The following is a 56271-nucleotide window of genomic DNA, read 5'->3' as shown; positions in this document are numbered from 1 at the left end:
CTCTGGTCTGTGCCTTGCGCAATCCGGGGCGCTACCGGTCGGTTTCGGCGTTTTCGCCGATCAGCAATCCGATCGATTGCCCTTGGGGGCAGAAGGCCTTTTCCCACTATCTGGGAGAGGACCGTTCACGCTGGCGTGAGTGGGATGCCACGGTGCTGATTGCCGAGGCGACTGAAAAACTGCCGATCCTGGTGGATCAGGGCGACCGGGATGATTTCCTGGTCAATCAACTCAAGCCCGAAGCCCTGGTTCAGGCCGCCAGGACTGCGCAGCATCCGCTGACCTTGAGGATGCAGCCTGGCTATGATCACAGCTACTTTTTCATTGCCAGTTTCATTGAAGATCACTTGCGCCACCATGCAGCGGCCCTGAGCGAATGACTGTCCGCTTTTCGGACATTTCTGACAGGCCCTAACTTGCGCCAAAGCAGGTAGAATCACGCCCTGACTTTTTTCAGGGCGTTTTTCTATGCGTATTGGCCATGGCTATGATGTGCACCGTTTCGCTGAGGGCGATTTCATTACCTTGGGCGGCGTGCGGATTGCACACGGTTTCGGCCTCCTGGCTCACTCCGATGGCGACGTTCTGCTGCATGCGCTGAGCGACGCCTTGCTGGGAGCTGCTGCACTGGGCGATATCGGCAAGCACTTTCCAGACACTGATCCGCAATTCAAGGGTGCGGACAGCCGTGTACTGCTGCGCCATGTGCTCAAGCAGGTTCAAGGCAAAGGCTGGAAGGTCGGCAATGTCGACGCCACCATTGTGGCCCAGGCGCCCAAGATGGCTCCGCACATCGATGCCATGCGGGCTCTGATTGCCGCAGATCTTCAGGTTGAGCTGGATCAGGTGAACGTAAAAGCCACGACTACTGAAAAACTCGGCTTTGTCGGCCGTGAAGAAGGCATCGCGGTGCATGCCGTCGCGCTGTTGCTGCGCGCATGACTGAACTGGAGCTTCTGGGCCAGCGGGCCTATGGTGAGGCGCTGGGCAGCGCTGTTCTCAAGGCAACGGCTGAAGACTTCCAGGTCGATGAAGTGCTCGATATTCCGCTGTCCGGGGATGGCGAGCATCTGTGGCTGTGGGTCGAGAAACGCGGTCTCAACACCGAGGAAGCGGCCCGTCGTCTGGCTCGTGCCGCTGGCGTGCCGTTGCGCACCGTCAGCTATGCCGGCCTGAAGGATCGTCAGGCCCTCACGCGGCAGTGGTTCAGCCTGCAATTGCCGGGCAAGGCCGATCCCGATCTTTCGGCGGCGCAGGACGATACGCTGCAAATCCTCAAGAGCAGCCGCCACAAGCGCAAGTTGCAGCGCGGCGCCCATGCGGCCAATGGCTTCACCTTGCGTCTGACCCAATTGAATGCCGATCATGACGCGCTGAATCAGCGTCTGGAGTCCATCGCCCGCAAGGGAGTCCCCAATTATTTCGGTGCCCAGCGCTTTGGCTACCAAGGTGGCAATCTGGGTGAGGCTCGCGCTTACGCCGAGCGCAAGGCCTTGCCGGAGCAGCGCAATGTCCGTTCGCGGCTGTTATCGACGGCCCGCAGCTATCTGTTCAACCGCGTGCTGGCTGCACGTGTAGCCGATGGCAGTTGGGAGCGTGCTCAGCCAGGCGATCTGCTGGCCTTTACCGATAGCCGCAGTTTTTTCCCGGCCGGTGTTGCCGAATGCAGTGATCCCAGGCTCGATATTCTGGACCTGCATCCGACCGGTCCGCAGTGGGGTGAAGGGGCTTCTCCGGCGTCCGGCGCGACCGCTGAACTGGAAAACCGCATTGCCGCCGAGCAGTCGGTGCTGTGCGAATGGCTGATAAAGGCCGCAATGGAGCACGAACGTCGCATACTGCGGCTGCCCATTGGCCGTTTGACGTGGCATTATCCCGAGCCTGACATTTTGCAACTGGAATTCGTCCTTCCGCCCGGATGCTTTGCCACTGTATTGGTGCGCGAACTCGTTGATCTGGTGCCGGTTGGGCAGACGGACAGCCCATGCGTATTCTGATTTCAAACGATGATGGGGTAACTGCACCCGGTCTCGCGGCGCTGTATGCGGCGCTGGCGGATTATGCCGACTGTGCGGTTATCGCTCCCGATCAAGATAAAAGCGGCGCCAGCAGCTCGTTGACGCTCGACCGGCCGTTGCACCCGCATACGCTGCCCAATGGCTTCATCGGCCTCAATGGCACGCCGACCGACTGCGTGCATCTGGGGCTCAATGGCCTTCTGGAGTACGAGCCGGACATGGTGGTCTCGGGCATCAACCTGGGCGCCAATCTCGGGGACGATGTGCTGTATTCCGGCACGGTTGCTGCCGCGCTCGAAGGGCGGTTTCTACAGCGGCCTTCGTTTGCCTTTTCGTTTCTGTCGCGTCAGCCGGACAACCTCGCGACCGCGGCGCATTATGCGCGCCTGCTGGTTGAGGCCCACGAGCAACTGGACCTGCCGCCGCGCACAGTGCTGAACGTCAATATCCCGAATCTGCCGCTTGATCATATTCGCGGGATTCAACTGACCCGCCTGGGCCATCGCGCCCGCGCCGCTGCGCCGGTGAAAATCGTCGATCCCCGTGGTCGCGCCGGTTACTGGATCGCTGCTGCTGGCGATGCGGAGGACGGTGGTGCCGGTACGGATTTTCATGCGGTCATGCAGGGTTATGTATCGATTACCCCGTTGCAACTGGATCGAACTTATCAGGACGGTTTCAGTAGCCTGAACACCTGGCTGGAGGGGCTGATCTGATGTCACGCGAGCAAGATGATCTGTTACGTCGCGGCATCGGCATGACCTCGCAGCGTACTCGCGAGCGGCTGATACAGCGCCTGTACGAAGAAGGCCTGTCCAATACCCGTGTGCTGGACGTCATTCGCAAGACGCCCCGGCATCTGTTCGTCGATGAAGCCCTCGCGCACCGTGCCTACGAAGACACGGCTCTGCCGATCGGCCATAACCAGACCATTTCCCAGCCTTATATGGTCGCTCGCATGAGTGAACTGCTGCTGGCGGCTGGTCCGCTGGACAAGGTGCTGGAGATCGGCACCGGGTCGGGCTATCAGACGGCTGTGCTGGCCCAGCTTGTGGAGCGCGTATTCTCGGTAGAGCGCATCAAGGTGCTGCAGGACCGTGCCAAGGAGCGTCTGGTCGAGTTGAACCTGCGCAACGTGGTCTTTCGCTGGGGTGATGGCTGGGAAGGCTGGCCTGCGCTGGCGCCTTACAACGGGATCATCGTGACAGCCGTGGCCACTGATGTACCGCAAGCCTTGCTCGATCAACTGGCTCCGGGCGGAAGGCTGGTCATCCCGGTTGGTTCCGGAGAAGTACAGCAACTGATGTTGATCGTTCGTGAGGAAAATGGATTTTCCCGGCATGTGCTGGGTGCCGTGCGATTTGTGCCATTGCTCAACGGGCCTCTGGCCTGACATGTAAATGGAGCTTCAAGTGAATTCTGACCGCACTCATCGGTCTACTCACCCTGCTGATCAGGGCGATATGTGGCAGCATGGCATCATTTCGCATACATGATTCATGCATGATGAGGGCTTTGCACAGTTAATCACTGGCTGCCCGCCGTTCTTGCGGCACAATAGGCATCTTTCGAATTCAGTCACCAGTAAAGGGAGTGGCGGGTGAGTCACACAGTCATTCGGCAGCTAAAGTTTTCAGCAAGTTATCAGCGTCTGGTGATTGGCATTGCACTCAGTGTCCTCTTGGTCGGCTGCGCCAGTTCTCCTTCGGGCGGTGTTCGTGTCGTTGATCGCAACGGTAACGTAACGTCACAACGTCCTGCGGTCACGACCGGGCAATATGTCGTGCGACGTGGCGATACCCTGTTTTCCATTGCATTTCGTTACGGCTGGGACTGGAAAGCACTGGCTTCGCGCAACCAGATCCCAGAGCCCTACACGATTAAACCCGGTCAGACGATTCGCTTTGACGGGCGTTCAAATTCAACATCCGATAACGTGGCCTCCGCTCCAGTCGTAGTACAACCGGCCCCGGCTACCGCCACTACATCCACCCGTACAAGCGCCTCCGGCTCGGTCAAGACCACTGTCATTTCCAGGCCGGTCGCAGTTACACCTGTGGTAATACCTCCCGCTGGCGATACTTCTGCGGGCGCTGCCGGGAAGTCCCCTACAGGCTGGGCATGGCCTGCAAGTGGCACTTTGATAGGAAAATTTTCCTCAAACGGCAGTTTGAATAAAGGAATTGATATCGCAGGTGATTTGGGACAGCCTGTTTTGGCAGCGTCTGATGGATCAGTTGTATACGCCGGAAGTGGATTGCGGGGCTACGGCGAATTGATAATCATCAAACACAGCGATACCTACGTCAGCGCCTACGGTCACAACCGCAGGCTCTTGGTTCGGGAGGGGCAACAAGTCAAGGCGGGGCAGACAATTGCCGAGATGGGGTCAACAGGAACTGACAGGGTGAAGCTGCATTTTGAGATTCGCCGACAAGGAAAGCCTGTAGATCCGCTGCAGTTTTTGCCACGTCGCTGATAGTTGTCAGCCTGTTCCTGACGCAGAGGGAATGGGCTCAAACGTTGCCATGGATATAGGCGACGCTGAGCTTGAGGTCGAACTCACCAAAGGACTATAACAATGGCTCTTAGCAGCGAAGCGCCGGAGTTTGACATCGATGATGAAGTGCTCCTCATGGAAACCGGCATTGTCCTGGAGGACAACTCGAACGAGAGGCAGCCGTCTACTGCCGCCTCGGATCGAACCAAGGCCAAGCACAACTCATCGCTCAAACAACATAAATATATTGATTACACTCGGGCGCTCGATGCCACCCAGTTGTATCTCAATGAAATAGGGTTTTCTCCCCTGTTGTCCCCGGAAGAGGAGGTCCACTTTGCGAGATTGTCGCAACGTGGGGATCCGGCTGGACGCAAGCGCATGATTGAAAGCAATCTGCGGCTGGTGGTTAAAATCGCCAGGCGCTATGTCAATCGTGGGTTGTCATTGCTTGATTTGATCGAAGAAGGCAACCTGGGCTTGATCCGGGCTGTCGAAAAATTCGATCCGGAACGCGGTTTCCGTTTCTCGACCTACGCGACATGGTGGATTCGTCAGACCATCGAGCGTGCCATCATGAATCAGACCCGGACCATCCGGTTGCCGATTCATGTCGTCAAGGAGCTGAATGTCTATCTGCGTGCCGCTCGTGAGTTGACGCAGAAGCTCGATCACGAACCTTCTCCTGAAGAGATTGCAAATCTGCTGGAAAAACCCGTCTGCGAGGTCAAGCGCATGCTTGGGCTCAACGAGCGTGTTTCTTCGGTTGATGTCTCTCTGGGGCCTGATTCGGACAAGACGCTGCTCGATACCCTGACGGATGATCGTCCTACAGACCCTTGCGAGCTTCTGCAGGATGATGATCTTTCCCAGAGTATCGACCAATGGCTGTCCGAGCTGACCGACAAGCAGCGTGAAGTGGTGATACGCCGCTTCGGTTTACGCGGGCATGAAAGCAGTACGCTTGAGGACGTAGGGCTTGAAATTGGCCTTACCCGTGAGCGTGTTCGCCAGATTCAGGTCGAAGGTCTGAAACGTCTCCGTGAAATCCTCGAAAAGAATGGTCTTTCGAGCGAGTCCCTCTTCCAATAAGCATCCCCCCTGCGTGCGAAAGGCCGATGTAAACATCAAATGTTTACATCGGCCTTTTACATGATCACCATCTTATAAAGTCGGCTGCGCATGTCTGAAATTCCTGACAGACTTTTTTGGCGGTGATATGTGCGCGATACGTAAGCCTTTGCTTACCCGTTTCGTAAGCTATCAGGGGCTTATTGGGCGGGATAAAAGATTTTTCTGCACTGCAATTTTTTAACTGAATGAATTGAAAGGCATTTTATTTTTTAAACAGCAAGGTAAGAAATTTTCTGGCGTATTTTCAGGTGTTGCCCACGGCCTGAAAATCACTAATATCGGAACTGTGCCAACGGACAGGCACAGGCAGTCAAGGAGGACCGTCAAGGACATCGCAAGAAGCGATTCATCAGGATGATGAAAAGGATTACAGGGACTAGGGAAAAAATGTGGGCGGGTCATACCGCCCCTTTTTTTTGCCTGTAAAACCTGTTTTGCACTCACAAAAAAAGCCCCGAAGGGCCTTTCTGGCAATCCTGGAACTCAGCGTTCCAGATCTGCGATCTTGCCTGTCTTGCCGTCCCATTCTTCTGCGTCGGGCAGGGCATCTTTTCTTTCTGTGATGTTGGGCCACACTTCTGCGAGTTCGGCGTTGAGCTCGATGAAGTTTTCCATGCCAGCAGGAATCTCATCTTCGGAGAAGATGGCTTGCGCAGGGCATTCAGGCTCACAAAGCGCGCAATCGATGCACTCATCCGGGTGAATCACCAGGAAGTTCGGGCCTTCGTAAAAGCAGTCCACCGGACAGACTTCTACGCAGTCGGTGTACTTGCACTTGATGCAGTTGTCGGTGACGACGAAGGTCATTTCTAATTCTCTCCTCAGGCGGCTGCGGCATTGCCCTTCCAGATAGGGATTGCCAGGTTCGGGGCGTTTCCCGGCCTTATGAAAACACGTGCATGGAGTGAGCGGCCTTGAGGCAGATGGACTGCATTGCCTGCCGCTCGACCCTTGGTTCGCTGCGTTTTCACGCGGCTCGATAGCTGCCCAACCAGGCTAAAAGCTGGGAGCATCCCAAACCGCGCGGGATTCTAACAGCTTGTAACGCTTCGCGTCAGACCCGAGTTTGCAATGAATACAGCAACTCTAGTGCCTGACGAGGTGTAAGGTCGTCGACTTTTACCTTCGACAGCTCTTCCAGCACCGGATGGGGCAGGCTTGCAAACATGTCGCTTTGCATGGGCGCTGCCGGTTTTCCGGGTTTTGGTCGAGGTTGCTCATGGGGCAGGCTGGTGGTTTCCAGTCGCAGCAAATGTTCCTTGGCGCGCGTGATCACTTTGGCTGGAACCCCCGCCAGTTGTGCCACTGCCAGGCCATAGCTCTGGCTTGCCGGCCCGGGAAGAACCCGGTGCAGGAAGACAATCCGTTCGTTGTGCTCGGTCGCGTTCAGGTGCACGTTGCTCACCAGCGGCTCGCTCTCGGGCAGCACCGTCAGCTCGAAATAGTGAGTGGCGAACAAGGTGTAGGCGCGCAACTGGGCGAGACATTCTGCCGCAGCCCAGGCCAGCGAAAGACCGTCGAATGTGCTGGTGCCGCGTCCGACTTCGTCCATCAGCACCAGGCTGCGGTCGGTTGCGTTATGCAGGATATTGGCGGTTTCGCTCATTTCCACCATGAATGTCGAGCGTCCGCCCGCCAGATCATCGCTGGAGCCGATACGGGTGAAGATCCTGTCGACCAGAGACAGTTCGCAACTGGCGGCCGGAACAAAGCTGCCAATGTGAGCGAGCAATACGATCAATGCGGTCTGACGCATGTAGGTCGATTTACCGCCCATGTTCGGGCCGGTAATCACCAGCATGCGGGTGTTGTCATCCAGAGACAGGTCGTTGGCCACGAACGGTGTGGACAATACTTGTTCGACCACCGGATGACGGCCCTGATCGATGCGCATGCACGGTTCGCTTGAGAAGCGCGGGCAATTGAGATCCAGATTCAGTGCGCGTTCGGCCAGATTGCTCAAGACGTCCAGCTCGGCCAGAGCCGCAGCGGTGTCCTGCAGCGGTGCCAGATGACCGATCAGGTCTTCCAGCAAGGCCTCGTAGAGCATTTTTTCTCGTGCCAGGGCGCGGCTCTTGGCTGACAGCGCCTTGTCCTCGAACTCTTTCAGTTCGGGCGTAATGAAGCGCTCTGCGCCTTTGAGGGTCTGGCGACGGATATAGTCGGCTGGCGCCTGCTCGGCCTGCTTGCTGGGCAGCTCGATGAAGTAGCCGTGTACGCGGTTATAGCCGACTTTCAGGTTGGCAAGGCCGGTACGGGCCTTTTCCCGTGCCTCCAGGTCGATAAGGAACTGGCCGGCGTTCTCGCTCAGCGACTGCAACTCGTCCAGTTCGGCATCGTAGCCGGTCTTCAGCACGCCGCCGTCGCGAATCACGGCGGGCGGGTTATCGATGATCGCCCGTTGCAGCAGGTCTGCAAGTTCCGGGTAGGTGCTTGTGGTCCGGGCCAACTGTTGCAGATGCGGTGCTTCCAGGCTGGTCATCGCCTGTTGCAGCTCCGGCAGCGCGCCCAGAGCGTCACGCAGGCGTGCAAGGTCCCGTGGACGGGCGTTGCGCAGGCCGATACGCGCCAGGATGCGCTCGATGTCACCGATTTCCTTGAGCTGCGGTTGCAGGCTCTCGAAGCGGTAGCTTTCCAGGAAGCAGCCGATCGAAGTCTGTCGGGCCTGGAGAACTGTCAGGTCGCGCAGTGGGCGATTGAGCCAGCGGGTCAGCAAGCGCGTGCCCATGGCTGTCTGGCAGCGGTCCATGACCGATTGCAGCGTGTTGTCGCGTCCGCCAGCCAGGTTCGTGTCCAGCTCAAGGTTGCGGCGGCTGGCGGCATCCAGCACCACGGTGTCGTCCAGGCGCTCGTGGCGCAGGCTGCGCAAGTGCGGCAATGCGGTGCGCTGGGTTTCCTTGGCATAGCTCAGCAGACAGCCTGCGGCACCAATGGCCAGTGTCAGGTTTTCGCAGCCAAAGCCTTTGAGATCCTGAGTCGCGAATTGCTGGCACAGGCTTTTATGCGCTGAATCTCGCTCGAAATCCCAAGGCGCACGACGACGCGAGCCGCGGCGCTTTTCTGCCGGAAGGCCCTGAGGCCAGTCGTCGGGAATCAGCAGCTCGACAGGGTTGATACGTTCCAGCTCTGCCAGCAGGTTTTCCCAGCCCTTGATTTCAAGCACGCTGAAGTTGCCGCTGGTGATATCCAGGACCGCCAGACCAAACAGACGCTCGTCACCCAGGACCGCCGCGAGCAGGTTGTCCCGGCGCTCGTCAAGGAAGGCTTCGTCGCTGATGGTGCCCGGTGTGATGATACGCACGACCTGACGCTCTACCGGCCCTTTGCTGGTCGCCGGGTCGCCGATCTGTTCGCAGATCACCACTGATTCGCCCAGTTTTACCAGCTTGGCCAGATACCCTTCGGCTGCATGGTACGGAATGCCGCACATGGGGATGCTTTGACCGGCCGACTGGCCACGCGCAGTCAGGGTGATATCCAGCAGCCTGGCGGCTTTTTTGGCGTCTTCGTAGAAGATTTCATAGAAGTCGCCCATGCGGTAGAACATCAGCTGATCGGGATGCTGGTTCTTCAGCTTCCAGTACTGCTGCATCATGGGGGTGTGCGAAGAGAGATCGGAAATTGCTTTATTCATCAGTAGGTTAGGCAAGTTCGTTAGAAGGGTTGGGCAAATTTCAGGGTGTGACATGTAACCCCTCTCGTGCCGAGGGCTGTCTGCCGTGTTTTTGCGATGGGCGCAAGGTTACCACGCACACCCTCATAGCGCAGGCATGGCCGACACTTCCTGTTTCGTCACCGAAGGTTTCCAGACGACCCGTGATGTGGATCGGCTGTATAGACTTTCAGCGTTGTCGCCCAATGACGGGCGGCACCTTATAAAAAAGGATTTTTATATGGCGAACAAACGAGCACGGGATTCTGGTAGCGGGCGCTTCATTCCTGTCGAAGAGGCCAGGCGCCGCCCGAAAGAAACAACCGTTGAGACGATCCGCAAACCCTGTCCGAAGAAAAAAGAGTCATAGTTGCCCCATGAGCGAGCGGCTGCTCAGGTGGCCGCTTTGGCTCGCTCCGTTCGGTTGTTACAGGAAAAGATCGTGGATGAAATTACCCGGCTTGCCGAATCGCTCGGCAAGCATCTAAAAGCCATCAATGCTCAGGTCACTACCGCAGAGTCCTGTACGGGCGGCGGGATTGCCGAAGCCATTACCCGCATCGGTGGCAGCTCTGCCTGGTTTGAAGCAGGCTATGTGACCTATTCCAATACTCAGAAAACCCGGCAGCTCGATGTGCCTGCCGAGCTGTTTGTGACACACGGCGCAGTCAGCCAGCCCGTCGTGGAAGCCATGGTGCGTGGTGCGCAGGAGAAAAGTGGCGCTCGTTTCGCCGTTGCCGTCAGTGGCGTGGCAGGGCCTGGCGGTGGTTCGGTTGAAAAGCCGGTCGGCACCGTATGGCTGTGCTGGGGCATGGGAGAGACGCTTGTCGCTCAGCGTCGACAGTTCGACGGCGACCGCGATGAAGTGCGCCGACAAACGGTTAAGGCCGCGCTAGAGGGGCTGATACAGCTTGCTGTTGGAGAAATGCCAAAACAGGGGTAGGCGAGCGCTCATCGCTGTGGAATAATACTGTCTACTTATACAGGTGTTCTGATCGCTCAGGCCCTAAATTGAATTTGATTACGTGAGGACTTCAATGGACGACAACAAGAAGAAAGCCTTGGCTGCGGCCCTGGGTCAGATCGAGCGTCAATTCGGTAAAGGTGCCGTAATGCGCATGGGTGACCATGATCGTCAGGCTATTCCTTCTATTTCCACCGGTTCGCTGGGTCTGGATATCGCACTGGGTATCGGCGGCTTGCCTAAAGGCCGGATCGTTGAAATCTACGGTCCCGAGTCTTCGGGTAAAACCACGCTGACCCTTTCGGTCATCGCTCAAGCCCAGAAAGCAGGCGCAACCTGTGCGTTCGTCGATGCCGAGCACGCACTGGACCCTGAATACGCCGGCAAGCTGGGCGTCAATGTCGACGACCTGCTGGTTTCGCAGCCGGACACCGGTGAGCAGGCCCTGGAAATCACCGACATGCTGGTGCGCTCCAATGCCGTCGACGTCATCGTCGTCGACTCCGTTGCCGCATTGGTACCCAAGGCCGAAATCGAAGGCGAAATGGGTGACATGCACGTTGGTCTGCAAGCACGTCTGATGTCTCAGGCGCTGCGCAAGATCACCGGTAACATCAAGAACGCCAACTGTCTGGTCATCTTCATCAACCAGATCCGTATGAAAATCGGCGTGATGTTCGGCAGCCCTGAAACCACCACTGGTGGTAACGCTCTGAAGTTCTACGCCTCGGTACGTCTGGATATTCGCCGTACCGGCGCCGTGAAAGAAGGCGATGAAGTGGTGGGTAGCGAAACCCGCGTCAAGATCGTGAAGAACAAGGTGGCTCCGCCGTTCCGTCAGGCAGAGTTCCAGATTCTTTACGGCAAGGGCATCTACCTCAACGGTGAGATCATCGACCTGGCTGTGTTGCATGGCTTTGTCGAGAAGTCCGGCGCGTGGTACAGCTACCAAGGCAGCAAGATCGGTCAGGGTAAAGCCAACTCGGCGAAGTTCCTGGCGGATAACCCGGAAATCGGCGCTGCACTTGAGAAGCAGATCCGCGACAAACTTCTGACTCCAGGTGTCGACACCAAGGCTGTTGGCTCCCGTGAATCGGCCGATGCCGATGACATGGCTGAAATCGACGCAGATATCTGATCAAGCCTCATGCCTGTTGTGCTCGATACCACTGTCGCCGTACGACGAACCGCAATGGACCTGCTCGCGCGACGCGAGCATGGTCGAGTCGAGCTGACGCGCAAGCTGCGTCAGCGCGGCGCTTCTCCCGAGCATATCGAGTCCGCCCTTGACCGTCTGGTCGAGGAAGGGCTGCTCTCTGAATCCCGCTATCTTGAAAGCTTCGTTTCCTCCAGGGCACGTTCGGGCTATGGCCCTTTGCGTATTCGTGAAGAGCTGGGGCAGCGTGGCTTGCAGCGGGGCGATATTGAAGAAGCGCTCAGGGAGTGCGGTGTCGACTGGCAAGCCCGTCTGTACGAAACCTGGCAACGCAAATTTGCTGGCAGGTTGCCTGCCGATGCACGCGAGCGCGCCCAGCAAGGCCGTTTCCTGAGCTATCGCGGGTATCCGCTGGATATGATCGGCCGCTTGTTGAGCGGCCGTGGCGAGGATGATTAGCCAGGTATCCAGTGCGGATATCAGGCTTTCCTGACAAGGTTCTCTGGCAGGTTGATGTAGTCGATCAACTCGCGAAGCCGGCCTTGATTACGCCCTGTAAATGAAAATGTAAGGCGTGTCAGGTCACTGAATTGCGCTTCGTCGTGTTCTTCTCCCTGATAAGTGTGCTGATGGAAGTCTTCGCTGCTGCAGATATCGGCAAAGGCTTTCTGGATGTGCGCCAGTGCCTGCTCGTTGAGCGGGTGATGCATGCGAATCACGAACTTGTTCTTCAGCCAGCGGCTGGAGTGAAAGTTACTGTAGAACCTGTTGATTTCTTCGACAGCCTCGTCGGTGCTGTAAACCAGCCGCATCAGTTTCATATCGGCTGGCAGAATGTAGTGGTTGACCTCCAACTGGTTCTTGATGAAGTCCAGTGCGCTCTGCCAGAAGTTTCCGCCCGGCGTATCCAGCAGCACGATAGGCACCAGCGGGCTTTTGCCGGTCTGGATCAGTGTCAGTACTTCCAGGGCTTCGTCCAGTGTTCCGAAGCCTCCAGGGCATAGCACCAGAGCATTGGCCTCCTTGACGAAGAACAGCTTGCGGGTAAAGAAGAAGTGGAATGGCAGGAGGTTTTCAGTCCCTTCCACGGTCGCGTTGGCATGTTGCTCAAAGGGAAGGGTGATATTGAAGCCCAGGCTGTTGTTACGACCGGCCCCTTCGTGTGCAGCAGCCATGATGCCGCCACCTGCACCCGTGATGACCATCATGTCGGAGCGAGCCAGTTTTCCCCCAAGATCCCTGGCCTGCGCATAAAGAGGGTGTTCCACTGGCGTGCGGGCCGAGCCGAACACCGTCACTTTACGGCGTCCCTTGAAACGCTCCAGCACCCGGAATGCTCTGTCCAGCTCGCGCAGTGTTTGCAGCGTTATCTTGGCGTCCCAGCGGTTACGGCCATCTTCGGCCATGCGCAGGACGGTCAGGATCATGTCTCGGTACAAAGGCAGGTTGGGGCTGTCAGGAGCGACCTGATTGATGTGCTCCTCGATCTTGCTGGTGATATCCAGGCCATTGCTCTGAAAATGTTGCGATAGAACATCGTTAGGTACATACGGCATTCAAGATTTCTCCTCCTGCAGAATGGCTTGATCCGGGCGAGACTCCCGTCAGGATCACAAAACATCGTACTTTGCCGATGATAGAAGCTTTCTTCAGGTTATATGATGGCCCGAAAATGTCTCGCTTTCCTCTAAAAGGCTATCGATTATCTATCTGCTCAAGGGCTGGGAGGAGGGATACAAAGAGGAGCGCGCCGCCTGAGTGACGGCGCGTGGTGAAGCGAGGGATGCTGCTTATTTGCCAGATTTCTTTACTGCGCAGTCCGAGGCCTGGAAGGTCTGGCTGATGATTGGGCGGTTGGTCTTGTACTCGGTGAACTGGTATTTGAGTACGGCACCCTTGGTCATCAGTTGGCGGTAGCCATTGTTGTGGCAAACGCTGTTACCCAACTGGCTGCGTACGGCGTCCGGGTTGGCGCGCATTTGCCGGGCCTGACCTTCGCGCACGCTCAGGTGGTTGATCAGCTCCTTGCCGTTGACGGTGTAGCCCTGGTCCAGAATGTCTTCGTTGATTGCCCTTGGCGTTCCGATACTGCTTTCCTTGGCTACTTTTTCCAGCATGCTGCTGAGCTCGAATTCCTGCTTTGACGCTGCCTGCGCGCACAACGGGGCGACGAGTAAAAGCGTAAGGGTTGGGGCGATGAGGCGCAGCATCAAACTCTCCTGATTCAGTGGCTGGCCGGTTTGACCAGCAACTTCAACGTGTGTTCAGAATAACCCGCCCACGGCGCGTTTCCAGTGGCGCGCCAGTATAGGTCAGGACCAACTGGCTCGAAAGCAGGTTGAACCGGCAGGGCTCTGGTAAACTGCGCAGACTTTTTACCCCTGTCGAGTTTTTGCTGTGTCGATGCCTTTCTTCAGCGGGCGTGTCTTTCAATGAGCCATGCTGTTTCCCGCCTGCGCGATCAGCGCCTGGCCCGTAGCACCAAGCCTTTCATTGCCCGTGGTTCCCGAGCGCCGCGCTGTACGGATTGCCGGGTGATATCCAGCTATTGCCTGTGTGCCTGGCGGCCCAAGGTCGCTGCAACGTCTGGCATGTGCCTGTTGATGTATGACACCGAGCCGCTGAAGCCGACCAATACCGGCTGGCTGATCGCCGATGTCATTCAGGATACCCACGCCTTTGGCTGGTCGCGGATCGAAGTCGACGAGCAACTGCTGGCTTTGCTGGATGACCCGCAGTGGCAGCCTTATATTGTGTTTCCGGGTGAATTCGTCGCCAGGGAGCGGGTTGTAACCCGGGTTGCGCGTGAAGAAGGCAAGCGTCCGTTGTTCATTCTGCTGGATGCGACCTGGACGGAAGCGCGCAAAATGTTCCGCAAGAGCCCGTATCTTGAGCGGTTCCCGGTTTTGAGTCTGGAGCCGGAGCAGATCTCGCGTTATCGGCTGCGCCGTTCCCGGCGCGATGACCATTTCTGTACGGCCGAGGTTGCTGCGTTGTGCCTGGAACTGGCTGAAGATACCAGCGCCAGTAGTGTGCTGGATGCTTATCTGGATGTATTCAGCGCCCACTATCTCGGGGCCAAGTTCCAAAGGCCAATCGACCCGGATGATGCGGCCCACAGTTATCTGAAGGCTTTTCTTTGATGGCGCAGGAGTCTGCGCTCCAGATAGAGGCTGATTGCCAGTTCAGATTGGAATCAAGGCCGTATCAAGCTTGACCACTCCTGCCTGGCTGGGCATGCTTGGCGCCGCTTGAGCGCTGAACTTGTTGGCTTGGCGTGAATGTGCCCTGTCGGCTCGCACTATAAAAACAGGATCAAAAAATGACCTACGACATCCTGATCGCCGATGATCACCCGCTGTTTCGTAGCGCGTTGCATCAGGCGTTGAGCATTGGCCTTGGGCCTGATGCACGGCTGGTCGAGGCGGAGAGCATTGCCCAGATCGAATCTCATCTGGCGCAGAAGACCGACTGGGATCTTGTCCTTCTGGATCTGAACATGCCGGGGGCCTACGGTTTTTCCGGGCTGGTGTTGCTGCGGGGTCAGTATCCGCAAATCCCGGTGGTCATGATCTCCGCTCAGGAAGAAGCCTCAATCGTGGTGCGCTCCCGTGAGTTCGGCGCCAGTGGCTTCATTCCCAAGTCCAGTTCTCTGGAAATCATTCAGCAGGCAGTGCGTACTGTTCTTGATGGCGATGTCTGGTGGCCGCCGCAAGTCAACGAAGTGGTCAGTGTGTCGGATGAAGCCAAGGCGGCCAGTGCCGGCCTTGCCAGCCTGACGCCACAGCAGTTCCGTGTATTGACCATGGTCTGTGAAGGCTTGTTGAACAAGCAGATCGCCTATGAGCTCAGTGTCTCTGAAGCAACGATCAAGGCGCATGTCACGGCGATTTTCCGCAAGCTGGGGGTCCGCACACGAACCCAGGCTGCGTTGTTGCTGCAACAGCTGGAGTCTGTTTCAGCCAATTAATCGGGTTCACGCTTTTTTGACCTGTCTTGCCTTAGCTTTCCTCATCTTTTCGACACAGTAGTCTATCCATGCCTTCACCCTTCAAGGGCCAGACCGGCCTGAAACGTATCCTCAATGCTGCTGGTTATTCTCTTGACGGTCTGACGGCTGCTTTCAAGGGTGAAGCGGCTTTCCGTCAACTGGTGCTGCTCAATGTCGTGCTGATCCCGTTGTCTTTCGTGGTCAACGTCAGCAGGGCCGAGCAAGCCTTGTTGATTGCCGTATGTCTGCTGGCACTGATCGTCGAATTGCTCAACTCGGCGGTTGAAGCGGCCATTGACCGCATTTCTCTCGATCTGCACCCCCTGTCCAAGAATGCCAAGGACATGGGCAGCGCCGCGCAGCTTGTCGCGCTGGCCATCATCGCGGTGGTCTGGGGGCTGATCCTGTTGGGCTGAGCCCGCCGCAATATTCAATAAAGGCTCGGTATCACGATCTCGTCGCTGCGCTGGACCCCGGCGGTAAAAGCGCGGCACAGCTCAAGAAACTCACGCATGGCAGAGGTCTGGTACTTCTGCTTGTGCCAGATGAAGTAGAACTGCCGCGACAGATCCAGCTCCGGCGTATCCAGAGCCACAAGGCTGCCACGCCGAAACGCATCGCGCAGGGCCAGCCGGGAAATACAGCCGATGCCCAGCCCTGATTCCACCGCCCGCTTGATGGCTTCGGTGTGTTCCAGCTCAAGACGCACATTCAATCCGTTACGGTGATGACGCATGGCCTGATCGAAGGTCAGGCGTGTACCTGAGCCTTGCTCGCGCAGAATCCAGGCTTCATGAGTCAGTTCCTTCAGGCTGGCGTGACCCCGTTTGGCCAGGGGATGCTGAGGTGCGCAGAACACCACCAGCTCATCTTCGACCCACGACTGCACTTCGATATCGGGATGGCTGCAATCACCCTCGATCAGACCCAGATCAATTTCGTAATGCGCCACCTGCTGCACGATATGCGCTGTGTTCTGGACATGCAGCTTGACCTGGCTTTCCGGGTGACGCTGCATGAAACCACCGATCAGCAGGGTCGCCAGATAATTGCCGATGGTCAGCGTGGCGCCGACCGCCAGCGAGCCGAAGCCGGACTTGCCATTGAGCAGGTCTTCGATTTCCTTGGCCTGATCGAGCAGGGCAACGGCCTGAGGTAATAGCTGGCGTCCGGTCGCGTTGAGGCTCAATCGCTTGCCGGCACGATCGAACAACTGGCAACTGGATTGACGCTCCAGTTCGGTGATAGAGGTGCTGGCTGCCGATTGCGAGAGCGAAAGCATGACGGCCGCACGGGACACGCTTTCCTGCTGGGCAACGGCGACGAAGACTTGAAGCTGACGGAGAGTAAATCGCATATCTATATAACCGATAACCCATATCTTGATAATTAATTTAACAGATATTGTGTCTGCCACTAGAATGTCGCGCAATAGCGCTTATGCCCAGCGCAGACGAATTTTTCAGGAGTTCCTACGTACATGAGCAACATGAACCACGAGCGTGTCCTCAGCGTCCATCACTGGAACGACACTCTCTTCAGTTTCAAGTGCACCCGCGACCCGGGTCTGCGTTTCGAGAACGGTCAATTCGTGATGATCGGTCTGCAGCAGCCTAACGGTCGCCCGCTCATGCGTGCGTATTCGATTGCCAGCCCTAACTGGGAAGAGCATCTGGAATTCTTCAGCATCAAGGTGCCTGATGGCCCGCTGACCTCGCAGTTGCAGCACCTGAAGGAAGGCGACGAGATCATCATCAGCAAGAAGCCTACGGGTACTCTGGTGCTGGACGACCTCAAGCCTGGCAAGCATCTGTACCTGCTGAGCACCGGCACTGGCCTGGCGCCGTTCATGAGCGTCATTCAGGACCCTGAAACCTACGAGCGTTTCGAGAAGGTCATCCTGTGCCACGGCGTACGTTACGTGAACGAAGTCGCCTACCGCGAATTCATCACCGAGCACCTGCCGCAGAACGAGTTCTTCGGTGAAGCGCTGCGCGAAAAACTGATCTACTACCCAACCGTTACTCGTGAGCCTTTCGAGAACGAAGGCCGCCTGACCGACCTGATGCGCAGCGGCAAGCTGTTCAGCGACATCGGTCTGCCGCCGATCAATCCTCAGGACGACCGCGCCATGCTGTGCGGCAGCCCGAGCATGCTCGATGAAACCAGCGAAGTGCTCAACAGCTTCGGCCTGACGGTGTCTCCGCGTATGCGTGAGCCAGGCGATTACCTGATCGAGCGTGCATTCGTCGAGAAGTAAGCCGGTTTGATGAAAGCCGCCTCCCTCTTCATGAGCGAGGCGGTTTTTTATTGAGCGGGATTTGTTGCCGGAACAACCTCAAGCACCCGGATCAGCCCCGGCTGCGGATAGTGCCAGCGCACATCCATATCCCAGAACTGCGCGCCATAGCGACGTTCCGGCGCAGGCACCTGATAGGCCGGGCGCGGGTCCTGGGCCAGGCATTGTTCGATCAGTTCGACCAGAGGCTCGCCCAGACGCTGCCCGTGTTGGCGGGCTTGCGCCAATGCGCTGTCCTGCCAGTGGACGGGGATCAGTTCCGGTGCTGCGCTTGCGATGAGGTTGGTTGCATCCGCGAGGGCGTCGGCGTAAGGCACGTAGGGCTTGATATCCAGCACCGGCGTGCCGTCCAGCAGATCGATGCCGGAGATCCAGAGCTTGCCAGCCTCGACCTTGTCCAGCCTGACCACCGATTGCCCGATACCATTGGGGCGATGCGTCGCACGTGTGGCGAACACGCCCATGGATTGGTTGCCGCCCAGGCGTGGCGGACGCACCTTGAGCCGTGGCTTGTCTTCCAGTGCCTGATGGAACAGGAACAGCAACCAGACATGACTGACCTGTTCCAGCCCCTGTACCGCATCGCCCTGATCAAAAGGGGCAACCAGCTCCAGGCAGCCACGGGCGGCGGGTGCCAGTTGTGGCTGGCGCGGGATCGCGAATTTTTCCTTGAAGCAGGAACGCACGAACCCGACAGGGGAGACGTTGTAAGTCACGAATCAGCCGCGCACGCGCAAGGTCAGGCCCTTGAGGAAGTTACGCAGCAACTGGTCGCCGCATTCGCGGTAGTTGTTGTGGCCAACCTTGCGAAACAGGGCGCTGAGTTCCGGTTTGGATACCGGGAAGTTCACGGATTTGAGGATGGCGTGCATGTCGTCTTCCTTGAGTTCGAAGGCGACGCGCAGCTTCTTGAGGACGATGTTGTTGGTGATCGGTAATTCAATGGGTTGCGGTGGACGGCTGTCGTCCTTGCCGCGCTTGAAGATCACCAGGCCATCGAGGAAGTGCGCCATGATTTCATCGCTGCAATCGAGGTAGCCTTCTTCCTCTTCCTTTTTGGTAAAGGCGATCACATCGTTTTTAGTGATCTCGAAGCCGGTGAGCCGGGTGACTTCGACAATCTTGCTGTCACTGATATCCAGCATATAGCGCACGCTGCGCAGTACATCGTTGTTCATCATGAGGCGTGAGTCCTGGTAAGTCGTTGTAACGGCGCACGAGTCGTGTCGTGCGCTGCAAAAAGGAGGGTTAGAATTTTTCCTTGGCGGTCATGTAGCGCCACTGGCCTTCAGGCAACTTGCCCATGGAGACGCCACCGATGCGGATGCGCCGGATCGAAACGATCTTCAGGCCGACGGCTTCGCACAATTGGGCGATGATGCCGGGTTGCGGGTTTTTCATGGCAAAGCGCAGGCGGTTCTCATTCTGCCAGCTGGCTTTGACGGCGGGCAGTTCCTTGCCTTTGTAGGTCAGGCCGTGGTTCAGGCGATTCAGGCCATGGGCAACCATCTCGCCAGAGATTTCCACGATATATTCCTGCTCTATCTTGCTGCGGTCGTCGGTGAGCTTGCGCAGGATTTTCCAGTCCTGGCTGAACACCATCAGGCCGCTGGCATTGGCTTGCAAGGTCGAGATCGCTTCAAGTCGCAGGAAGTGGCCCTTGAGCGGGCGCTTGCCGAAGCTGTGTTCCTGGGAAAGGGTGCCGGGAGTAATCAGTTGCAGGGCGCTTTCGACACTGGCCGAGGCGGGCTTGTGCAGAATGATCGTGACTGCCTCAGGGGTTTCGGCCCTGGCGTCGGGGCTGAGTTCGACCTTCTGGTTCCCTACCTTGAATTGCGGCTCTTCGACCACCTCGCCATCCACGGTCACCCAGCCGCCCTCGATATACAGTTCAGCCTCCCGACGGGAGCAGCCGACCAGTTCGATAAGGCGTTTGGAAAGGCGAATGGGGTCTGTCATGAAAAGAAGCCGTTACTGATGGGAAAGGCGCCATTGTACCTGCGCACGCCTGATAATCGGTGCGAATAATTAACGGGTTCACACCATCGGGTGCAGGGGCAATGCCGATCAGTCAAGGTGAAGTCGCCAGCAAGCTGCCTCCCACAAAGTAATTCATGACCTTGACTGATCAGCATCAGGGCGCGAATTCATTCGCGAGATGGCAGTCGCATTCTCAGGATCGGATAAGGATGCCCCAGCCCGTCGAGTTCGCTGCGGTGGATGATCTCGAAACCATGCTTGAGATAAAACCCCAGGGCCTGCGGGTTTTGTTCGTTGACGTCCAGTTCGCTGATGTGGAAATGCGCGATGGCGTGTTCGAGTAGCTGCTTGCCCTGGCCCTGGCCACGCTGTTCGGGTGCGATGAACAGCATTTCCAGCTTGTATCGGCTGACGCCAGCGAAGCCGGTGATGTTCAGTTGCTCATCGCGGGTGCAGAACAGGGTGACCGAACCCAGATAATGCGTGAACAGCAGGTCCTTGAGCGTGGCGATGTAAGTATCCGGCAGGAAGTCGTGGGTCGCACGTACCGAGCGTTCCCAGAGATTGGCCAGTTCTTGAAAATCGTTTTGGTCTGGCGTGTACAGGTCCATTTCGATGGGCTCTTTTGCGTGATGTGCATGAGTAGACAACCCAGGCAGATAAAAAAGCCCCGCCGTTTTCAAGGGCGGGGCTGATCTGGCTTTAACTTCGACCTCAGTCGATGATTTCTGCCCACAGATCGTATTCGTCCGCATCGGTCACGCGGCACATGATCTTGTCGCCGGGTTTGACCGGGCTGTCGTCTTCGAGGCCGATATAGACGTTGCCGTCGATTTCCGGTGCGTCGAAGAAGCAACGACCCACGGCACCGCGTTCGTCGACTTCATCGATCAGAACTTCGATTTCCTTGCCGATCTTCATCTGCAGACGGGCGGCGCTGATGGCCTGTTGATGGGCCATGAAGCGATCCCAGCGATCCTGCTTGACGTCGTCCGGCACGATCTCGGCATCCAGCAGGTTGGCTGGCGCGCCTTCGACTGGCGAGTACTGGAAGCAGCCGACGCGGTCGAGCTGGGCTTCGGTCAGCCAGTCCAGCAGATACTGGAAGTCTTCTTCTGTTTCGCCCGGGAAGCCGACGATGAAGGTGGAGCGGATGATCAGGTCCGGGCACTGTTCGCGCCAGTTCTTGATACGCGCCAGAGTCTTGTCTTCAAAGGCCGGGCGCTTCATGTTCTTGAGCACCTTGGGGCTGGCGTGCTGGAACGGAATATCCAGGTACGGCAGGATTTTCCCTGCGGCCATCAGCGGGATCAGCTCATCGACGTGCGGGTACGGATAGACATAGTGCAGGCGAACCCAGACGCCCAGCGAACTGAGAGCCTGACACAGTTCGGTCATGCGGGTCTTGACCGGCTGACCGTTCCAGAAGCCGGTGCGGTACTTGATGTCGACACCGTAGGCGCTGGTGTCCTGGGAAATCACCAGCAGCTCTTTCACGCCGGATTTGACCAGACGCTGGGCTTCATCGAGCACATCGCCTACCGGACGGCTGACCAGCTTGCCGCGCATCGACGGGATGATGCAGAAGCTGCAACTGTGGTTGCAGCCTTCGGAAATCTTCAGATAGGCATAGTGACGTGGCGTCAGCTTGATGCCTTGTGGCGGTACCAGATCGATCAGCGGGTTGTGGTCCAGCTTCGGTGGCACGACTTCGTGTACCGCATTGACCACTTGCTCGTACTGCTGCGGCCCGGTGACCGACAGCACGCTCGGGTGTACGTTACGGATAACGTTTTCGTCAACGCCCATGCAGCCGGTCACGATCACCTTGCCGTTTTCGGCAATGGCTTCGCCAATCACTTCCAGCGATTCAGCCTTGGCGGTATCGATGAAACCGCAGGTGTTGACGACAACGACGTCCGCATCCTGATAGGTCGGAACGACTTCGTAACCTTCCATGCGCAGTTGGGTCAGGATGCGCTCGGAATCGACCAGGGCTTTCGGGCAACCCAGGGAAACGAAGCCTACCTTGGGGGCGGACGGCGTGGTGACGGTGGACATGGCAAACCTCGGCGTGAAGGGTGCCTGGCTCAATACGCGGGCACCGGTTGGGCGCTTGGTGCGCCTCTGATCAAAAAGTGCGCAATTCTAGCGATGAGTGAGTGCGATGACCAGTGTTAAACAGAGAATTACGACGAGTGCTGCGCGCCGTTGCACGCTGAAAATATCAGCTCAATGCGGCAAGCACGTGTTCAGGATCGTTGTGTATCGCACGCAGTAGCGCACGAGCCGGACCTTCAGGCTCACGGCGACCCTGTTCCCAGTTGCGTAGAGTTCCAACTGCAACATCAATGCGCTTGGCGAAGGAGGCCTGAGAGAGCCCCGTTGCCTGACGGATCTTTTTGACCTGAAGCGCATCAATGTGGAATTCACGCGATGGCTGACGCTCACCACGATCAATCTCATCCATTTGAGTCATGCTTTCCACAAGACGATTGAAGAGATCCTTTTCCATCATTTCCACCCTTTGTTGAGTGCTCGAAGCTGAGCCTTCTGTTTATCGGTCAAGGTATCCATGATCCCTTTCCGATAGATCAATATCAGTCGTATCTGGCTTGCGGAGATCAGGTGATAGTAGATCACTCGTACTCCACCGCTCTTACCTTTGCCATGCGCGCCCCAGCGGATTTTTCTCAAACCTCCAGTGTCCTCGATAAGGGCACCGGTATCCGGTTGCTGAGCTAGATGCTGCTGAAGTGCTCTGTATTCTTCATCGTTCAAATGCTCTTTCAGGTCCGAGGTAAATATCGGCGTTTCGATGAAGATCATGCAATCCCTTGGGTACGTCATTGGCGTAGCTGGATTCTAGGCCGTCGCTCAAATATGAGCAACCTGATCAGGGGCCTCAGGTGTTGTGGCGATAGGCAAAAGGTGCTGCTCAATAGGAGCAAGTGCCAGTTGGGCGCGTGCTGTGTGTCTGGTCAAAAAAGCGCAGCCCTGGCGGTGAGTGAGTGCGATGACCAGTGTTAAACAGAGAATTACGACGAGTGCTGCGCTATGCTTCGCGGCGTTGCGCCAACGCATGTCAATAATTGGTGCGATCTGAATTGTTACGTGGTGTGAAGTTCAAAGTGCTTTGAACCTCAAGTCTGGTTTCAGGAGTATTGGATGAGTCAAGCAAGCAGTCATGCTGAGACTGGAAGCACTGCAAAACCTCTGGGTTTGCTGATCGCGGCCGTGGGCGTGGTGTATGGGGATATCGGTACGAGCCCGCTGTATACGCTCAAGGAAGTGTTTCACGGAGGGTATGGGGTTGAAGTCACCCATGACGCGATACTTGGCATCCTGTCGCTGATTTTCTGGTCGCTGATCTGGGTGGTGTCGTTCAAGTACATGGCCTTTATCCTGCGCGCCGACAACCAGGGCGAGGGCGGGATCATGGCCCTGACGGCACTGGCCAGGCGTGCGACGACCAAATACCCCAGGTTGCAGATGCTGATGGTGGTTTTCGGGCTGTTTGGTGCCGCTCTGTTTTATGGCGACAGCATGATTACCCCCGCTGTTTCGGTGCTTTCAGCGATGGAAGGGCTGGAGCTTGCCTTTGACGGGCTTGAGCACTGGATCGTGCCGATGGCGCTGATTGTGCTGGTTGGCCTGTTCCTGATCCAGAAGCACGGTACGGCCCGTATCGGTGTGCTGTTCGGTCCGGTAATGGTCACCTGGTTCGTGGTGCTGGGCGCGCTGGGTGTCTATGGCATCATGCATTCGCCTGAGGTGCTGAATGCGGTGAACCCGATGTGGGCGATCCGTTTCTTCATCCTGCATCCCGGAATCGGTGTCGCGATTCTCGGTGCGGTCGTGCTGGCGCTGACCGGTGCCGAAGCGCTGTACGCCGACATGGGGCACTTCGGGCGCAAGCCTATCTCAAGGGCCTGGTTCATTCTGGTGTTGCCAGCGCTGCTCCTTAACTACTTCGGGCAGGGCGCATTGGTGCTGGAAAACCCCGAAGCAGTGCGTAACCCGTTCTACCTGCTGGCGCCGGGCTGGGCGCTGTTGCCGCTGATCGGCCTGTCGACACTGGCGACAGTCATTGCTTCCCAGGCGGTCATCTCCGGTGCGTTCTCCATGACCTTGCAGGCGATTCAACTGGGCTACATACCGCGCATGTATATCCAGCACACCTCCAGTGATGCGCAAGGCCAGATCTACATCGGTGCCGTGAACTGGGCGTTGATGGTGGGCGTTGTCATGCTGGTGATCGGCTTCGAGTCTTCCGGCGCGCTGGCTTCGGCTTATGGCGTTGCCGTGACTGGCACCATGCTCTGCACCACGATTCTGGTGTCGTCGGTAATGCTTCTGCTATGGAAGTGGCCGGCGGTGCTGGCGGTCCCCTTGCTGCTGGGGCTGCTGCTGGTGGATGGTCTGTTCTTTGCCGCCAACGTGCCGAAGGTCGTGCAGGGCGGTGCTTTCCCGGTGCTGGCGGGCGCGGCGCTGTTCATCCTGATGACGACCTGGAAGCGTGGCAAACAGTTGCTGGCCGACCGTATCGATGAAGGTGGCCTGCCATTGCCGATCTTCATTGGCAGCATTCGCGTGCAGCCGCCTCACCGGGTTCAGGGCACCGCCGTGTTCCTGACCGCACGCAGCGACGCTGTGCCTCATGCGCTGCTGCATAACATGTTGCACAACCAGGTGCTGCATGAGCAGGTGGTATTGCTGACAGTGGTTTATGAGGACCGGCCGCGTGTGCCATCCCATGAGCGTTTCGAGGTCGAGTGTTACGGAGAAGGTTTCTACAGGGTGATCCTGCACTTCGGTTTCATCGACGAGCCGGATGTCCCGGCTGCGCTGACGCTGTGTCATCTGGATGATCTGGATTTCAGCCCGATGCGCACCACTTACTTCCTCAGTCGTGAAACAGTCATTCCTTCCAAGATGGTGGGCATGGCGCGCTGGCGTGAAGCGCTGTTCGCTTTCATGCTCAAGAACGCCAACGGCAACCTGCGCTTCTTCAAGCTGCCCTATAACCGGGTGATCGAACTGGGAACCCAGGTCGAGATGTAGCGTTTCTCCTGGCGTACAAAAAATCCCGGTCACCTCGCGGTGCCGGGATTTTTCATTTCTACAGATCAGTGCTTATTGAGCGGCAGGCTTGCCCTGCCACTTGTTGATCGCATTGATCAGGCGCTTGGCCAGTGCCGGGTAGTTTTCATCGAAGTGATGGCCGCCCGGTAGTTCGATCACTTCACCGACCGCGGTGGTATCGGTACAGCCGCTGGTTTTCTTCTCTTCCAGGCCATAGACGCACAGCACTTTGGAAGCTGGCAGCTTGGCCATTTCCTGGCCTGTAGTCGCTTCCTTGCCTGCATTGCCGAGCCAGCCGTCTACGTGAATCTCGAAGCTGCCGGAGCGTGCGAAGGCCAGCAGAATGATCCCGTCGATGCGGTTCTGATCTTCCGGTGCCAAGCGGTTATAGACCGCAGGCATGACATCGGCTCCAAAGGAGTAACCGGCCAGAATGAAGCGCTTGGTACCCCATTTCTGACGGTAGTGATTCATCAGGTCGGTGAGGTCGATGGCGGTCTGTTCCGGGGTCTTGTGTTCCCAGTAGTAGCGCAGCACATCAATGCCGACCACCGGATAACCCATCTTCGCCATATCGCCCGCCACGACCTTGTCCAGATCGCGCCAGCCGCCGTCGCCGGACATGAACAGGGTCACGGTGTCGGCGCTCTGGTTGGCGGCCACAGGCACTTCAACCGTCGGGATGCCCAGGCCGCCTGCGTCGTTTTCACCGAGCAGCAGGTGGCGAAGCTCGGTGTTGAGCACTTGAGGCAGGGAGATGTCGTAATCGCTGATGCTGGTTTCGGCGTTCGTCTGATCGCGTACGAAAGCGGCGCTCGGATCGTCCGGGGCGTCGTTCCAGGCGGCCAGCCAGTGACCGTGTGGCGCCTTTTGCGGCAGTGGAACATCGCAGATCTGTGGCGGGGTTTCATCCTGCTCCACCACCGGAGGAGGGTTGGAAACATGCTCCAGGGCAAAACCGACCGAAATGGCCTGTGCCTTGTCATCCTTCTGTTCGGCCAGCCAGCGCCATGCCAGGGTGGCGCCCGGGCCAATGCCGCCTACGACCAGAGGCGCACCATCGAGTTTTTGCAGAGCGGCCTGAAAGGTCTTCTGTTGCAGAACGCAGTCATCCTTTGGCAGGACCACCTGGACGATACGCGCCGAGGCGTCCTTGCTGATAGCCAGAAGTTGTTTGTCGCTCAACAGCTCTTCGGCGGTAACGGCAAGGGCTATCCGGGTCTTGACCTTGGTCGCCGGTGTCACGCTGATCAGTGGCGTGCCATCGTCAAGGCTCAGGCGTTCAAGGCTGGCAGGTGGAGCGGGGCGATTCCATAACCAGAGTCCGAGTGCTACCAGAAGCACAACACCCAGGGCAGCGAGCAAATAGCGCGAAAAGCGTCGAATCATCAGCGTTTCACCAATCCAGTCAGGCCGCCCGCAATCAGGGCGGCGGTGTCAGCCAGTGCCACGAGCGGATCGAGTCCGGCAGGCACGGCCATATAGCGAGGTTCCCAGTCCGGTTGGAACTTGTCCTTGAAGCGGCGCAGGCCCTGGAAGTTGTAAAGCTGTTCGCCGCGGCGGAACACCATTGACCCCAGACGCTGTGTCAAAGGCGCACCGCGTCGTGGCTGCAGGCCTGACAACGGCACCATGCCCAGGCTGAAGCGTGCATAGCCTTGCTGTTTGTAATGCAGGATCAGGCCGACCATCATGAATTCCATGGTCAGCTTCGGTGCATCCGGGTGCGAGCGCATCAGGTCCAGGCTGGCGAGTTCGAGGCTGTTGGTTTCCAGCAGATTGGCAAAAGCCACCGGCTTACCCTCGAAGTGGATGATGGCAATGCGGAAATACTTCAGGTACTCAGGGCTGAAACGGCCAAGAGAGAAGCCTTTTTCGCGGACATTCTTGCCGGTCAGCCAGGCATCGGAAATGGCTTTGAGTTCAGCCAGCGGCGCCTGGCCTGCTTCGTGGATCTCCAGCGACAGGCCATCGCGACCACCCCGGTTCCAGGTGTAGCGCAGGTCCTTCATCTCCTTGCCCTTGGCGTCGATATCGAAACGCCGCAGGTCTACCCGAGCTTCCTCGCCCAGCTTGATCGCCGTCAGGCCGATGTCCATGTAGTACGGCAGGTTTTCTGCACGTACCTGATAGAACACTGGGCGGGCGTGGTGGACGTCGCACAGGTCACGGAATTGCCAGATCAGTTCGGCGCGTTGCTGGGTCGGACCGATCGGGTCATACAGCGCAACAAGGCTGCGTCCGCGATGGGAATACATCAGGAAGGCGTTGTCGTTCGGGTGGAACAGAATCGCCTTGTCGCCGGTCAGGACCAGCCCGCCGTCGGGCTGGCTGGAGGCCTTGAGGATTGCAGCGGCTTTGTCCAGCTCTGCGGCGTTCGGTAACTTGATGACCGGACGTGCCGTGCGCAGCAGCCAGGTCAGGGAGACCACAACCAGCAACACCGCGCTGCCCAGTGCGGAGCGCAGGCCCCGTGGCGCATCGGCGTCGAGGGTGAATTGCCACCAGAGCTGGTGACTATAAGGTACGTCTTGATAGGCAAACAGCAGCAACCAGATCGATGCCCCTACAACGCAGGCGCTGGCAATCAGGTAAAGCGGCGAGAAGGGCAGCTCAAGCAGACGGCTTGGGCGATAGAACGAACGGCGGAAGGTGGCCAGAAGGCCTGCCGTCAGCAGCAGCAGGCTTGCTTCCTCCCAGTCGAAGCCCTTGAGCATCGACAGGACTGCGCCCACAAGCAGCAGAATGACCGTCAGCATCCACGCCGCCGACAATCGCCGCCGCAGGCCTTGGGCCAATAACAGGCAAAGCACGCCTACCAGGCTGGCGCCAAAGTGCGAGGCATTGATCAGGCGATGTGGAATCATGAAGCCGACGTTTTCCAGGCGGGTGTCGATTTCCGGTGTGGCACCTGAGAACAGCAAGACCACACCGGACAGGAACACCAGCAGCGCCAGGATCGGTGCGGCCAGCCCGGAAGCTACGCGCATGGCCTGGCGGGTGGGCAGCAGGCGCTGGGCTTCGGTAAACAGTAGTGTCAGGCAGGCCAGCAGCAGAGGCAGCACCACATAAATCAGGCGATACAGCAGCAAGGCCGCTGCCAATGGCGCGGCGCCCAGTTCGTTGGCGAAAGCTGCCAGTAGAATCGCCTCGAAAACCCCTACGCCGCCCGGTACATGGCTCAGTACGCCTGCGGCCAGGGCCAGCAGGTAAATGAGTATGAAAGCGCCCAGTGGCGGTGCTGACGGCAGCAGCAGGTAAAGCACCATTGCTGCGGCGACCACGTCCAGAGCGGTAATGACCAGTTGGATCAGCGTCAGGCGCAGGTCTGGAAGACGCAAGGTGCGTCGGCCGGCTCTGACCAGAATATTGTGCGGGATGGTCTGTTCCGGCAGGCGACGGCGATAGACCGCAATCGCCAGCAAGACGCTACCGACCAGGACTGCGGTAGCGATAACTGCCAGTACATCGGTTGGAAGTTTCAGTGCCAGGGAAGCGCCGGACAAGTTGCTCAGGGTCGCTACTGCCGCCAGGGGAGGCAAGGCGCAGCCCAGCGACAGGCTGGCGAACAGGGTCATGCGGGCGATTTCCATCGCTCCGATGCCATGGCGAGAATACAGCCGGTAACGTACCGAGCCGCCCGAGAGCATTGACAGGCCTACGGCATTGCCAATTGCAAATGAGGTAAAGCCGCCGAGTAACAAGGTGCGGGTCGGCAGGTTGACGTTTGCATAGCGGCTGGCGGACAGCTCGTAGCCCATCAGAATGACGAAGCCGATTACAGCAGCCAGCAGAGCGCCGCCCAAAGAGGGCAGGGGCACTGCGAACAGCGAGTCGCGCAGAGCAAAGAAGTCCATCTCGATCAGCATGTGGCGACAGGCGATCAAGGCCATGCCGAACAGTATCAGCATGACTGCCAACCCTATGGGTTGTCGGTACTTGCTGAGCAGTTCCAGCCAGCGGAAGCGGACAGTTTTTATCGAACTATTTGCAGCAACTGCTTCGTTGGTATCTGACGGGTTGTCGCGCATCAATCACTCCTTGGATCGTGCGCGACAGGATGGAGGTATGCAGCCAAGTTACCAATCCCTACGCAAAAAATATTTCGAGATGTTATCGCGTCAACGTCTCATGGGCGAACTGCGAATGGCTTGAGCGGGTGCCGTTCAGCTTTGATTCAGCTTAGGCGTATGTAACAAAAATGACTACGTTGTGTCATGCCGCATTGAAGCGTGCCGTAGCCGATTTTTCCTACAGCGTCTCGTAATGATTCTATCGGCAGCACATAGAAAAACTGTCGGACACGGAAATATTACGTTACGTACGTGATGATAGGGTTTCAGGGGGCGGGAGAAATAGTCTTTTTTTGTCAGACAGTTAGCATCGTTGGTCGCATGCTTTTTCATCAGGCACAAAAAAGGCCAATCTTTCGATTAGCCTCTTTTGATGTTTGGTTGCGGGAGCCGGATTTGAACCGACGACCTTCGGGTTATGAGCCCGACGAGCTACCAGGCTGCTCCATCCCGCGTCTGTGTGGCGGCATTCTACAGCCGAATCCAGATGTGTCAACCTTTAATGCAGAAAACCCGAAAATTAATCCTGTTTGCTGCCAGTTAACGGGCGTTAGCTTGCTAACTGCAAAACACACTGATGCCGCAATGCAAAAGGCCCGCTTTGTGGGCGGGCCTTTTACGGTACTGCATATGGTTGCGGGAGCCGGATTTGAACCGACGACCTTCGGGTTATGAGCCCGACGAGCTACCAGGCTGCTCCATCCCGCGTCTGATAGGGCGGCATTCTACAGGGGAACGCATGGCTGTCAATCATTAGTTTCAAAAAATGCTTTTTTCTTCAAATGGTTAGCGATGCAAGGCTTGCGGTACATCGGATATGGAGGCTTGTCTGACGGGCTGAAAGCTCTGTGTGCCAGTGTGGGGCCGCTTTTCCGATGCATTGATTTGGCATCATGAGTGTCACTTCCTGACACCAATGCGATACTGCACGGCCATTGATTGCAAAATCGCCTTTCATGACTCAGCGCAAAATCATCCATATCGACTGTGACTGCTTTTATGCAGCCATCGAAATGCGAGACGACCCGAGCCTTGCCAGCAAGCCGCTGGCTGTCGGTGGGTCGCCGGACAAGAGAGGGGTGATTGCGACCTGCAACTATGAAGCCCGTGCTTATGGGGTGCGTTCGGCGATGTCCTCGCGTCACGCTTTGACGCTGTGCCCGGACCTGAACATCGTCAAGCCGCGCATGGATGCCTATAAAGAAGCTTCTCGGGAAATCCAGGGCATTTTTCGCGATTACACCGACCTTATCGAACCGCTATCGCTGGACGAGGCTTTTCTGGATGTGTCCGATGCCAGCCATTTCTCCGGTAGTGCGACTCGTATCGCTCAGGATATCCGGCGCAGGGTCTCGAACCAGTTGCACATCACGGTTTCGGCTGGCGTGGCGCCCAACAAGTTTCTGGCCAAGATCGCCAGTGACTGGAAGAAACCCAACGGGCTGTTTGTGATAACGCCCGATCAGGTCGAGGATTTTGTCGCCTCGCTGCCGGTCAGCAAGCTGCACGGTGTCGGCAAGGTCACCGCTGACAAGCTGGGGAGGCTGGGCATCATCAGTTGTATGGACTTGCGTCGCTGGAGCAAGCTGGCGCTGGTACGTGAGTTCGGCAGTTTTGGCGAGCGGCTCTGGAATCTGGCGTTCGGGATCGATGATCGTCCGGTGCAGAATGACAGCAGGCGCCAGTCTGTGAGTGTCGAAAATACCTACGACACGGATTTGCCCGATCTGGCCAGTTGTATTGAAAAGCTACCGGCCCTGCTGGAAACCCTGACTGTTCGTATGGAGCGAATGGCCGGTCAATATCGTCCCGGCAAGCCGTTCGTCAAAGTGAAGTTTCATGACTTTACCCAGACCACGCTGGAGCAGTCGGGAGCAGGGCGGGATCTTGGCAGTTATGAGCAATTGCTGACCCAGGCTTTTGCGCGTGGCGCCAAGCCGGTTCGATTGCTGGGGATCGGTGTGCGCCTGCATGACTTGCGCGGCGCTCATGAGCAACTGGAGTTGTTTACCTGATAGTTGCAGGCTCCTTGCAAGGAGCCTGTTCGTCATTCGCTATCCGGGTCTGTGGCAGGTGCCACAAGGCGGCCAGCATCCTTGGCCAGGGACTTGAGAAACTCGTTTTGCAGTTGAGGATCGTTGCGTGTCAGCTCGATCAGGCTCTGCTCCAGCTCGCTGGCTTCTTCTTCAAGGCCCAGTTCCGAAAGACGCTTGACCCGATGGACCCACTGTTTGACTTCATCGTCTTCCAGATCGTCGTAGATCAGCTCATGAGCTTCCAGCAGCTTGCCCCGCAGTGACTGGCTGATAGGCAGGCTGGCATTGGCATGCGCGTTGTCCTGATCATCCTCGATATTGAGGTACAGGCGAGTGACGCGGCTCAGATCCTGTTCGGCAAACGGGCTGTCGAGCAGGTTGAGACGCAGAACCCCGTTGCGATCCGTATTCAGTTCGTGGGTTTCGTTGCCTGCCTTCACCATGACCGGGCGTTCGTTCCAGGGCAGGGTGGAGTTCTCGATTCTCTTGTCCTTCTGGACTTCATCGATGCTGGCCAGGTTCTGCTGCGCCCGGCCATGGGACGGTGCGTTCATGAAAGGATTGAGGCCGGCAACGCCGTAATTGATCCAGTCTTTGGTCACGCTGTCGGGCAGTGTGCCGAGAGCGAAGACATTGACCACGTTGGCGCCGATGCCGGCCACCACGGCAACGGCTCCCAGCGGAATTTCGTAGATTTCCCGCCAGGGTTGATAGGGGGTGTAGCGGTCGTAATGGCGGGTCACTTCAAAGTCAGTGACTTCAAAGGACTTATGCTCGTGAATCCGCACCCGGCGCTGTGGCAGCTCAAGCGTCTTGGGCTCGCCGATATCGATCTGCAGAGTGTGTTCCAGCAGTTTGCGCTCTATGCGTTCTTCGTGCTCGCTGCGTTGTGACAACTGATTGGCACAACCGCTGACGAGGAAAGTACCGCATAGAACGGCGCTGCCGAGGCTTAGGGTGCTTCGTCTGAACATGGGATCTCTTGATGCGGATTGGGCATGTGATGAGTGGCGCGCCCGCATGAACGGGCGCACCTGTGACTCAGCGCTTCACACGGCCCTGGATGAACGACAGCACGTCGGCGACCGCAATGGCTTGTGGTTGCGACTCGATTCGGCTCTTGTATTCCAGATTGCCTTCGGCCAGACCACGATCACTGACCACGATGCGATGCGGAATACCGATCAGCTCCATGTCGGCGAACTTGATGCCTGGGCTGGTTTTCTTGTCGCGGTCATCGAGCAGTACTTCAAAGCCCGCGGCGGTCAGCTCGGCATACAGCTTGTCTGTCGCTTCACGAACGGCTTCCGTCTCATAGCGCAATGGAACCAGTGCAATATGGAAAGGCGTCAGGGTGTCGTTCCAGATGATCCCGTTTTCATCGCTGTTCTGCTCGATGGCAGCTGCGACAACGCGGGAAACGCCGATACCGTAGCAACCCATGGTCAGGTTGACTGGCTTGCCGTTTTCGCCCAGTACCTGGCACTTCATCGCTTCGCTGTACTTGGTGCCCAGCTGGAAGATATGGCCGACTTCAATGCCGCGCTTGATTTCAAGCGTGCCTTTGCCGTCCGGGCTCGGGTCGCCGGCGACAACGTTGCGCAGGTCGGCAACGGCAGGTACAGGCAGGTCGCGTTCCCAGTTGACGCCAAAGTAGTGCTTGTCGTCGATGTTGGCGCCAACGGCAAAGTCGCTCATCAGCTCGACAGAGCGGTCGATGATGCAGGGCAGTGGCAGATTCAGTGGGCCCAGGGAGCCTGCGCCTGCGCCGATGGCGTCACGCAGTTCGGCTTCGGATGCCATCACCAGCGGGCTGGCGACCTGTTCCAGGTTGGCGGCCTTGATCTCGTTGAGTTCGTGGTCGCCACGAATGATCAGCGCGACCAGCTTGCCTTCTTCGGCAGCGTGGACGACCAGTGTCTTGACGGTCTTTTCGATTGGCAGGTTGAAGCCTTCGACCAGTTGCGCGATGGTCTTTGCATCCGGGGTGTCGACCAGTCGCAGCTCTTCAGTTGCAGCACCGCGGGACTTCTCGCGTGGTATTGCTTCGGCCTTCTCGATGTTGGCTGCGTAATCGGAGCCATTGCTGAAGACGATGTCGTCTTCACCGGAGTCTGCCAGCACGTGGAACTCGTGGGAGCCCGCGCCGCCGATGGAGCCGTTATCGGCCTCGACAGGGCGGAACTTCAGGCCCAGACGGGTGAATACGTTGCTGTAGGCCAGATGCATGCGGTCGTAGGTTTCCTGCAACGAAGCATGATCGGCGTGGAACGAATAGGCGTCCTTCATGACGAATTCGCGACCGCGCATCAAGCCGAAGCGTGGGCGGATCTCGTCGCGGAACTTGGTCTGGATCTGGTACATGTTGATCGGCAACTGCTTGTAGCTGTTGAGCTCGTTGCGTGCCAGATCGGTAATGACCTCTTCGTGGGTCGGGCCCAGGCAGAAATCACGGTTGTGGCGATCTACCAGGCGCATCAGCTCGGGGCCGTATTGCTCCCAGCGACCGGATTCCTGCCACAGTTCTGCGGGCTGGATACCCGGCATCAGTATTTCGAGTGCGCCGGCAGCGTCCATTTCTTCACGAACGATGGCTTCTACCTTGCGCAATACGCGCAGGCCCATGGGCAGCCAGGTGTAGAGGCCGGAAGCCAGCTTGCGGATCATGCCAGCACGCAGCATCAGCTGATGGCTGACCACGACTGCATCTGAAGGGGTTTCTTTCTGTGTGGCGAGCAAAAATTGACTGGTGCGCATGGTTGGCCGTTGTCTGTTGCTGGGACTGGAAATGACCCGGCATTGTACGGTGGTGTGCCGGTCGCGTACAGCGCGCGGCTGGCGGTGAGTCTCAGGGTAGTACTTTTGTGGCGATATGAAAAAACCCGGCAATCGAGCCGGGCTTTTTCAAGTAGCAGAGACCGGCCTGTGATTACAGGACCGAAATCGGGTAGTCGACGATCAGGCGGAACTCGTTGACGTCGCCGTCTGCCTGAGCATCGTTGCCACGGTGCCATGCTTGACGGATACGGAAGGACAAGTCCTTGGCCGGGCCGGCTTGTACGACGTATTTGGCTTCAAGGTTGGTTTCGTGGTGTTTGCCGTCTTCGCCATACATACCAGCATATGCGCTGTTAGTAGGGGTCTTGGTGCCATCGATGTCATAGCCGCGCAGGTAGCGAGTCATGAAGCTCAGACCCGGTACGCCGTAAGGAGCCATGTTCAGGTCGTAGCGAGCCTGCCAGGACTTCTCGTTAGGGGCGTTGAAGTCGGAGTACTGAACGGAGTTGTTCAGGAAGATCGAGTCAGCAGCGCGGTTGTTGTCACCGATACCGATGTAGTCGAACGGAGTATTACCGTCGATCTTCTGGAAGGCCAGAGTGACTGTGTGAGCCGCTGCGAAGGAGTAAGCGACAGAGCCGGAGGCTGCAGTGTTATTGATCGAGCCAGCCTTGGCGCTGCCTTCGTCGAGAGTGCGATAGATATTGGCGTCGAATGCCAGAGACTGATCGCCACCCAGAGGCAGGGCGTAATTCACGTTGCCGTAGTACTGATTCCAGATGTCTTCAAGTCTTGAAGCGTAGAACGCTACGCCAAGGTTCTCGGTGATTGCATATTTGCCACCAATGAAATCTGCGCTATTGGCTTCTTCACCATCAAAGTTATTGGCGTAGCTCGCAAAAATCTTGCCGCTACGGTTGGTGTCATCCTGGCTGGTGCCAGAGTAGAAATGGCCCGCTTCCAAGTCAAGCCCAGCGATCTCGCTGCTTTGCAGGCTGATACCGCTGGCAGTCTGAGGCAGGAGGCGGGAGCCGCCGACGGCAAATACCGGGTTGGCAGGTTGCATGTCGCCGACTTTCAGTTCGGTTTTCGAGACGCGGAATTTGACTGCGCCGCCGCCTTTACCAAAACTGTCTTCGTTGGTGCCGTCGGAGCTGGTTACCAGGTTGCCGGAACCGGAGTATTTTTTCTGGCCGTCCAGTTTCAGGCCGAAGTAGCCGAATGCTTCTACGCCGACGCCAACGGTGCCTTGGGTGTAGCCGGAGCTATAGTTGACCCACAGACCTTGAGTCCAGTCTTTGTCGTCGCGACGGCTAGGGCCAGTGGTGTTTTTCTTGTCACGGTCGTAATAGTAGTTGCGCAACTTCAGGTCAAGAGTGCTGCCCTCTACAAAGCCCTTGGCTTCAGACTGGTCACTGACGAACGGTGCTGCTGTTGCCATTTGGGCGCTGGCTGCAGTAATTGCCAGTGCGATTGCGCTCCACTTCATCACTCTCATCGTGATTGCTCCTTTGGTTTTAAGAAGATTCAGGCCGTCCCACCTGTTTTTTTATCTGGGCGGCTCTTTCTTTTTTTGTCGGCGAAAATCTATCTCACGCTGACGGTAGTTACGATAGTTGCTGCCCTGTCTTTCCAGAATCTTTACGGCGTTGTCGCTAAAAGTTTCACGCAGGTCGCAAATGCATCATTTCCTTATCATGTATCCAGCTTTGCTATCTTCAGGCCCTTGTATCCGCGTTGAAATGATCCAACTACAGATCGCCTTTCAGGATAGGTGCTCAAAGCTGTGAACTGCTATTCCCTTGGTCCTGATGTCCCTGTTTTCCGCCAGAGTCATTCAGGTCGTGTGAGTGTTGAAGCAACAAGCGTGCACAAAGTTCAAAATATTTGAAAAAAAATGTGAGATTTCAGTTTTTACTTGGGGTTTTTGTCGTAAGCATATGATTTTGATTGATTTATTTTTTCTGTGAAAAACGGGCTTTGCGGACCGATCAATGACCGGTTGAGGTGTCGGGAAGTCAGGAAATGTTACTGACTGCACCGGGATTTGAGTAAATCGCAGATCAGCGCTCTTTTTGGTATACCAAAGTGTTTCGTTTTGGTGCGCCGCTCCAAAAGGCTGCCATAACATGGATCCCGGCCTTTGCCTGCCAATAGGGTTGGCACGACGTTGTTTCATTTTTATGTTCATGTGCCGGTTTTTGCCGGTTTTCTTCTGCCTTCACCTGCAAGTGCCTCGCCGGCTGACGGGTGGCTTCCGGTATCAAACTGGTGCGGTTTTCATTGGAGGTGGGGCAGGGTGGTGCGCCGGTTTGCCGGGGGCGTATCGGCGGATCGTGATGAAATGTGCTCAGAAGGGTGAAGCGCTGTCCGATCCTGCGTATCCTGCCGGGCTATACGAGGCGCCGCACTCTTGCGGGGCAGGTTAGACATTCAACCTGGCAAATCGGGGGTTTTATCGTGTTCGTTCTGGATTCGCGTCTCAAGCAGGACTCTTTGCCTGTCGGTGATTTCCCGTTGTGCAGGCTTTTATTGTCCAATGACTCGCGCTACCCATGGTTCATCCTGGTGCCGCGTCGCGCTGATATCAGCGAAGTCTTTCAGCTTGAGGCGCAGGATCAATTGCAGTTGTGGCAGGAAACCACCGCTCTGTCTCAAATCCTGAAGAGTGCATTCGACGCTGATAAACTCAATGTTGCGGCGCTGGGTAATGTCGTCAGTCAGCTTCACATGCATGTCATCGTTCGCAAGCGTGATGATGCAGCCTGGCCCGCGCCTGTGTGGGGCAAGCATCCGGCCCTTCCTTATACAGACGAACAGTTCGCAGCCGTTCTCGAGCGATTGAGGCCGGTATTGACGCAAGATTTCCGATTTGAGGGTGAGTGATCATGAACCTTGATGAGCGAGTCATGGAGTTGGAAAGCCGCCTGACTTTTCAGGAGGATACGCTTCAGGCGTTGAATGATGTGCTGGTGATACAGCGACGTGAGCTGGATCGATTGCAGTTGCAAATGACCGCGATGCTCAAGCGTCAGGAAGAAATGGGCAGCCAGTTCGATACGTTCGTAGAGGACGCTCCGCCGCCTCATTACTGATGTTTGCAGCAATAAAAAAACCGCGCTTTCCCTGAGGAAGGCGCGGTTTTTTATGGGGCGGCAGAAATCAGCGGCGCGGCAATGCGGCGATGACGTCTTCGGCTTGCAGGCCTTTGTCGCGGTTCATTACGGAGAACTCTACGCGCTGACCTTCGACGAGTACGCGGTGACCTTCACCGCGGATGGCACGAAAGTGTACGAAGATATCGTCGCCGGAATCGCGCGAGATGAAACCGAAGCCCTTGGAGGTATTGAACCACTTCACGGTGCCTGTATCGCGATTGCCCAGGTCGTGGCTTTGAGGTGCCGGTGAAGGCGAGGATCTGTAGAAGCTGACTCCCAGATGAAGTGCAACGGCAACTATGGCGACAATCAGGCTGATGATGATTGCCGGTTGACCAGCGATTTTATCGAGCGGAACGAGCAGGGTAAGGATTTGTATGATGACGGCAAGAACAAGCAGTGCACTGACCAGATTTTGCAGGTTGTGACGTGGTCCCCGGTTCCAATAGGGAATCACTGGAGCAAGCACCAGGTTGAGAAGCCCGAAGAAAGCCAGATAAAGCGCATCGGGTTGCAGCATTTCACTGCGCAGGCTGGGTATGAAGGAAAGCAGCAAGGCTGCTGCTCCCGTTACCAGGTGGACGATTTTCAACATTTTAAAAAGCTCACATTAAGAAGGATCACAAGGAAATAGCTGGTAGCGCCCGGTACGCTTCTGAAAAAGTGGAGGCGTGATGCACGAGCGATGGTCCAGCCTATGCGCTACTGCCGGATGGCAGGATCGGTAGCGACACGTTGTGTATTTAACAGCAAAGCCGAAGTCTACTCAAATCAAGTACCTGTGCGGCCTTGCTGCTTTGTTGGCGCCAATAAAGCGTCCTCTTCGATAGCCTTGAGATAGAGCCTCTGGCCGGGTTCTGGCGAATTCATGGAACTCGTTTTGCCGTCAGGGAGTCAGACAGGCTTGACGATTCAGGTGCTACTTTCCTGTATGGATGTGCCTATTTGAGCGAGTGCACCAATAGAAGGCTGCGCCCGTTGGCGTCTCTTGATAAAGTAGCGCTGTTACTGCTTTCCAATCCTCATCTAAAAGGGCATGAAACATGGCAATCGATATCGGTATCAGTGAAGAGGATCGCAAATCGATCGTAGACGGTCTTTCGCATCTGCTTGCAGATACTTATGTACTTTACCTCAAGACTCACAACTTTCACTGGAATGTCAGTGGGCCGATGTTTCGCACACTGCACCTGATGTTTGAAGAGCAATATAACGAGTTGGCACTGGCGGTAGACTCCATCGCTGAACGTATTCGTGCTCTCGGGTTCCCGGCGCCGGGCACGTATTCGACTTATGCTCGCCTGTCTTCGATCAAGGAAGAAGAAGGTGTGCCAAGTGCTGAAGATATGATCAAAAGTCTGGTTCAGGGCCAAGAGGCTGTTGTCCGCACAGCACGTAGCCTTTTTCCTCTGCTGGAGACAGCCAGTGACGAGCCTACTGCCGACTTGCTGACACAGCGCATGCAGGTTCACGAGAAAACTGCGTGGATGTTGCGTTCGATGCTTGAGTCCAGGTAACAGCTGAAGAGCAGCAGCGCCTGCCTGCTGCTCGTCTCAGGGCGCGTTGCCGTTTTTGCAGATGGCGACGCGCGTCTTGCGGCGATCATTCTGTCAGGGCATTCGGCCTGTATCGGGCCTTTGGCCAACCCTGCGCCGTGTGTTCTCGTCGCTTGTTATGCAAATGTAAAATATAAATATTAAACGCATTTGGTTGTCGCACTTAAGTTATAGCGCTGTCTTGAATTCTTTCTTCCTTGTTCTCTTGTAGTCATCTCCTACAACGTCAAGGTGTTGGTTCTACTGGATATAAGATCTTTAATCGGGCCTTATAGGAGTCGCATTTATTTATTTTTAAATGTTTCTTATTAGTGTTCGAATTGATTTTTTAGAAGGTGGATCGGCCATGGTTAGAGGTGTTGAACGTGAGGTCAAAGATTTAAGCAGGCATTCGTCTATACGCAATGATCCTTTTGTCGAAGACTTCAATATGAATCTGGCACAGCCGCACTCCAAATCGGTGCGGCTTAATGGGTTGGCGACCTGCCTGCGTCTGGAAAAGGTCTACTGGAACATACTGTCGGCGATTGCCCGATCCAATAATTGCTCCGTGAATGCAGTGCTCTCCTATATCGACAGGGAGGTTCACTTGCGTTACGGCGGTGTAAAGAACTTTAGCGGGCTGATCCGCGTTGTCTGCGTCGCTCACCTTTTGAAGGCCGATCGTCTTGAGGCTCAGGCCTGATGTTTCTTCGGGTTCGCCTCTGGCGGGCCTTTCGAGCGGTGTCGCAAGCCTGTTGCCCGGCACGAATACGAACTTATCCAGACAGGATGAGTTCGTTCGGCTGCACGGCCTCGATTAACTCTATATAATCCTTCGCCTTGCTGGCGGGCATGGCTCTGCGTTGCAGGGTCTGGCTTGAACCGGGTGCCGGTGCATTGCACTATCGAGCGCAGGCCAGGAGCGAATGCCCCACCGAATTTCGAATTACGAGAAGTGAACACACCATCATGATGCGCAGCCATTATTGCGGCCAACTGAACGAAAGTCTGGAAGGTCAGGAAATTACCCTTTGCGGATGGGTCCACCGTCGTCGTGACCACGGGGGCGTTATCTTCCTCGATATCCGCGACCGTGAAGGCATGGCCCAGGTGGTGTTCGATCCGGATCGTGCCGATACCTTTGCCGCTGCCGACCGTGTGCGCAGCGAATATGTCGTCAAGGTCGTCGGCAAGGTGCGTGCCCGCCCGGCGGGTGCCGTCAACGCCAATATGGCCTCCGGTGCCATTGAAGTGCTGGGTTACGAGCTGGAAGTCCTGAACGAATCGGAGACTCCGCCGTTCCCGCTGAACGAATATTCCGATGTCGGTGAAGAGACGCGCCTGCGTTATCGCTTCATCGATCTGCGTCGCCCGGAAATGGCCGAGAAGCTGCGTCTGCGCTCGCGCATCACCACCAGCATCCGTCGCTATCTCGACGACAACGGCTTCCTGGACGTCGAGACGCCTATCCTGACTCGCGCCACGCCTGAAGGCGCTCGCGACTATCTGGTGCCAAGCCGCACACACCCGGGCAGTTTCTTTGCCCTGCCGCAATCGCCTCAACTGTTCAAGCAGTTGCTGATGGTGGCCGGCTTCGACCGTTACTACCAGATCGCCAAATGCTTCCGTGACGAAGACCTGCGTGCCGACCGTCAGCCTGAGTTCACTCAGATCGACATCGAGACCAGCTTCCTCAATGAAGAAGACATCATCGGTCTGACCGAGAAAATGGTTCGTCAACTGTTCAAGGAAGTGCTGGATCTGGAATTCGGTGAATTCCCGCACATGACCTTTGAAGAAGCCATGCGTCGCTATGGCTCCGACAAGCCGGACCTGCGCAACCCTCTTGAACTGGTCGATGTTGCCGATCAGCTCAAGGAAGTCGAGTTCAAGGTTTTCAGCGGTCCTGCCAACGATCCGAAGTGCCGGATTGCCGCATTGCGCGTTCCAGGCGGTGCAAGTATTCCTCGTAAACAGATCGACGATTATACAAAGTTCGTCAGCATCTACGGTGCCAAGGGCCTGGCGTACATCAAGGTCAACGAGCGCGCCAATGGCGTTGATGGCCTGCAATCGCCAATCGTCAAGAACATCCCGGAAGCCAACCTCAATGTGATCCTCGATCGCGTTGGCGCGGTTGATGGCGATATCGTGTTCTTCGGCGCGGACAAGGCCAAGATCGTCAGCGAGGCCCTGGGTGCGCTGCGTATCAAGGTTGGTAACGATTTCAAGCTGCACACCTGCGAGTGGGCTCCGATGTGGGTCGTCGACTTCCCGATGTTCGAAGAGAACGACGACGGCAGCTTCAGCGCGTTGCACCACCCCTTCACGGCACCAAAGTGTACCCCTGAAGAGCTGGAAGCCAACCCTGGCAAGGCGCTGTCCCGCGCTTACGACATGGTGCTCAACGGTACCGAGCTGGGCGGTGGTTCGATCCGTATCCACCGCAAGGAAATGCAGCAAGCGGTATTCCGTCTGCTGGGCATCAAGGAAGACGAGCAGCAAGAGAAGTTCGGCTTCCTGCTCGACGCTCTGAAGTACGGCGCACCACCTCATGGCGGTCTGGCTTTCGGCCTGGACCGTCTGGTGATGCTGATGACAGGTGCCCAGTCGATCCGTGAAGTGATCGCCTTCCCGAAAACCCAGAGCGCTGCCGACGTCATGACCCAGGCTCCTGGTGTCGTGGATGCCAAGGCTCTGCGTGAGCTGCACATTCGTCTGCGCGAGCAGCAGAAGGCCGAGTGATGCGGGGCGGGGCGCATTCTTGATGCGTCCCGCATTGCAGGTTTTCCAGGCTGTGCCTTGTCGAGTGAAAAGCCTTTTGCCCGTGTGTGCGGGTGAAAGGTGAAGGTGTTTCAAAAAGAATCTGGAGCGAGAAATGGCAGGTCATTCTAAGTGGGCGAACATCAAGCACCGCAAAGAGCGTCAGGATGCCAAGAAAGGCAAGATCTTCACCAAGTGGATTCGTGAACTGACTGTCGCTGCCCGTCAGGGTGGCGGTGATCCAGGTTCCAACCCGCGTCTGCGTCTGGCGCTGGACAAGGCCCTTGGCGCCAACATGACCCGTGACACCATCGACCGTGCTGTTGCGCGTGGTGTCGGTGCGGACGATGGCAATGATGTCGAGGAACTGGGTTACGAGGGCTATGGTCCTGGCGGTGTCGCTATCATGGTCGAGGCCATGACCGACAACCGTAACCGTACCGCCGCTGCCGTACGTCATGCCTTTACCAAGTGTGGCGGCAACCTGGGTACTGACGGTTCCGTAGCTTATCTGTTCGATCGCAAGGGGCAGATCTCGTTTGCTGCCGGTGTCGATGAAGATGCACTGATCGAAGCGGCGATGGAGGCTGATGCCGATGACGTCGTGAGCAATGAAGATGGCTCCATCGACGTGTTTACGTCGTTCGCCGGTTTCTACGCGGTTCGCAATGCGCTGGAAGCAGCTGGTTTCAAGGCATCCGACGCAGAAATCGTCATGTTGCCGACGACCAGTGCGGTGCTCGATCTGGAAACCGCAGAAAAGGTTCTCAAGCTGATCGACATGCTTGAAGACCTGGATGACGTGCAGAACGTCTATTCCAATGCGGAAATTCCCGATGACGTCCTGGAACAGCTTGGCTGATCAAGGGTTGTCGGTTGTACATTGGAGGCCGGGGGCAGGAAGCGGTGATCATCACGCCGCTATCGGCCTCCGGCTTCTGCCTTTATGCTGCATTCATTGTTTTGCGTTAGTTCTTAAGCTGCGGGTGTTATGACTCTTATTCTTGGTATCGACCCCGGTTCGCGAATCACCGGTTATGGCGTTGTGCGTGATACCGGGCGTGGTTGTGTCTATGTGGCTTCGGGCTGCATTCGCACGGGGGCTGGCGAGTTGCAGGAGCGGTTGCAGATTGTGTTTCGCGGTGTGCGGGAGGTCATCCAGACCTATGGCCCGGTCACCATGGGAATCGAAAAGGTCTTCATGGCCCGCAATGCCGATTCTGCACTGAAGCTGGGGCAGGCCAGGGGGGCGGCCATTGTGGCGGGTGCCGAGGAAGGCCTGGAGATCGCCGAGTACACGGCAACTCAGGTCAAGCAGGCGGTTGCCGGAACCGGTGGCGCCAACAAGGAGCAGGTGATGATGATGGTCATGCATTTGCTCAAGCTGACCCAGAAACCCCAGATCGATGCATCCGATGCCCTGGCTATTGCGCTGTGTCATGCGCACACACGTTCAAGCCTGATTCCCCATGGTCTGGGGACTGCGCGCAGCCGCGGTGGCCGGTTGCGTCTCTGACTGCATCATTCGCATGCATATTTTTACTTGCAGGTCTGGCGACTCCTGTGATGATGGTGTTCATATTTTTCGCGCTGGCGATGCCAACGATGGGCAAGACGAAAGGATCTGATACGTGATTGGACGTTTACGTGGCTTTCTCGCCGAGAAACAGCCACCGCATCTGGTGCTGGACGTCAATGGCGTCGGCTATGAGCTGGAAGTACCCATGACGACGCTTTACCGCTTGCCGCATGTGGGTGAGCCAGTGACCTTGCATACCCATCTGGTGGTTCGCGAAGATGCGCATTTGCTCTATGGTTTTTACGAGAAGCGCGAGCGTGAGCTGTTTCGTGAGCTGATTCGCCTCAATGGTGTCGGCCCTAAGCTGGCGCTTGCCTTGATGTCGGGCCTTGAGGTCGATGAGCTGGTGCGCTGCGTTCAGGCGCAGGATACTTCGGCCCTGACCCGGATTCCGGGGGTCGGCAAGAAGACTGCCGAGCGTCTGTTGGTCGAACTCAAGGACCGTTTCAAGGCCTGGGAGGCACTACCCGGCACATTTACGCTGGTATCCAGTGGTCCGAATCAGCCCGAGCCGGTGGCGTCTGCCGAGTCCGATGCGGTCAGCGCGCTGATTTCCCTGGGCTATAAACCTCAAGAGGCGAGCAAGGCCGTCTCTGCGATCAAGGAAAAAGGCTTGAGCAGTGCAGATCTGATCCGACGTGCTTTGAAGGGGATGGCGTAAGTGATTGAAGCTGATCGCCTGATTACCGCCAGCAGTGGTCGTGATCGTGAGGAACAACTGGACCGCGCCATTCGCCCTCTGAGTCTGGCTGACTACATTGGTCAGCCGACGGTGCGCGAGCAGATGGAGCTGTTCATCCAGGCCGCGCGTGGGCGTAATGAATCGCTGGACCACACCTTGATCTTCGGCCCGCCAGGGCTGGGCAAGACCACGCTGGCCAATATCATTGCCCAGGAAATGTCGGTGTCGATCAAAAGCACGTCCGGCCCCGTGCTGGAGCGCCCCGGGGATCTGGCCGCGATCCTGACCAACCTCGAACCCCATGATGTGCTGTTCATCGATGAAATCCATCGGTTGTCGCCTATCGTCGAAGAGGTTCTGTACCCGGCGATGGAAGACTTTCAGCTCGACATCATGATTGGTGAGGGGCCTGCCGCTCGCTCGATCAAGCTTGATCTTCCGCCTTTCACGCTGGTGGGGGCGACGACTCGCGCTGGCATGCTGACCAACCCGTTGCGCGATCGTTTCGGGATCGTCCAGCGCCTTGAGTTCTACAGCACGGCCGACCTGTCGACTATCGTGTCGCGCTCCGCCGGTATTCTCGGGCTGGTCATCGAGCCTGAGGGGGCCTTTGAAATAGCCCGTCGTGCTCGTGGAACGCCGCGTATTGCCAACCGCTTGCTGCGGCGCGTACGGGATTTTGCCCAGGTACGCGGTAATGGCCAGATCACCCGGCAAACGGCCGACAAGGCACTGAACCTGCTGGATGTCGACGAACATGGTTTCGACCATCAGGACCGGCGTCTTCTGCTGACCATGATCGAGAAGTTCGATGGCGGTCCTGTTGGCATAGACAGCCTGGCTGCGGCCATCAGTGAGGAGCGGCACACCATTGAAGACGTGCTGGAACCCTATTTGATCCAGCAAGGCTATATCATGCGTACGCCGCGTGGACGAGTCGTTACCCGGCACGCCTACCTGCACTTTGGGCTGAACATTCCTTCGAGAATGAGCGAGATGTCTGCGCCGGAGGATTTCGTGGATGACTCGACCGATTAATAGTGGCCACCACCGATTTATTTGTAGTTTTGGTGGTCAGATTGCCAGCGTGATGGCTGAAGCCATCAATAAGTGGCAAAACCATGAAAAACAGTTGCCTGACCCGATTGGCAACCTGAGGAGTAAGCACTAGAGTATGCGCGCGCAAAACGGGGCTCCGTCGTTCGCACATCGCTGTCGCGTTTATTACGAAGACACCGATGCAGGCGGCATCGTCTACTACGTCAACTATTTGAAATTCATGGAGCGGGCTCGTACCGAGCAGCTGCGAGCGCTGGGTTTTGCCCAGTCCGAGCTGGCGAAGGAGGACCTGCTGTTCGTCGTGCATTCCAGTGAGGCTCGTTATCACAAGCCGGCGCGACTGGACGATGAGCTGCTGGTAAGCGCTGAAGTAATCGAATTGAACCGTGTCAGCCTGCGTTTCAAACAGCAGGTCAGGCTGGCTGCGGATGCAACGCTGCTCTGTGAGGGGCAGTTTTTGGTGGCGTGTGTACGCGCCGATAGTTTGAAACCCCGGGCCATTCCCGAAGCTTTGCGAGCGGCCTTTGCCGACCAGAGCGGCGCGGGCATACATTCAGAGCAGGAGATAAAGCGTGGAAGCTAACGTCGTCGACCATTCCTCCATGTGGAGTTTGGTCAGCAATGCCAGCATTGTTGTTCAGTTGGTCATGCTGATGCTTGTGGCTGCTTCAGTCACTTCGTGGATCGTGATCTTTCAGCGCGGCAACATGCTGCGTGCCGGTCGGCGTGCCCTGGACAGCTTCGAGGAGCGTTTCTGGTCCGGTATCGATCTTTCCAAGCTCTATCGTCAGGCGGGCAGCAACCCTGACCCGGACTCCGGCGTCGAGCAGATCTTCCGTGCCGGCTTCAAGGAGTTCTCCCGTCTGCGTCAGCAGGCTGGCGTCGATCCAGATGCGGTGATGGAAGGTGTGGCTCGTGCCATGCGCGTTGCCATTTCCCGTGAAGAAGAAAAACTGGAAGCCGGCCTGCCGTATCTGGCAACCGTGGGTTCCACCAGTCCTTATATCGGCCTGTTCGGTACGGTCTGGGGGATCATGAACTCCTTCCGCGGTCTGGCGACTGCGCAGCAGGCGACCCTGGCCACTGTGGCTCCCGGTATTGCCGAGGCATTGATCGCAACGGCCATTGGCCTGTTCGCAGCAATCCCTGCGGTTATCGCTTACAACCGTTTTGCCGCTCGCAGCGAGACTCTGATCGGCCGTTACTACACGTTCGCTGATGAGTTCCAGGCGATCCTGCACCGTAAAGTGCATACCAGCGAAGAGTGAGCAGGTAATTCCCCATGGCTTTAATCGCTCGAGATCGTCGCAGAAAACGCAAGCCGGTCGCCGAAATGAACGTGGTGCCATACATCGACGTGATGTTGGTGCTGCTCGTCATCTTCATGGTGACCGCTCCCATGATCAACCAGGGCGTGAAAGTCGACTTGCCCAAGGTCTCCAGCGAGGCTTTGCCGCAAGACAACAACAATCAGGTCCTGACCATTTCGATCAAGGCTGACAAGACCTACTACTGGAACCTTGGCAGCGAAGTCGATACCGAAAAGCAGATGGACAAGGCAATGACCCTGCCTCAACTGACTGCAGCCGTGACCAAGATCGTCGCAGCCGGTCGTGATGCCGGCAAGCAGACGCAGGTTTTCATTCGTGGCGACAAGACCGTTGATTACGGTTCTGTGATGGGCACGATGGGCGGACTGCAGAAGGCTGGGGTAGGGAACGTTGGCTTGATTACTGAGGCCCCCTGATGCAGCCGATTCGAGAGCCGTCTGCCTCGGAAAGCTACTTCTGGCCCTCTGTCTGGGCTGTGGCCCTGCATATCCTGATTTTTGGCATGCTTTTCGTGAGCTTTGCCATGACTCCTGAGTTGCCGGAGGCTAAACCTGTCGTTCAGGCTACGCTGTACCAACTCAAGTCCAAGAGTCAGGCGACGACCCAGACCAACCAGAAGATTGCGGGCGAGGCAAAGAAAGCCGCTGCACGACAGACTGAAGTCGAGCAGCTGGAGCAGAAGAAAATCGAGCAGCAGAAACAGGAAGCTGTGAAGGCTGCGGAACAAAAGAAAGAAGAGGCTGCCCAAAAAGCCGAAGAACAGAAGGCCGAAGAGCAGAAAGCTGCTGACGAGGCTAAAAAGGCCGAGCAGAAAGCCGAGGAAGCCAAAAAGGCCGATGAGGCGAAGAAGGCTGCGGATGCGAAAAAGGCTGAAGAGAAACAATTGGCTGATATAGCCAAGAAGAAAGCCGAAGAAGAAGCGAAGAAGAAAGCCGAGGAAGACGCGAAGAAAGCCGCCGCCGAGGAAGCCAAGAAACAGGCTGCCGATGAAGCGAAGAAAAAAGCGGCTGAAGACGCGAAGAAAAAGGCTGCCGAGGACGCCAAGAAGAAAGCTGCTGCCGACTCTGCGAAAAAAGCACAGGAAGCTGCACGCAAGGCTGCAGAGGACAAGAAGGCACAGGCCCTGGCCGACCTGCTTTCCGACAAGCCACAGCGGCAACAGGCTCTGGCCGATGAACTTGGCGACGAGACTGCGGGTAACTTCGATGACCTGATTCGTCTGCGTGCATCCGAAGGCTGGGCTCGCCCACCATCGGCGCGCAAGGGCATGGCAGTGGTATTGCAGATCGGCATGTTGCCGGACGGTACAGTGACTTCGGTGACTGTTTCCAAGTCTAGTGGTGACGGTCCGTTCGACAGTTCGGCAGTGGCAGCGGTCAAGAATATTGGTCGTTTGACAGAAATGCAGGGTTTGAAGCCAGCGGACTTCGCTCCCTATCGTTCATTCAAGATGACATTCACACCTGAGGATCTAGCCTTGTGATTAACCTTCTTCGAGGACTGCTTTTGGTTCTTTGCTGCGCGGCGGGCTTAGCCGTTGCAGAAGAAAAGAACATCATGGTCACCAGCGGAAGTGACCGCGCCACTCCGATTGCTGTCGTGCCTTTTGGCTGGCAGGGCGGCAACGTGCTGCCGGAAGACATGGCCGATATCGTCAGTAACGACCTGCGTAACTCGGGTTACTACTCGCCGATTCCCAAACAGAACATGATCAGCCTGCCGACCCAGGCCAGCGAAATCATTTTCCGTGACTGGAAGGCCCTGAATGCGCAATACGTCATGGTCGGCAACATCGTCCCGGCGGGCGGTCGTCTGCAGATCCAGTACGCGCTGTTCAACGTTGCCACCGAGCAGCAGGTTCTGACCGGTAGCGTGTCGGGTACCAACGACCAGTTGCGGGACATGGCGCACTACATTGCCGACCAGTCGTTCGAGAAACTGACCGGCATCAAGGGCGCGTTCTCCACCCGCATGCTGTACGTGACTGCCGAGCGCTTCTCGGAAAGCAACACCCGTTACACCCTGCAACGTTCGGACTACGACGGTGCCCGTGCCGTGACGCTGCTGCAATCGCGCGAGCCGATCCTGTCGCCACGCTTTGCTCCTGATGGCAAGCGCATCGCCTATGTATCGTTCGAGCAGAGACGCCCACGTATCTTCGTTCAGCATATCGATACCGGTCGCCGTGAGCAGATCACCAACTTCGAAGGCCTCAACGGCGCGCCTGCATGGTCGCCTGATGGCAGCAGGCTGGCGTTCGTGCTGTCCAAGGACGGCAACCCTGAGGTTTACGTGATGAACCTGGCGACTCGTCAGCTGAGCCGCGTGACCAACGATTCGTCCATCGATACCGAACCGTTTTTCGGCAAGGATGGCTCTACGCTGTACTTCACGTCGGACCGTGGCGGCAAGCCACAGATCTACAAGACAAACATCAATGGCGGTGGTGCCGAGCGTGTGACGTTCGTGGGTAACTACAATGCCAACCCGAAATTGTCAGCTGATGAAAAGACGCTGGTAATGATTCACCGGCAGGACGGCTTCACTAATTTCAAGGTCGCAGTGCAGGATTTGGCTCGCGGAAGTGTAAAAATCCTCACAGATAGCAACCTTGATGAGTCGCCTACTGTTGCGCCCAACGGCACCATGGTAATCTACGCCACCCGCCAGCAGGGCCGGGGAGTCTTGATGCTCGTGTCCATTAACGGACGCGTAAGGCTCCCGCTTCCTACCGCTCAAGGCGAAGTCAGAGAACCTTCCTGGTCCCCTTACCTGAACTGACGCGGCGCTACACGATTTGCTTAACACACTGGGGTTCATTAGGAGTTTCAAGATGGAAATGTTGAAGTTTGGTAAGTTTGCTGCGCTGGCTCTGGCCATGGCTGTAGCTGTTGGTTGCTCGTCCAAAGGCGGTGATAACGCTGGCGCTGGCGCTGTTGACCCTAACGCTGGTTACGGTGCCAACACTGGCGCTGTAGATGGCAGCCTGAGCGAAGAAGCTGCTCTGCGTGCAATCACCACCTTCTACTTCGAATACGACAGTTCGGATCTGAAGCCAGAAGCACTGCGCTCCCTGGACGTGCATGCTAAAGACCTGAAAGCAAACGGCGCTCGCGTCGTTCTGGAAGGCAACACCGACGAGCGTGGTACTCGTGAGTACAACATCGCCCTGGGCGAGCGTCGTGCGAAAGCCGTTCAGCGCTACCTGGTTCTGCAAGGCGTTTCCCCAGCTCAGCTGGAGCTGGTTTCCTACGGCGAAGAGCGTCCAGTTGCTACCGGCAACGACGAGCAGTCCTGGGCTCAAAACCGTCGCGTCGAACTGCGTAAGTAATTTGACATGCGAACGTGCCGACGTGCTTTAACCGTTTTGGCCCTCACCCTCCCGCTTTCAGCGTGGGGTGCGGTTCCTGTGGTCGATGACAATTCTGGCTCTGGTAGCAGCAGTTATCCGCCAGCGGGTTATGGCACGTCCGGCGCCTATGCCGGGGGAGGGGTTTCGACCCCGACCTCGGCAAATGGTCAGCTGTTCATGCAATTGCAGCAAATGCAGGAAGAAATCGCGCGCTTGCGTGGTCTCGTTGAAGTCCAGCAGAACGATATTCAGCGCATGAAGCAGGAAGCGCTGGAGCGTTATCAGGATCTGGATTCTCGTATCTCCAGTGGCGCAGCCGCTGCAGCTACCAATAATTCCCAACCTTCTGGCGGCAGTATCGACGCCAGCGGGACGCCTTCGGCCCCAGCGGCCCAGGCTCCGGCAGCAGGCACAGAGCCTCCTGATCCGGCGAAGGAAAAGCTCTATTACGAAGCGGCCTTCGATTTGATCAAAGCCAAGGATTTCGATAAGGCCAGTCAGGCTTTTACCGCTTTCCTGCGCAAGTACCCAAACAGCTCGTATGCGGGCAATGCCCAATACTGGCTGGGCGAAGTGAATCTGGCCAAGGGTGACCTTCAGGGCGCTGGCCAGGCATTTGCCAAGGTCAGCCAGTTGTACCCGAAGCATTCCAAGGTGCCTGATTCGCTTTATAAGCTGGCCGATGTCGAGCGTCGCCTCGGTCACACAGACAAGGTCAAAGGCATTTTGCAGCAAGTCGTTGCCCAATATCCGGGCAGTTCCGCTGCACAATTGGCACAGCGGGATCTTCAGCGTCTCTGATGCGCAGACCCGTTATTCAAGAAAGCCGCGCTTGTCGCGGCTTTTTTCGTTAGAATTTCGCACCCGAAATTCCGGTAATTATTACGCTTCGCTGGATTCTGCGATTGCAGGGTGCTTTGAAGTGCCTGACGGAGGCGGACGGCCTGTTTAGCTGTTACGCCCGTGGCTTATATGCAAGACACATTACGCATCACCGAAATATTTTACTCGTTACAGGGTGAAACCCGTACGGCTGGGCTGCCCACCGTATTCGTGCGCCTCACTGGTTGCCCCCTGCGCTGCCAGTATTGCGACAGTGCATATGCTTTCAGCGGTGGAAAGATCCATACGCTGGATGACATCCTTGAGCAGGTCGCTGCCTATCGCCCGCGCTATGTCTGTGTGACCGGTGGTGAACCGCTTGCCCAGCCCAATGCGATTCCCTTGCTTGAGCGTCTGTGCGATGCCGGTTATCAGGTTTCGCTGGAAACCAGTGGTGCCCTGGACATATCGGCTGTCGATTCTCGTGTCAGTCGCGTGGTCGACTTGAAGACTCCAGGCTCCAAGGAGGTCGCGCGCAACCGCTACGAAAACATGGAATTGCTGACTCCCAACGATCAGGTCAAGTTTGTGATCTGCTCCAGGGACGACTACGACTGGGCGGTTTCCAAGCTGATCCAGTACGGGCTGGACAAGCGGGCTGGCGAAGTACTGTTCTCTGCCAGCCACCATGAATTGAAAGGGCGGGACCTGGCGGACTGGATCGTTGCAGACAACCTGCCTGTCCGCTTGCAGATGCAATTGCACAAAATTCTTTGGGATGACGAGCCGGGGCGCTGAAATGAGTGAATTGACCATGACCGAAAAACGAGCCGTAATCCTGCTGTCCGGCGGCCTTGATTCAGCCACTGTAGTTGCCATGGCCCGAGCCGAAGGCTACGCCTGCTACACCATGAGTTTCGACTATGGGCAGCGCCATCGTGCCGAGCTGAACGCTGCTGCACGTGTTGCACGGGATCTGGGCGCCATCGAGCACAAGGTTATCGGCCTCAACCTCAACGGGATTGGTGGTTCTGCATTGACCGACAGCTCCATCGCTGTCCCTGAGTCGCCGACTGAAGGCATTCCGGTTACTTACGTACCTGCACGCAATACCGTGTTCCTGTCCCTTGCTCTTGGCTGGGCAGAGGTGCTGGAAGCCCGCGATATCTTTATCGGCGTCAATGCCGTGGATTATTCAGGCTATCCGGATTGCCGCCCCGAGTTCGTCGAGTCGTTCGAGCGCATGGCCAATCTGGCGACCAAGGCGGGTGTTGAGGGGCAGGGGTTCACCATCCGTGCGCCGCTGCAAAACCTCAGCAAGTCAGACATCGTCAAGGCTGGCGTGGCTCTGGGCGTCGATTATGCGCTCACCGTTTCGTGCTATCAGGCTGATGATGAAGGCCGCGCATGCGGTAAATGCGACAGCTGCCGCCTGCGTGCAGAAGGCTTCGCAGCCGCCGGTGTAGCGGACCCGACACGTTATTTTTGATTTTTTTACAGAAAGGTGTTGAATTACTGATAAAAATCAGTAATATACGCGCCACACAACAGAGGGTCGTTAGCTCAGTTGGTAGAGCAGTTGGCTTTTAACCAATTGGTCGTAGGTTCGAATCCTACACGACCCACCATTTTCATAGCGGTTCGCGAGTATCTAGAGGGGGCCTGTCAGCCAGTTTCTAGTCTTGCAGCCGTATGGAGCGAACCTTAGGCTTGCTTCGCCATGATGTAAATATGAAATAGCCCACTACCGTCATAGGTCAGTGGGTTTTTTCGTTTTCATGCCCGTCAAGTTTTCGCGTTTCATGATCGGATGGCCAGGGTGGGCGATAGCCTTGGAAAATGGTAGGCACCTCATGCCTAACCATTCATAGGTCCTCTTCAAGCAAGCACAGTGCATCCTGCCGGCACCGGCATTTCTTTAGGCTGAAGCCGCCAGGCTCTTAAGTCGTCAGTTCCATCTGACAGAACCATCCCGCTCTACAGCGTTGGCCCAGCAAGGGCTGGGCTATGAAATTACCAGGAGTTTTCCTCGAACTATTTGGTTAGCGTCTTAAGTACCATTTAGAGCCTTAATGCGGAAGTTTAGGTCTTGTGTGGCGCAATGCTTTTCAGGTCCGAGCTTAATGGAATCCCATAAACATCCGCGATGTTCACAATCTGCAACGCGATCGCTTTCCTGAGACTTGCAAGTGCATCACGGAACTGTCGCCAGTCTGGGTTGCCCCCATCACAGCGCAAAGTCCTCATGTCGATAGACTCAACCGTGTTGAAAAACGTCAGGATGGTCTTGGTGAGCGACAGCAAAATCTGATCAAGAGGTGTTCCATTCACTAGTTCGCCGCGAATGGCGAAGAATCGTGATCGGAGTTTATTCAACGATTGTCGAACACGGTCGGGAACCTCTGCATCAAACGTGACCCACAGAGAGCGACGATCCTCCATGGACGCGATGATTTTCTTTGCAATTTGGGGTTCCATCCGATTGGCTTGGAGCAAAGCTAGACTGCGCGAATATCCTTCAGTGCGGACCTCCGTGACCATTGATTCATGATCTGCCTTCCATCTCCTAAGCTCATCGGCCGAGTACCCATGATGATCGTTATCAACGATGACGCCACACTCCCTACACAGCCATATTCCGTTTTCAATCGACCTGCGCTCTTCAGATGTTTGAGATGAGTTGTAGCGGGGACCGAGCTCGGATGCCGCATGAATATGCGCAGCATGACCCGTCTTCAGAGCTTCGGTCGAAACAGAAGAGGGTCCAATTGTGAGCTTCAAGCAACGCGGATTGGAACAAAAATACGCTGCTCGGCTAGCTAGCACTTTTTTGATGGTTTCGGAGAAGTTGTCTCTCATAAATTATTGCCGATTCCCTGTTCGCTACTCGTCTTTTCCTCGTTACGGGTAACGATTACTCAGTTCCGTTCTCCCACGTCCATCTCTGTTAGGCTAGGAGCACGGCGCGTCTGCGCGCCATCGCGATAGCACTGCACTGTCGTCGCAGCAACCAGCTTGGCGTCGTGCAGCGCATCGATATAACCAGTTGCATACGCTGTGGCAAATCGCACATCCAGCGGATGTTCGGCGGTGTCAATCAAGCCCAGCGCGCGGGCAATTTTGCTGTTCGGGGTTGCCATTTCTTAATTTCTTTGATGTTGTGGAAGCCTGAAGGACATCCTTTTACGTCCTCGGCTCCGGCTTTGGGATGTACCTAGGGGCTTCAACAATCCAGTAACTCGCAAACTCTGCCTGTTTGCATCAGGCGCTCGCGAACTTGCGCTGTGGTTGCTGGCTCGTCAGGACCAATGGTCCATTCATCTATACTAGTCACCATTGCGTTTTTGGGGAATGAAGACGCTCAAAGTTGCCTGCTAGCGCAGTCAGGCCTGAGTAACACCGACTAAACCTTGCAGTACCGCGAAAAATGCCAATCGACTCAAGAAGGTCTGGGGCGAATGAGCTGAGCAATTGGCGTTGGATGTGGCTTGAGTAATCCGAGTCGAATGTACGCTTCGCAATAACTGCTGCCTGAGCCTCACGTATGGCTGCGGCCATCACTTCGTACGGGTGTGCCTTTTCACTCGAGTACGCGCCAGCTTTATCAGCCAAGCTACTTAAGGCTTGGCTTACTTCACATACAGACTCGTAATCTACTTTCCGCTTGTGCGAACGGTAGAGATAAAAAACTGCTCCTCCTATGGCGAAAATAGTAAGTGTGCTAAAGCTGTTCATATCCGTCTTTCCGTCCTTCATGGAGCTGATTACTGAACTGGGTAACTTCACTCTGAAGAACACAGCCTGCAATATAATAACGCGGTAAGTGCCTACCTATTGTCAGTAGCGCCTGCTGCAACCAATCGGTTTGCGCCTTCGTCGCTAAGCACGGCTCTGGCGCCGTTATAGGCGAAGACGGGGCCATTTGGATGCCCGCCCTCAATACGTACGTCGGAAATTTTTTCAGGCGCGAATGACACCTCGTCGATTTTTATGATGCTTGAGTTTGCGAAGATTGTCACTGTGCTTACCATTGCTAACTCCGTATTTGATGGCCGTTGGGCCATGTTTAAGTTGCTTGCCGTAAGATCACTGCTGTGATCATATTTGCTATTGGTGCGTCCGTGCATTGTTGTAAAAACCGATAAATCTAGTCCCGCATATTCTGGAACCCGTGACTACCAATCGACCTCATTCATACACATGATTTTTCATCAACAGGCGATACGTTTCATATAGGCGAGAGCAGATTGCCCTGATGGCCCGTCAGTAATAGGTGACGATTGGCCCAGAACCTTTTGGGCTACGTGTTGTGAAGCAATATTGTCCATCCCTACCACTGCTTCTACGTAAAAGTCACCGTGGCCATGCGCTGAAAAGCCACGTTGAAGTTCATCGATGCCCTCTTTGATGATTTGCGTTGCCCATCCTCTGTTACGGTAGGTGACTGGTACGGCATAGCCCATTTGGAAGCAAGGAATTCCTTCGACAAGTCCGACGGTAACAAACATAGCAATTGCTTTCACTCGGCCGTGCTCAATTTTTAGGTATGTGTAACGGACCTTTTCATTCAGTTCGTCCCGAATAACGTACGTGCCCCTGTACCTTTCGGTTGGTACTACTGGAAGTCTCCGACGCACGTCCTGCTGAAAGCTGATGAGTGCTTGTAAAGGATCTGCCATGGTGACCATGCGTATATTTCCTATGGTTGGACTTCAGGAGCAAGGCGCAACGTCCAGTGTCCGCCAGGTTCCATCTGCGTTTCAAGTAGGTCGTAGGTTTTAACCATCTCTAATAGGCCTGAATGACCATACTCGGCAGGAGAAAACCCCGGATCTGTCCGTTTCAGATAACTTCCGAGGCCGCTCAGAGTGACCTTTCCTTCAGCAGTGCTACCAGTCAGAAGCGATACAGCTTCTACTACAAACCTAGGACGCCGTTTCACTATTGGGACTTGATGATCAGTTTGCGTAGTCCCAGTTTTTGTGTGCTGCTCGGTTGGGTTCAACGCCTCAATGTTTGAGCCTTCGTCACGCCACTCAAAGAATTGATCACTCGCATTTCGGAGCGCGTCAGGTGTCTTGCTCTCACCTACGATACATACAGCTGCGCCACGCTCGCGAAGCTTTCGGCAGAGGTAAGCGAAGTCGGAATCGCTTGTTACCAAGCAGAACAAGTCTGCTCGCTGATCAAAAAGGGCTTCTTGTGCGTCTAAGGCCAAAGCAATATCAGAGGTGTTTTTACCAGACGCGTACTGATACTGGAGGCAAGGTGTGAAAGCCAGCCTCACAAGGGCATCTTGCCATTTATTGGCCAACGTCCCATGATTTCCGTATCCACGTCTCAATACGATTCGTCCAAACTGAGCTATGACCAAAAGTGAGTGCTCAAGCACGGCTGGCGATACGTTGTCACAGTCAACTAATACAGCAACTCGGGCATCACCAAGATTCTGAAGAGACATCCGATCCTCCATGATGAATTGCAGTAATCAACGAGAGCGAAGGGGCGTCTTGATACTGCGAAATTCCGCTAATCGGGCTAGTGGGATAACGCTTTTTTCGCCACATCTTCACTTGTAACGGTAGCAAGTATAAATTTAGGTTCCGTTGAATTGATTTATGAACGTGCTTGCCGCATCGATTTTTTGTTTTTTTTCATGATCCAATAGTTTTTGATCCAGTATCAGTTCAATGCTCATTCTGAGCACGGGGAAATATGCTTGACACTCTTGCTCGGGCAACTCATGAACACCTTTGCTGAGTATTCCGTAAAGCCGGGAGTGCTCCACAAGAAACTCGGGCAAATAGTTAGCCAAAAGTTTGACTCGTTCTTGCATCCTGCTTTTCAGATAGAGGTTGTCGTCCCAAGCTTGGTTGGTGCGCGCAAAACTATATGCCTCAGCTATCAAAGATTCAAAAACTCTTCTCAAATAAATTAATGCGCCGGCTCCTATGCCATGCGAGGCAAGCCCAAGAGCGGTTTTAAATCCAGAAAAATCTTCTTTAGCAAGAATCTTTGCATATTTTTTGACGTTGTAAGATGCAGAGTCTGCCATGGATGGGTATTGACCGATCTTTTCTATACCATCAGTTTCATTCAGTCTAAATAAAAACATGCCTTTGTGCTCTTCATCTCTTGAGCAGGCTGCTGTGATTTTCATGAACTCTTGGCGAAACCAATTATTTATATTGGGAGCCTGATAAACGTAATCTTGTGAACAGCGAAAAACAGAGTTTTCACCACACTGCGGACAATACATATCCAAATGTCCATTAAACTTTAGGAGTTTAATTGTTTGCTCCCAAGTATCTTCGGTTACCA

General features: G+C 56.3%; 59 protein-coding genes, 3 tRNA genes and 1 pseudogene (2 of these 63 running past the window's edge). 36 read left to right on the top strand and 27 right to left on the bottom strand.

What is annotated here, in order from left to right:
- The 7 genes from fghA to rpoS form a co-directional block, all read left to right on the top strand.
- Positions 1-380 carry the end of an S-formylglutathione hydrolase gene (gene fghA, locus JL015_RS06635; RefSeq protein ID WP_201017879.1) on the top strand. Its footprint begins 466 nt before the window's first position, so 380 of the gene's 846 nt are visible here — the last part of the coding sequence; the start codon falls outside the window, past its left edge; the stop codon is at positions 378-380.
- 88 nt (positions 381-468) lie between these two features.
- On the top strand, positions 469-942 hold the full coding sequence (gene ispF, locus JL015_RS06630; RefSeq protein WP_025258969.1) for a 2-C-methyl-D-erythritol 2,4-cyclodiphosphate synthase: 474 nt from the start codon (positions 469-471) through the stop codon (positions 940-942).
- On the top strand, positions 939-1997 hold the full coding sequence (gene truD, locus JL015_RS06625) for a tRNA pseudouridine(13) synthase TruD (protein WP_201017878.1): 1059 nt from the start codon (positions 939-941) through the stop codon (positions 1995-1997). The genes ispF and truD overlap by 4 nt, the downstream gene beginning before the upstream one ends.
- Complete coding sequence (gene surE / locus JL015_RS06620) at positions 1985-2734, top strand: 5'/3'-nucleotidase SurE (protein ID WP_201017877.1); 750 nt, start codon at positions 1985-1987, stop codon at positions 2732-2734. The genes truD and surE overlap by 13 nt, the downstream gene beginning before the upstream one ends.
- Positions 2735-2775: 41 nt before the next feature.
- The gene (locus tag JL015_RS06615) at positions 2776-3411 is read left to right on the top strand and encodes a protein-L-isoaspartate(D-aspartate) O-methyltransferase (protein ID WP_176767549.1); all 636 of its coding nucleotides are present in this window, start codon (positions 2776-2778) and stop codon (positions 3409-3411) included.
- A 207-nt stretch (positions 3412-3618) separates the two neighbouring features.
- Positions 3619-4497 (top strand): peptidoglycan DD-metalloendopeptidase family protein, encoded by an 879-nt coding sequence (locus tag JL015_RS06610; RefSeq protein ID WP_201017876.1) that lies wholly within the window; start codon positions 3619-3621, stop codon positions 4495-4497.
- A 102-nt stretch (positions 4498-4599) separates the two neighbouring features.
- Positions 4600-5610 carry an RNA polymerase sigma factor RpoS gene (rpoS, locus tag JL015_RS06605; RefSeq protein WP_201003535.1) on the top strand — a complete coding sequence of 337 codons (1011 nt, stop codon included), beginning with the start codon at positions 4600-4602 and terminating at the stop codon, positions 5608-5610.
- A gap of 525 nt (positions 5611-6135) precedes the next feature.
- Here the strand turns inward: rpoS and fdxA are convergent.
- Together fdxA and mutS are read right to left on the bottom strand one after the other, a co-directional pair.
- Complete coding sequence (gene fdxA / locus JL015_RS06600; RefSeq protein ID WP_012270863.1) at positions 6136-6459, bottom strand: ferredoxin FdxA; 324 nt, start codon at positions 6457-6459, stop codon at positions 6136-6138.
- A gap of 247 nt (positions 6460-6706) precedes the next feature.
- Entirely contained in the window at positions 6707-9274 is a 2568-nt protein-coding gene (mutS, locus tag JL015_RS06595; RefSeq protein WP_201018089.1) for a DNA mismatch repair protein MutS, read from the bottom strand.
- 148 nt (positions 9275-9422) lie between these two features.
- On the opposite strand from mutS, the gene JL015_RS06590 reads away from it, so the two are divergent.
- The 4 genes from JL015_RS06590 to recX all read left to right on the top strand — a co-directional run bounded on the left by JL015_RS06590 (position 9423) and on the right by recX (position 11883).
- A complete protein-coding gene (locus JL015_RS06590) occupies positions 9423-9674 on the top strand; it encodes a competence protein CinA (protein ID WP_201018101.1) in 252 nt (83 codons plus the stop codon).
- A gap of 72 nt (positions 9675-9746) precedes the next feature.
- On the top strand, positions 9747-10247 hold the full coding sequence (locus JL015_RS06585; protein WP_201018088.1) for a CinA family protein: 501 nt from the start codon (positions 9747-9749) through the stop codon (positions 10245-10247).
- A 94-nt stretch (positions 10248-10341) separates the two neighbouring features.
- Positions 10342-11406, top strand: coding sequence for a recombinase RecA (gene recA, locus JL015_RS06580; RefSeq protein ID WP_201003531.1), 1065 nt, complete (start codon positions 10342-10344; stop codon positions 11404-11406).
- A 9-nt stretch (positions 11407-11415) separates the two neighbouring features.
- On the top strand, positions 11416-11883 hold the full coding sequence (recX, locus tag JL015_RS06575; RefSeq protein ID WP_201017875.1) for a recombination regulator RecX: 468 nt from the start codon (positions 11416-11418) through the stop codon (positions 11881-11883).
- A 20-nt stretch (positions 11884-11903) separates the two neighbouring features.
- Here the strand turns inward: recX and JL015_RS06570 are convergent, their stop codons facing one another.
- Together JL015_RS06570 and JL015_RS06565 are read right to left on the bottom strand one after the other, a co-directional pair.
- The gene (locus JL015_RS06570) at positions 11904-12980 is read right to left on the bottom strand and encodes an LOG family protein (RefSeq protein ID WP_201017874.1); all 1077 of its coding nucleotides are present in this window, start codon (positions 12978-12980) and stop codon (positions 11904-11906) included.
- A gap of 234 nt (positions 12981-13214) precedes the next feature.
- Positions 13215-13634: a quorum-sensing-regulated virulence factor family protein gene (locus JL015_RS06565; protein ID WP_201017873.1), complete on the bottom strand. Its 420-nt coding sequence runs from the start codon at positions 13632-13634 to the stop codon at positions 13215-13217.
- A gap of 222 nt (positions 13635-13856) precedes the next feature.
- On the opposite strand from JL015_RS06565, the gene JL015_RS06560 reads away from it, so the two are divergent.
- The 3 genes from JL015_RS06560 (at position 13857) to JL015_RS06550 (ending at position 15831) form a co-directional block, all read left to right on the top strand.
- Entirely contained in the window at positions 13857-14567 is a 711-nt protein-coding gene (locus JL015_RS06560; protein ID WP_201017872.1) for a tRNA-uridine aminocarboxypropyltransferase, read from the top strand.
- Positions 14568-14746: 179 nt separating this feature from the next.
- Positions 14747-15394 carry a response regulator transcription factor ErdR gene (gene erdR / locus JL015_RS06555; RefSeq protein WP_201017871.1) on the top strand — a complete coding sequence of 216 codons (648 nt, stop codon included), beginning with the start codon at positions 14747-14749 and terminating at the stop codon, positions 15392-15394.
- A gap of 68 nt (positions 15395-15462) precedes the next feature.
- Positions 15463-15831, top strand: a complete 369-nt coding sequence (locus tag JL015_RS06550) for a diacylglycerol kinase (RefSeq protein ID WP_201017870.1) — start codon at positions 15463-15465, stop codon at positions 15829-15831.
- A gap of 14 nt (positions 15832-15845) precedes the next feature.
- Here JL015_RS06550 and JL015_RS06545 read toward each other — a convergent pair whose 3' ends face one another.
- Entirely contained in the window at positions 15846-16772 is a 927-nt protein-coding gene (locus tag JL015_RS06545; protein ID WP_201003517.1) for a LysR family transcriptional regulator, read from the bottom strand.
- A gap of 123 nt (positions 16773-16895) precedes the next feature.
- On the opposite strand from JL015_RS06545, the gene fpr reads away from it, so the two are divergent.
- On the top strand, positions 16896-17675 hold the full coding sequence (fpr, locus tag JL015_RS06540; RefSeq protein ID WP_007923929.1) for a ferredoxin-NADP reductase: 780 nt from the start codon (positions 16896-16898) through the stop codon (positions 17673-17675).
- 47 nt (positions 17676-17722) lie between these two features.
- On the opposite strand, the gene tsaA is transcribed toward fpr, so the two are convergent.
- The 7 genes from tsaA to JL015_RS06505 all read right to left on the bottom strand — a co-directional run bounded on the left by tsaA (position 17723) and on the right by JL015_RS06505 (position 22523).
- Positions 17723-18430: a tRNA (N6-threonylcarbamoyladenosine(37)-N6)-methyltransferase TrmO gene (gene tsaA / locus JL015_RS06535; RefSeq protein ID WP_201017869.1), complete on the bottom strand. Its 708-nt coding sequence runs from the start codon at positions 18428-18430 to the stop codon at positions 17723-17725.
- A 3-nt stretch (positions 18431-18433) separates the two neighbouring features.
- Entirely contained in the window at positions 18434-18895 is a 462-nt protein-coding gene (locus JL015_RS06530) for a YehS family protein (protein WP_201017868.1), read from the bottom strand.
- Positions 18896-18962: 67 nt separating this feature from the next.
- On the bottom strand, positions 18963-19673 hold the full coding sequence (locus JL015_RS06525; RefSeq protein WP_201017867.1) for an rRNA pseudouridine synthase: 711 nt from the start codon (positions 19671-19673) through the stop codon (positions 18963-18965).
- A gap of 188 nt (positions 19674-19861) precedes the next feature.
- Entirely contained in the window at positions 19862-20305 is a 444-nt protein-coding gene (locus tag JL015_RS06520; protein ID WP_201017866.1) for a GNAT family N-acetyltransferase, read from the bottom strand.
- A gap of 103 nt (positions 20306-20408) precedes the next feature.
- Positions 20409-21755, bottom strand: coding sequence for a 30S ribosomal protein S12 methylthiotransferase RimO (gene rimO / locus JL015_RS06515; RefSeq protein WP_201003507.1), 1347 nt, complete (start codon positions 21753-21755; stop codon positions 20409-20411).
- Positions 21756-21921: 166 nt separating this feature from the next.
- Entirely contained in the window at positions 21922-22209 is a 288-nt protein-coding gene (locus JL015_RS06510) for a helix-turn-helix domain-containing protein (RefSeq protein ID WP_201017865.1), read from the bottom strand.
- Positions 22209-22523 (bottom strand): hypothetical protein, encoded by a 315-nt coding sequence (locus JL015_RS06505; RefSeq protein WP_201017864.1) that lies wholly within the window; start codon positions 22521-22523, stop codon positions 22209-22211. Before JL015_RS06505 ends, JL015_RS06510 begins: the two co-directional genes overlap by 1 nt.
- Before the next feature lie 339 nt (positions 22524-22862).
- Here JL015_RS06505 and JL015_RS06500 point away from each other — a divergent pair, with 339 nt between their 5' ends.
- The gene (locus JL015_RS06500; protein WP_201017863.1) at positions 22863-24758 is read left to right on the top strand and encodes a potassium transporter Kup; all 1896 of its coding nucleotides are present in this window, start codon (positions 22863-22865) and stop codon (positions 24756-24758) included.
- A 72-nt stretch (positions 24759-24830) separates the two neighbouring features.
- On the opposite strand, the gene JL015_RS06495 is transcribed toward JL015_RS06500, so the two are convergent.
- The 4 genes from JL015_RS06495 to JL015_RS06480 all read right to left on the bottom strand — a co-directional run bounded on the left by JL015_RS06495 (position 24831) and on the right by JL015_RS06480 (position 29560).
- Complete coding sequence (locus tag JL015_RS06495) at positions 24831-26168, bottom strand: virulence factor family protein (RefSeq protein ID WP_201017862.1); 1338 nt, start codon at positions 26166-26168, stop codon at positions 24831-24833.
- Positions 26168-28810 carry a bifunctional lysylphosphatidylglycerol flippase/synthetase MprF gene (gene mprF, locus JL015_RS06490; RefSeq protein WP_201017861.1) on the bottom strand — a complete coding sequence of 881 codons (2643 nt, stop codon included), beginning with the start codon at positions 28808-28810 and terminating at the stop codon, positions 26168-26170. Before mprF ends, JL015_RS06495 begins: the two co-directional genes overlap by 1 nt.
- A gap of 420 nt (positions 28811-29230) precedes the next feature.
- Positions 29231-29307, bottom strand: a tRNA-Met gene (locus JL015_RS06485).
- A 176-nt stretch (positions 29308-29483) separates the two neighbouring features.
- Positions 29484-29560: transfer RNA gene (locus JL015_RS06480), tRNA-Met, on the bottom strand.
- A gap of 248 nt (positions 29561-29808) precedes the next feature.
- On the opposite strand from JL015_RS06480, the gene dinB reads away from it, so the two are divergent.
- A complete protein-coding gene (gene dinB / locus JL015_RS06475; protein WP_201017860.1) occupies positions 29809-30867 on the top strand; it encodes a DNA polymerase IV in 1059 nt (352 codons plus the stop codon).
- A 32-nt stretch (positions 30868-30899) separates the two neighbouring features.
- On the opposite strand, the gene JL015_RS06470 is transcribed toward dinB, so the two are convergent.
- From JL015_RS06470 to JL015_RS06460, 3 genes are all read right to left on the bottom strand, one after another.
- Entirely contained in the window at positions 30900-31862 is a 963-nt protein-coding gene (locus JL015_RS06470; protein WP_201003493.1) for a hypothetical protein, read from the bottom strand.
- A 67-nt stretch (positions 31863-31929) separates the two neighbouring features.
- On the bottom strand, positions 31930-33645 hold the full coding sequence (locus tag JL015_RS06465) for a proline--tRNA ligase (RefSeq protein ID WP_201003491.1): 1716 nt from the start codon (positions 33643-33645) through the stop codon (positions 31930-31932).
- 172 nt (positions 33646-33817) lie between these two features.
- Positions 33818-35164 carry an OprD family porin gene (locus tag JL015_RS06460; protein ID WP_201017859.1) on the bottom strand — a complete coding sequence of 449 codons (1347 nt, stop codon included), beginning with the start codon at positions 35162-35164 and terminating at the stop codon, positions 33818-33820.
- Between the two features lie 962 nt (positions 35165-36126).
- On the opposite strand from JL015_RS06460, the gene JL015_RS06455 reads away from it, so the two are divergent.
- Complete coding sequence (locus JL015_RS06455) at positions 36127-36552, top strand: HIT domain-containing protein (protein ID WP_201003487.1); 426 nt, start codon at positions 36127-36129, stop codon at positions 36550-36552.
- Between the two features lie 2 nt (positions 36553-36554).
- Positions 36555-36761 carry a SlyX family protein gene (locus JL015_RS06450; protein ID WP_201003485.1) on the top strand — a complete coding sequence of 69 codons (207 nt, stop codon included), beginning with the start codon at positions 36555-36557 and terminating at the stop codon, positions 36759-36761.
- Positions 36762-36828: 67 nt separating this feature from the next.
- Here the strand turns inward: JL015_RS06450 and JL015_RS28030 are convergent, their stop codons facing one another.
- Together JL015_RS28030 and JL015_RS28025 are read right to left on the bottom strand one after the other, a co-directional pair.
- The gene (locus tag JL015_RS28030) at positions 36829-37050 is read right to left on the bottom strand and encodes a cold shock domain-containing protein (protein WP_004667445.1); all 222 of its coding nucleotides are present in this window, start codon (positions 37048-37050) and stop codon (positions 36829-36831) included.
- A gap of 108 nt (positions 37051-37158) precedes the next feature.
- Positions 37159-37419: pseudogene (locus JL015_RS28025) on the bottom strand (cold shock domain-containing protein membrane protein); the annotation flags it as partial.
- Positions 37420-37867: 448 nt separating this feature from the next.
- Between JL015_RS28025 and JL015_RS06440 the strand changes: the two are divergent.
- The 17 genes from JL015_RS06440 to JL015_RS06360 all read left to right on the top strand — a co-directional run bounded on the left by JL015_RS06440 (position 37868) and on the right by JL015_RS06360 (position 51578).
- Positions 37868-38341: a Dps family protein gene (locus JL015_RS06440; RefSeq protein WP_201003482.1), complete on the top strand. Its 474-nt coding sequence runs from the start codon at positions 37868-37870 to the stop codon at positions 38339-38341.
- Between the two features lie 385 nt (positions 38342-38726).
- On the top strand, positions 38727-39065 hold the full coding sequence (locus JL015_RS06435) for a ribbon-helix-helix domain-containing protein (protein ID WP_201003808.1): 339 nt from the start codon (positions 38727-38729) through the stop codon (positions 39063-39065).
- A 266-nt stretch (positions 39066-39331) separates the two neighbouring features.
- Positions 39332-41107 carry an aspartate--tRNA ligase gene (gene aspS / locus JL015_RS06430; protein WP_201017857.1) on the top strand — a complete coding sequence of 592 codons (1776 nt, stop codon included), beginning with the start codon at positions 39332-39334 and terminating at the stop codon, positions 41105-41107.
- Between the two features lie 133 nt (positions 41108-41240).
- The gene (locus JL015_RS06425) at positions 41241-41987 is read left to right on the top strand and encodes a YebC/PmpR family DNA-binding transcriptional regulator (RefSeq protein ID WP_025259001.1); all 747 of its coding nucleotides are present in this window, start codon (positions 41241-41243) and stop codon (positions 41985-41987) included.
- 129 nt (positions 41988-42116) lie between these two features.
- On the top strand, positions 42117-42641 hold the full coding sequence (gene ruvC, locus JL015_RS06420; protein WP_201003476.1) for a crossover junction endodeoxyribonuclease RuvC: 525 nt from the start codon (positions 42117-42119) through the stop codon (positions 42639-42641).
- Between the two features lie 115 nt (positions 42642-42756).
- Positions 42757-43365 carry a Holliday junction branch migration protein RuvA gene (gene ruvA, locus JL015_RS06415; protein ID WP_201003474.1) on the top strand — a complete coding sequence of 203 codons (609 nt, stop codon included), beginning with the start codon at positions 42757-42759 and terminating at the stop codon, positions 43363-43365.
- A complete protein-coding gene (gene ruvB, locus JL015_RS06410) occupies positions 43366-44424 on the top strand; it encodes a Holliday junction branch migration DNA helicase RuvB (protein ID WP_201003473.1) in 1059 nt (352 codons plus the stop codon). It begins immediately after the preceding gene.
- A gap of 136 nt (positions 44425-44560) precedes the next feature.
- On the top strand, positions 44561-45028 hold the full coding sequence (gene ybgC, locus JL015_RS06405) for a tol-pal system-associated acyl-CoA thioesterase (protein ID WP_201003471.1): 468 nt from the start codon (positions 44561-44563) through the stop codon (positions 45026-45028).
- Complete coding sequence (gene tolQ / locus JL015_RS06400) at positions 45018-45713, top strand: protein TolQ (RefSeq protein ID WP_201003469.1); 696 nt, start codon at positions 45018-45020, stop codon at positions 45711-45713. Before ybgC ends, tolQ begins: the two co-directional genes overlap by 11 nt.
- Positions 45714-45727: 14 nt before the next feature.
- The gene (gene tolR / locus JL015_RS06395) at positions 45728-46192 is read left to right on the top strand and encodes a protein TolR (protein WP_374005020.1); all 465 of its coding nucleotides are present in this window, start codon (positions 45728-45730) and stop codon (positions 46190-46192) included.
- Positions 46192-47259 (top strand): cell envelope integrity protein TolA, encoded by a 1068-nt coding sequence (tolA, locus tag JL015_RS06390; RefSeq protein WP_201003467.1) that lies wholly within the window; start codon positions 46192-46194, stop codon positions 47257-47259. The genes tolR and tolA overlap by 1 nt, the downstream gene beginning before the upstream one ends.
- Positions 47256-48557 (top strand): Tol-Pal system beta propeller repeat protein TolB, encoded by a 1302-nt coding sequence (gene tolB, locus JL015_RS06385; protein ID WP_201003466.1) that lies wholly within the window; start codon positions 47256-47258, stop codon positions 48555-48557. Before tolA ends, tolB begins: the two co-directional genes overlap by 4 nt.
- A gap of 52 nt (positions 48558-48609) precedes the next feature.
- The gene (gene pal / locus JL015_RS06380; RefSeq protein ID WP_201003464.1) at positions 48610-49107 is read left to right on the top strand and encodes a peptidoglycan-associated lipoprotein Pal; all 498 of its coding nucleotides are present in this window, start codon (positions 48610-48612) and stop codon (positions 49105-49107) included.
- 6 nt (positions 49108-49113) lie between these two features.
- A complete protein-coding gene (ybgF, locus tag JL015_RS06375) occupies positions 49114-49929 on the top strand; it encodes a tol-pal system protein YbgF (RefSeq protein WP_201003462.1) in 816 nt (271 codons plus the stop codon).
- A 171-nt stretch (positions 49930-50100) separates the two neighbouring features.
- Positions 50101-50748 (top strand): 7-carboxy-7-deazaguanine synthase QueE, encoded by a 648-nt coding sequence (queE, locus tag JL015_RS06370; protein WP_201003460.1) that lies wholly within the window; start codon positions 50101-50103, stop codon positions 50746-50748.
- 16 nt (positions 50749-50764) lie between these two features.
- Positions 50765-51439 (top strand): 7-cyano-7-deazaguanine synthase QueC, encoded by a 675-nt coding sequence (gene queC / locus JL015_RS06365; RefSeq protein WP_201003805.1) that lies wholly within the window; start codon positions 50765-50767, stop codon positions 51437-51439.
- Between the two features lie 63 nt (positions 51440-51502).
- Positions 51503-51578 (top strand) — tRNA-Lys (locus tag JL015_RS06360).
- 454 nt (positions 51579-52032) lie between these two features.
- On the opposite strand, the gene JL015_RS06355 is transcribed toward JL015_RS06360, so the two are convergent.
- The 6 genes from JL015_RS06355 to JL015_RS06330 all read right to left on the bottom strand — a co-directional run.
- Complete coding sequence (locus JL015_RS06355) at positions 52033-52809, bottom strand: hypothetical protein (RefSeq protein WP_201017856.1); 777 nt, start codon at positions 52807-52809, stop codon at positions 52033-52035.
- Between the two features lie 59 nt (positions 52810-52868).
- Entirely contained in the window at positions 52869-53090 is a 222-nt protein-coding gene (locus JL015_RS06350; protein WP_201017855.1) for a hypothetical protein, read from the bottom strand.
- Between the two features lie 190 nt (positions 53091-53280).
- A complete protein-coding gene (locus JL015_RS06345) occupies positions 53281-53685 on the bottom strand; it encodes a hypothetical protein (protein WP_201017854.1) in 405 nt (134 codons plus the stop codon).
- A gap of 476 nt (positions 53686-54161) precedes the next feature.
- Entirely contained in the window at positions 54162-54638 is a 477-nt protein-coding gene (locus JL015_RS06340; protein WP_201017853.1) for an N-acetyltransferase, read from the bottom strand.
- Between the two features lie 11 nt (positions 54639-54649).
- Complete coding sequence (locus JL015_RS06335; protein ID WP_201017852.1) at positions 54650-55411, bottom strand: NYN domain-containing protein; 762 nt, start codon at positions 55409-55411, stop codon at positions 54650-54652.
- Between the two features lie 135 nt (positions 55412-55546).
- Positions 55547-56271 carry the 3' portion of a short-chain dehydrogenase gene (locus JL015_RS06330; RefSeq protein WP_201017851.1) on the bottom strand. The gene runs 1 nt beyond the window's last position, so only the last 725 of its 726 coding nucleotides appear in the window; only part of the start codon is in view: it crosses the right edge, with 2 bases visible at positions 56270-56271; its stop codon occupies positions 55547-55549.

Source organism: Pseudomonas cichorii (assembly GCF_015471405.1).
Taxonomy (GTDB): Bacteria; Pseudomonadota; Gammaproteobacteria; order Pseudomonadales; family Pseudomonadaceae; genus Aquipseudomonas; species Aquipseudomonas serbiensis.
This window is presented reverse-complemented; position numbering and strand designations above follow the sequence as displayed.

Bases quoted from the DNA above. Each gene is read 5' to 3' on its own strand.
- ispF (WP_025258969.1), top strand. From the start codon at position 469: ATGCGTATTGGCCATGGCTATGATGTGCACCGTTTCGCTGAGGGCGAT.
- truD (WP_201017878.1), top strand. From the start codon at position 939: ATGACTGAACTGGAGCTTCTGGGCCAGCGGGCCTATGGTGAGGCGCTG.
- surE (WP_201017877.1), top strand. From the start codon at position 1,985: ATGCGTATTCTGATTTCAAACGATGATGGGGTAACTGCACCCGGTCTC.
- JL015_RS06615 (WP_176767549.1), top strand. From the start codon at position 2,776: ATGACCTCGCAGCGTACTCGCGAGCGGCTGATACAGCGCCTGTACGAA.
- rpoS (WP_201003535.1), top strand. From the start codon at position 4,600: ATGGCTCTTAGCAGCGAAGCGCCGGAGTTTGACATCGATGATGAAGTG.
- fdxA (WP_012270863.1), bottom strand. From the start codon at position 6,459: ATGACCTTCGTCGTCACCGACAACTGCATCAAGTGCAAGTACACCGAC.
- JL015_RS06590 (WP_201018101.1), top strand. From the start codon at position 9,423: ATGGCCGACACTTCCTGTTTCGTCACCGAAGGTTTCCAGACGACCCGT.
- recA (WP_201003531.1), top strand. From the start codon at position 10,342: ATGGACGACAACAAGAAGAAAGCCTTGGCTGCGGCCCTGGGTCAGATC.
- recX (WP_201017875.1), top strand. From the start codon at position 11,416: ATGCCTGTTGTGCTCGATACCACTGTCGCCGTACGACGAACCGCAATG.
- JL015_RS06570 (WP_201017874.1), bottom strand. From the start codon at position 12,980: ATGCCGTATGTACCTAACGATGTTCTATCGCAACATTTTCAGAGCAAT.
- JL015_RS06565 (WP_201017873.1), bottom strand. From the start codon at position 13,634: ATGCTGCGCCTCATCGCCCCAACCCTTACGCTTTTACTCGTCGCCCCG.
- JL015_RS06560 (WP_201017872.1), top strand. From the start codon at position 13,857: ATGAGCCATGCTGTTTCCCGCCTGCGCGATCAGCGCCTGGCCCGTAGC.
- erdR (WP_201017871.1), top strand. From the start codon at position 14,747: ATGACCTACGACATCCTGATCGCCGATGATCACCCGCTGTTTCGTAGC.
- JL015_RS06550 (WP_201017870.1), top strand. From the start codon at position 15,463: ATGCCTTCACCCTTCAAGGGCCAGACCGGCCTGAAACGTATCCTCAAT.
- JL015_RS06545 (WP_201003517.1), bottom strand. From the start codon at position 16,772: ATGCGATTTACTCTCCGTCAGCTTCAAGTCTTCGTCGCCGTTGCCCAG.
- fpr (WP_007923929.1), top strand. From the start codon at position 16,896: ATGAGCAACATGAACCACGAGCGTGTCCTCAGCGTCCATCACTGGAAC.
- JL015_RS06530 (WP_201017868.1), bottom strand. From the start codon at position 18,895: ATGATGAACAACGATGTACTGCGCAGCGTGCGCTATATGCTGGATATC.
- JL015_RS06525 (WP_201017867.1), bottom strand. From the start codon at position 19,673: ATGACAGACCCCATTCGCCTTTCCAAACGCCTTATCGAACTGGTCGGC.
- JL015_RS06520 (WP_201017866.1), bottom strand. From the start codon at position 20,305: ATGGACCTGTACACGCCAGACCAAAACGATTTTCAAGAACTGGCCAAT.
- rimO (WP_201003507.1), bottom strand. From the start codon at position 21,755: ATGTCCACCGTCACCACGCCGTCCGCCCCCAAGGTAGGCTTCGTTTCC.
- JL015_RS06510 (WP_201017865.1), bottom strand. From the start codon at position 22,209: ATGGAAAAGGATCTCTTCAATCGTCTTGTGGAAAGCATGACTCAAATG.
- JL015_RS06505 (WP_201017864.1), bottom strand. From the start codon at position 22,523: ATGATCTTCATCGAAACGCCGATATTTACCTCGGACCTGAAAGAGCAT.
- JL015_RS06500 (WP_201017863.1), top strand. From the start codon at position 22,863: ATGAGTCAAGCAAGCAGTCATGCTGAGACTGGAAGCACTGCAAAACCT.
- JL015_RS06495 (WP_201017862.1), bottom strand. From the start codon at position 26,168: ATGATTCGACGCTTTTCGCGCTATTTGCTCGCTGCCCTGGGTGTTGTG.
- mprF (WP_201017861.1), bottom strand. From the start codon at position 28,810: ATGCGCGACAACCCGTCAGATACCAACGAAGCAGTTGCTGCAAATAGT.
- dinB (WP_201017860.1), top strand. From the start codon at position 29,809: ATGACTCAGCGCAAAATCATCCATATCGACTGTGACTGCTTTTATGCA.
- JL015_RS06470 (WP_201003493.1), bottom strand. From the start codon at position 31,862: ATGTTCAGACGAAGCACCCTAAGCCTCGGCAGCGCCGTTCTATGCGGT.
- JL015_RS06465 (WP_201003491.1), bottom strand. From the start codon at position 33,645: ATGCGCACCAGTCAATTTTTGCTCGCCACACAGAAAGAAACCCCTTCA.
- JL015_RS06460 (WP_201017859.1), bottom strand. From the start codon at position 35,164: ATGAGAGTGATGAAGTGGAGCGCAATCGCACTGGCAATTACTGCAGCC.
- JL015_RS06450 (WP_201003485.1), top strand. From the start codon at position 36,555: ATGAACCTTGATGAGCGAGTCATGGAGTTGGAAAGCCGCCTGACTTTT.
- JL015_RS06440 (WP_201003482.1), top strand. From the start codon at position 37,868: ATGGCAATCGATATCGGTATCAGTGAAGAGGATCGCAAATCGATCGTA.
- JL015_RS06435 (WP_201003808.1), top strand. From the start codon at position 38,727: ATGGTTAGAGGTGTTGAACGTGAGGTCAAAGATTTAAGCAGGCATTCG.
- aspS (WP_201017857.1), top strand. From the start codon at position 39,332: ATGATGCGCAGCCATTATTGCGGCCAACTGAACGAAAGTCTGGAAGGT.
- JL015_RS06425 (WP_025259001.1), top strand. From the start codon at position 41,241: ATGGCAGGTCATTCTAAGTGGGCGAACATCAAGCACCGCAAAGAGCGT.
- ruvC (WP_201003476.1), top strand. From the start codon at position 42,117: ATGACTCTTATTCTTGGTATCGACCCCGGTTCGCGAATCACCGGTTAT.
- ybgC (WP_201003471.1), top strand. From the start codon at position 44,561: ATGCGCGCGCAAAACGGGGCTCCGTCGTTCGCACATCGCTGTCGCGTT.
- tolR (WP_374005020.1), top strand. From the start codon at position 45,728: ATGGCTTTAATCGCTCGAGATCGTCGCAGAAAACGCAAGCCGGTCGCC.
- tolA (WP_201003467.1), top strand. From the start codon at position 46,192: ATGCAGCCGATTCGAGAGCCGTCTGCCTCGGAAAGCTACTTCTGGCCC.
- pal (WP_201003464.1), top strand. From the start codon at position 48,610: ATGGAAATGTTGAAGTTTGGTAAGTTTGCTGCGCTGGCTCTGGCCATG.
- ybgF (WP_201003462.1), top strand. From the start codon at position 49,114: ATGCGAACGTGCCGACGTGCTTTAACCGTTTTGGCCCTCACCCTCCCG.
- queE (WP_201003460.1), top strand. From the start codon at position 50,101: ATGCAAGACACATTACGCATCACCGAAATATTTTACTCGTTACAGGGT.
- queC (WP_201003805.1), top strand. From the start codon at position 50,765: ATGACCGAAAAACGAGCCGTAATCCTGCTGTCCGGCGGCCTTGATTCA.
- JL015_RS06355 (WP_201017856.1), bottom strand. From the start codon at position 52,809: ATGAGAGACAACTTCTCCGAAACCATCAAAAAAGTGCTAGCTAGCCGA.
- JL015_RS06350 (WP_201017855.1), bottom strand. From the start codon at position 53,090: ATGGCAACCCCGAACAGCAAAATTGCCCGCGCGCTGGGCTTGATTGAC.
- JL015_RS06345 (WP_201017854.1), bottom strand. From the start codon at position 53,685: ATGAACAGCTTTAGCACACTTACTATTTTCGCCATAGGAGGAGCAGTT.
- JL015_RS06340 (WP_201017853.1), bottom strand. From the start codon at position 54,638: ATGGTCACCATGGCAGATCCTTTACAAGCACTCATCAGCTTTCAGCAG.
- JL015_RS06335 (WP_201017852.1), bottom strand. From the start codon at position 55,411: ATGTCTCTTCAGAATCTTGGTGATGCCCGAGTTGCTGTATTAGTTGAC.